Origin of the sequence: Mannheimia sp. E30BD, assembly GCF_041807785.1 — a bacterium.
Taxonomy (GTDB): Bacteria; Pseudomonadota; Gammaproteobacteria; order Enterobacterales; family Pasteurellaceae; genus Mannheimia.
In genome coordinates, this window is sequence record NZ_JBGTYX010000016.1 from 1 (window position 1) to 46,822 (window position 46,822).

The following is a 46,822-nucleotide window of genomic DNA, read 5'->3' on the forward strand; positions in this document are numbered from 1 at the left end:
CAGACTTTAAGTCTGTAAGGGTTGTTGGAGACTACGACGTAGATAGGTCTGATGTGTAAGCGTTGCGAGACGTTGAGCTAACAGATACTAATTGCCCGAGAGGCTTAACTATACAACGCTCAAATGTTTTTAGGCTTGTTTTTGTATTGAGAAGAAGAACGAAACTAGAGAAGAAATCAATCGAAGTTAAGGAAGTTAATCTAACTATTAAAGTGAACTAAGAGTTAGATTAGGAAGTTAACTTAAAGAAATTCAAAAATAGAAAAGAATTTTCCCGACGACAAGAGTGCTGTGGTCCTACCTGACCCCATACCGAACTCAGAAGTAAAACGCAGTAACGTCGATGGTAGTGTGGTGATTCGCCATGTGAGAGTAGAACATCGTCGGGTTTTAATTTATTTAGTGAGTTTATTAGAAAGTATAAACTATATTTTAGTAAACTGACTAAATGAAAGAATTTGATTGATAACCAGAGTGCTGTGGCTCTACCTGACTCCATTCCGAACTCAGAAGTAAAACGCAGTAACGCCGATGGTAGTGTGGTGATTCGCCATGTGAGAGTAGGGCATTATCAATCTATGAATTTGCGGAGCGGTAGTTCAGCTGGTTAGAATACCTGCCTGTCACGCAGGGGGTCGCGGGTTCGAGTCCCGTCCGTTCCGCCAACTTATTTAANGTCACGCAGGGGGTCGCGGGTTCGAGTCCCGTCCGTTCCGCCAACTTATTTAAGTAGGGGCAAATCATTATTTGCCCCTACAACCACACAGAATTTACCAATAGGGGCGTAGTTCAATTGGTAGAGCACCGGTCTCCAAAACCGGGTGTTGGGAGTTCGAGCCTCTCCGCCCCTGCCATTATTTAGAAAGCCGACTGATTTCAGTCGGCTTTTTGCATTTCTGAATTTTGCAAAAAAATTGGGTAATTTAGACCGCTTATTATCTTGATTTTTTATCAGCCTTGCATAGTACTATGCATTTCCTTTCTCTTGACAGAGAAAGGAAAACAATCCTGTTAAACACTATTTTAGTGAGGCTACACTATGAATTTATCAGTTTTAGATGAAATAAAATTAAAGCAGTTGGAGCGATCTTTGGTTGAAAAAGCCAATGAAATTGAAATGAAAAAAGAGAAATCCTTACTTGGATTATGCGATTTTACTTGAAGTAACCATTTAATGTCGGAAAATCCAAGATGATATTATTCTATAATCGGATTTAGATGTTCAAATTGGGATAAGTAAAGCGTATCTATTGGATTTTACAAGGAGTTTTGTGTTTGGTGCTATGTTATTTAACGTTGAAAACCCGTAAAAATAAGCGGGCTTAAGCCCGCTTTTATTTTACAATATTTTTCTACCCGTAATTCTACACCATTCCTCTTTCTCTACCACAGGATCAAGCTCAAATGATGAGCTATAAGCCTCACATACACTTTCAGCCTGAGTGGCAAGAATGCCTGACAAGCCTAAATCGCCATTTGGTTTTACAAGAGTAATAATATTAGGTGCAAGTTCTTTTAATGGGCCTGCAAGAATATTGGCTACTACAACATCAGCTTGTAAATCTTTTGTCTGATCTTTAGCTAAGAATAGTTCTAAACGATCTTCTACACCATTGGCTTTCGCATTATTTTGGCTGGCTAAAATGGCTTGTGGATCGATATCAATCCCGATTGCCTGTTTCGCTCCGAGTTTAAGTGCTGCAATCGCTAAAATGCCTGAACCACAGCCGAAGTCGATAACTGTTTTGCCTGCTAAATCTAAACCATCTAACCACTGTAGGCAGAGTGAAGTTGTTGGGTGCGTACCTGTTCCGAATGCTAAACCAGGGTCTAGCATCACATTCACCGCATTTGGATCTGGCACTTCACGCCAGCTTGGACAAATCCATAAGCGTTTGCCAAATTGCATTGGGTGGAAGTTATCCATCCATTCACGCTCCCAGTCTTTATCTTCAATTTGCTCAATTTTATGGGCGAAATCCTCTCCCACTAATTTGCTAATTTTTAATGCTTCTACGATAACATTCATATCGGTTTCAGCATCAAATAAGCCAACTACATCGGTATTGCCCCATAAGCGGGTTTCGCCCGGAAGCGGTTCAAAAATAGGAGTGTCTTGGCTATCCATAAAAGTAACGGATACCGCTCCAATCTCTGTTAAAAAATCGCTGATTTCTTCAGCTTGTTTGTCTGTGCTATTTAAACGAATTTGTATCCAAGCCATTTTATTTCCTTTTACCGCTTACAAGCGGTGATATTTTCTCTAAATTTTGCAAATTGGATGGAGTTATCCACGTCCACCCACCGTAATCTTATCTAACTTCACAGTCGGCTGCCCCACACCGACCGGCACAGATTGCCCTTCTTTACCACAAGTGCCAATTCCGGGATCGAGCTCCATTTTTTTACCCACCATTGAAACTTGCTGCATTGCTTCAATCCCACTACCGATAAGTGTAGCACCTGTAACAGGTTTAGTGATTTTACCTTTTTCGATTAAGTAGGCTTCTGCGGTGGAGAACACAAATTTGCCTGAGGTAATATCAACTTGTCCACCGCTGAAGTGTGGAGCATATAAACCGTATTCGACGGATTCAATCATCTCTTCAAATTCGTGATTGCCTTCGGTGAGATAGGTATTTGTCATACGCGGCATCGGTAAATGAGCATAAGATTCTCGTCTGCCGTTACCTGTTGGTTCAATGCCCATTAAGCGAGCATTGAGTTTATCTTGCATATAGCCTTTTAGAACACCATTTTCAATCAATACGTTGCGTTGTGATGGTATGCCTTCGTCATCAACGGTAATTGAGCCTCGCATATCTGGTACAGTGCCATCATCAACGATAGTACAAAGTTCAGAGGTAACCATTTGCCCAATCTTGCCTGTAAAGAGAGAGGCTTCCTTACGGTTGAAATCGCCTTCTAAACCGTGCCCAACCGCTTCGTGTAATAAGATTCCCGGCCAGCCTGCACCGAGTACAATTGGCATTGTGCCTGCTGGGGCTGGAATGGCAGTAAGATTGACTAACGCTTGGCGAACAGCTTCTTTCGCAAGGGATTCTGCTCGACTAAAGCCCGTTGCATTCGGTTCTAAGAACCACGTTAAACCAAAACGCCCGCCCGCACCTGCTGAACCACGTTCACGCTTGCCGTTTTGTTCTACCAGTACCGAAATGGATAAACGTACCAATGGACGAATATCAGCGGCTAATGTGCCGTCTGTGGCTGCCACTAACATCTCCTCATAAACTGCGGATAGATTTGCGTTCACTTGGATAACACGAGGATCTTCCGAGCGTGCAGTTTTATCAACCAAATGAAGTAACTCTACTTTCTGCTCACGGCTAATCGTATCTAACGGATTGATCGCTGCATAGCGTGGGCAAGCGGTCGTTTTTTTGAAATTTTTTACCAATAATTGACCGCTTGTTTGGCTGATAGAGCGAGCTGCTGCTGCACATTGCTCTAATTGTTTGAGAGTGATTTGATCCGCATAGGCAAAACCTGTTTTCTCGCCTGAAACGGCACGCACACCAAAACCTCTGTCGATATAAAATCCACCTTCTTTGATGATACTATCTTCCAAGCTCCAACTTTCGTCTTGACTGAGTTGGAAATAGAGATCGGCGTAATCAATATCACGACCTGAAAAGTGATCAAGCACTTGGCTTAAGTGTGATAATTCAAGCCCACTTGGTGCAAGTAAGCTATCTGAAACCTTGTTTAACATTGTGATTCCTAAAAATAAAAATTCCCCTCTTTAGCAAAGAGGGGTTAGGGGAGATTTGGCAGAAGTATGTTACGCTCATAGGAAATTTGAGTATTGTATCAAATCTCCCCCAGCCCCTCTTTTCTAAAGAGGGGGGCTGAATACAAATTTGTACTTATCCTTTTAATCCCTCTTGTTCTCTTACATTATCTACGCCTTTATCTGCTTCAACACGTTGCATAAAGGCAGAAAGTTGTGAAAGATGAGAGAAATCTAAGCCTAAACGGCGGCACCAGTTCAACATAATGTAGAGGTAAACATCAGCAACCGAGATGGTTTCACCAAAGAAAATATGGCTCTCTAAATGCTCGTTCGCCACTTCAAGTTGCTCTAACACTTGTTCTGCGGCTTGTTGGCGAATGGCTTTGATTAATTCCTCATTGCCTTTCGCGTAGCTTGGTAGACGGAACAGTGGCACGAAAGATTTATGCACATCGGCATTAAAATAAGCTAACCAGCGAGCGGATTTGGCTTTATCACGAGCCGTTTTACTGCCGAAAAGTTTAGCATCTGGGTAAAGCTCATCTAAATAGTGAACGATTGCTTGGTTTTGTGGAAGTACTAAGTCGCCATCAACCAATAGCGGCACAGCTCCACGAGGGTTTAATGCCAAAAATTCAGGTGTTTTAATAAATTCACGGCTTACAGCTTGAAAGTCGTAATCTTGATTGGCGTGCAATTTGACCCATTCCAATGCAACGTGTGGCACGAATGAGCAAGCACCAACTAAACCATATAATTTCATCTATTTTTCCTCTTATTAAGGGAGTAATTTTTCCAAACGCCATAAATCAGCGTAAGTTGCTCGGGCTTTAATCAAATGGGCTTGGTTACCATCAACCATAATTTCTGCTGCTTGTGGGCGAGAGTTATAAGTTGATGACATTGCCGCCCCGTAAGCACCTGCAGAACGCATTGCGATTAAATCGCCTTCTGCAATCGCAAGCTCTCGCTGTTTACCTAAGAAATCGGAGGTTTCACAAATTGGGCCAACGACATCATAAATAGCAGTTTGGCGATCAAGGGTTTTATTCACTTCGGTAATTTGCATATAGGCTTCATAAAGGGCGGGGCGAATCATATCGTTCATACCTGTATCCACAATCGCAAAGTTGCGATCTTCATTCTGTTTCAGGTATTCCACTTTCGTCACCAAAATGCCTGCGTTTGCGGTAATAGCACGGCCCGGCTCAATAATAATTTCTAAGTTTTCGTAGCCTTTGAGTTTTTCTAATAGGGCTTTGGCGTATTCAGTCGGGTGCGGAGGCTCTTCGCCGTTGTAAGGCACGCCTAAACCACCGCCTAAGTCTAAGTGGTGTAGCTCAATGCCGTCTTCACGCAGTTGCTCCATTAAGACGATTAAGCGATCGGTTGCATCTAAAAACGGTTGTAATTCGGTTAATTGCGAGCCGATGTGGCAATCCATACCGGTAATTTTCACATTGGGTAGAGTTTTCGCCAAACGATAAACTTCACGAGCTTGAGTTACGCTTACGCCGAATTTGTTTTCTTTTAAACCAGTGGAAATATAAGGGTGAGTGTGGGCATCAACATCTGGGTTTACACGCAGAGAAATAGGAGCAACTTTACCTAATTCGCCAGCCACTTCGTTGATGCGGTGAAGTTCGGAAACCGATTCAATGTTAAAGCAACGAATCCCTACTTCCAACGCTCGCTTGATTTCGCTGTGCGATTTTGCTACACCGGAAAAGACAACTTTAGAGGCTTCGCCACCAGCGGCTAAGACACGCTCCAACTCGCCTTGAGAGACAATATCAAAGCCAGAGCCGAGACGAGCCATTACATTTAACAAGGCAATGTTAGAGTTGGATTTGACTGCAAAGCAAACTAAATGTGGGTGCAAGCCGAACGCATTATTGAATGCGTGCCAGTGGCGTTCAAGGGTGGCTCTGGAGTAAACATAAGCCGGTGTGCCGTATTGCTCGATAATATCGGCAATAGCGACTTCTTCGGCAAAAAGTTGGTTATTTTTATATTCAAAATGGTTCATTGAAAGTCCGTTGTGTTTGTGATTTTGAAAGAAAAAGAGGCAACAAGCGGTCGCTTTTTCACAAAAATTTGCAAAATTTTAGCAAAAACAGACCGCTTGCAATGATTATTTTTGTTCGTGTTTAGGGGCTTGCTCAGGGAAGTAGAGTGGGCCTTTGACCCCGCAAGCACTTAAGCCTAAAGTAGTTACTAATGCGATTAAAATGAGTTTTTTCATAGGTTTTTCCGCTTAAAAAATGATGCTTCATTCTAAAACAAAATCAGTACCCTCGCTATAAAAAAATAGCACTTCAGTGTTTAGTGAGACTTGACTATTGAGGTACTGATAGTTAAGAGTGGCTCAGATTATTTTAAGAAAATGAGTCTAACTTTCCAGAGCAGTTCAAAATCTCTGTCCTTGAATTTTCTATAAACTTTTGATAACAATGATCGTAAAGGCGAATAATTATTTGCACTTTTTATGTGAAAACAAGCGGTCGTTATTGGACAGTTTTTGCAAAATTTATCCGAAAAGCTACCGCTTGTCATATGCTATTACTACTGTTTTGTACCGCCGAAAACCGCGTGGTATTCTTTCATTTCACCAGCTTTGGCCTCTTTATTTTCTAGATTCACTCTACCAACGGCATCATCAAGTTTCGGACCAGTAAATAAACCACTATATTCCCCAGTAAAATCTCCCGCAAAGGCTTTGCCTTCAAACGCATTTGCTAATTTATGGACGGCAGTTTCACTTAGGCTGATTTTGCCAAGAGTATTGCTGTGAATTTCTCCTTTAACTGAAGAATCAGCAGCAAGGAAATTTTTACTTCCACCAAAATCAGCAGTCAGAGTTACTGTCCCATCTACAAATGGTTTACTTGGGATAGTGTCAGGTTCTCCAGATGCTCTTTCAGTTCTTGTGACTGCTAGAAGTTCGCCTTGATAGGTGGCTTGACCTTTTAACTCATTGAGATATTCGTTGCGGTTATTTTGGACAACAAACTCAATCACATTTTGTGGGTATGGCTTACCAGCATATAAACCTTGATAAAAAAGATCTGCTGTATTGCCATCATGCAGAATACCGTATGTGGTGTTTGGCTGATTAACAAATAGATAATCTATTTCTGTTTTTCGTACTTTTGTTCCGCTTACATCACTATGTCCTTGAATAGTTGGATCGGATAATGTGCCTTGATGTACGCCGAAATAGGGCTTGCCATCCTTGTTTCCTAACTCTTTGAAATCAATGATAACGTGATCATTTTCGGCTGAAAGTGGTGTAATAATCCAGTTTCCACCTTGCACACAATAGCCAGTGCAAGTGTTGTCATCTAGAAAATTAGACACTACCTTCAATGTTTTATATGAGCCAGTAATACTGTTTTCTGTCAAAGTACGGTTACGCCACTCCACGCCATTACTGTCTGTTTCGACATTTCTGTTTGCTATTGTTGGTTGTGATGGCTTGGTATTATTGGTACTTCCTTGATTTGGATTGACTGGTTGGGCGTTAGCTTGATTGTCTGTTGCGGCTGGAGAAATAGTTGCACTATTTTCGGATTTATTTGAACTGCCACAAGCTGTGATACCGAAAACCGCCATTGCCACAAGGCTGATTTTAATAATTTGTTTCATATGTTGTTCCTTAAACAAATGGCGATAATTTCTTATCGCCATTATAGATTAGTAAGATGAACCTAAAATTTTTCCAGTTGCTTGTGATGCTTTCGCTCCTGCCTCAATTTTGGCACGTGTTATAGCACTATCTTTAGCGGTCTTTGCAACACCTACAGCTTCTTCTTTTACAGAATTACCTAAACTCTGCAACTCAGCACAGCCCGTTAAAGTGACTACAGAGATCAACAACGCAAAAATGGATTTTTTCATAATGAGTTCCTTTTAAATAAACATAATCTGAACGTTTTAAACTAGATTAAACCAATTTAAAACCATATTAGTTTAATATAAAACCAAAATGGTTTACAGAAAAATTTTCGGTAGGCTAATAATTTACCTTATGAAAATACCCTCAGATAAAGAAAAATTCAGTGAGCGTCTAAAGTTTGCGTTGAGAAATTCACAGCCTACGCTCACTAAAACCAGTGATATTGCACTGCGTTTCAACCTTCGTCACCTAAATGAGCCAGTGACCCAGCAAGCGGTGCATAAATGGTTAAATGGGCTAGCTATCCCATCTCAGGATAAAATAGATACTCTAGCAGACTGGTTATCAGTTAAACCAGAATGGTTGAGGTATGGTGTTGCTGATGATGAGCCAAACTATTCACCCCTTGATGAAATGTTAATTGAGTTGATCTATAAGCTCTCTGAACAGCAAAAAACGGCATTGTTGAGTTTTATCACTGCGTTTAAAGATAAATCGTGATAAAAGAGGGGGATTGTTAAGCGGTAGGATTTTTATTTTACTTGTAAAAAAATCTGCACTTTAATTTGTTAGTTTTTACCAACGCTTAAAGTGCAGATTGTCTAATTTAGTCGGGGCTTATTTCAAGCTGCCGACCATATCCTCAGGGCGAACCCATTCATCGAACTGTTCTGCCGTGACTAAGCCTAAGTTAATCGCTTCTTCTTTCAGTGTTGTGCCATTTTTGTGGGCAGTTTTGGCGATTTTCGCTGCATTTTCGTAGCCGATATGGGTATTTAATGCGGTCACTAGCATCAGCGATTGGTCGAGCTGTTGTTTAATGCGAGGATAGTTCGGTTCAATACCGACTGCACAGTGTTCGTCAAATGACACACACGCATCGCCTAGCAGTTGAGCCGATTGTAGGAAGTTGTACGCCATCACCGGTTTATAGACATTCAGTTGGAAATGCCCTTGTGTGCCGGCGAAAGAGATGGTTACATCATTGCCTAACACTTGGGCACAGACCATTGTCATCGCTTCGCATTGGGTTGGGTTTACTTTGCCTGGCATAATAGATGAACCCGGCTCGTTTTCAGGAATAAGAATTTCGCCAATGCCTGAACGAGGGCCGGAGGCTAATAAGCGGACATCGTTGGCAATTTTATAGAGAGACACTGCAAGCTGTTTTAACGCACCGTGGGTTTCAACAATCGCATCGTGAGTCGCTAATGCCTCAAATTTGTTTTGAGCGGTAACGAACGGTAAACCGGTGAATTTTGCGATATATTCCGCAACTTTCACATCGTAACCTTTCGGGGTATTCAAGCCGGTGCCGACTGCCGTGCCACCGAGGGCTAATTCACGCAGGTGTGGCAGGGTGTTTTCCAATGCTTTGATGCCGAAGGCTAACTGTGCTGCATAGGCAGAGAACTCTTGACCGAGCGTGAGCGGGGTAGCGTCCATTAAGTGAGTACGCCCGATTTTTACCACATCTTTAAAGGCTTCGGCTTTTTCCGCTAAGGTTTTTTGCAGGCGTTTCACGCACGGCAGCGTGTGTTCCACCACTTTTTTGTAGGCGGCGATGTGCATTGCGGTTGGGTAGGTGTCGTTAGACGATTGGGATTTATTCACATCATCATTCGGGTGAATAATCGATTTTTCGCCCAGTTTACCGCCGTTTAACACGTGGGCACGGTTTGCCACCACTTCATTCACGTTCATATTCGACTGTGTACCCGAGCCGGTTTGCCAAATTACCAGCGGGAATTGATCGTCTAGCTTATTCGCCAAAATCTCATCGCAGGCTTTTGCAATTAAATCCCGTTTTTCGACCGCTAGTACGCCTAAGTCGTGGTTGGCATAGGCAGCCGCTTTTTTCAGATAACCAAACGCTTCGATAATTTCCGCCGGCATTGATGCCTCCGGCCCGATTTTGAAGTTATTGCGTGAACGCTCGGTTTGTGCCGCCCAATATTTATCGGTAGGGACTTGCACTTCGCCCATTGTGTCTTTTTCGATACGGAATGTCATTATTTACTCCTTGTTTTAAAAGTTAGAATCAATAAGCTCTAGTTATTTAGAGGTATGGCAAATACTAGCATAGAAAGGAAAAAGAAAGGAATTGCCAGAGGCAATTCCTTATTGATTTTTTGCTATTTTATGATATGGATCACATTATCTAACGGAGGTGTTAAATCTTTTTCTAAAGCCCGCTTGATATAAAGCCTGATTAGCCTCTTGCATAATAGCTCTTTTTTGTTCCTCGCTAAATGTATAAATATATTGATGATTTAAGGCTCCGTTCAACTTGAATAGCAAATCTTCAGTTGCTTCAAAACCTTGCATAACCAATTTGATAAATGCCGAAATATAACCAACTTCAGTAAAATCTTGTATTGAAAGGATTCCTACTTTTTTCAGCATCCTTTCCAATTTTAGGTTCATATTAGGTAACGTGCGAATTTGAGTTGAGCGTTTGTTATATATTCTTTGCTTTTCGGATTGCAATTCTTCTAATGTAGCGTGAATGAGTGAATTCAACTTTGATGAGTTAGCTAAAATAGTATTTGGAATAAAATAGAATTTTCTGCTTTGCAATCCTATTTTATCGTCAGATAGATTATAGGTTTCGGCGTGTTGGCTAATAGGTGGTATATCTTTTTGAGAAATACGCAGATAAGTTACTCCATTTTGATACAATGCAATCATCAAATTATTTTTAAAAACTGCATAGTAAGAAAAGTAGGTTTTTACGCGAAATTCTCCAAGAATAGGTTCGAATAGTGGAGAGATTTCTTTTCTAATTTCATTGACTGTTTGCATATAGTGACTCCATATAAGGTTATGTAATTATAGGTCTATGAACAATAAATACTGTTATTGATTAAATTTCAACAAGGATTTTTTAGATTTGTGAAGTGGCTCGAAAAGTTTGAATAAAAAAATCTGAAAATGCACTTTATTTGAGTTACTTCAAATGAAGTCTTTAGGAAGTTGTGTATCTTGAAATGTTTACTTTAATGGTTAAAAAAGATAAAAAGTAAAAACTACTTGCATAAGTATAGTAAAAAGAGTATTATAGATAAGCTTTAGGTAACTGAAGACGTTTGATGTAATCATTTATCAAATGACATTACAGATATTGTAATGTAAAAAATGTTCCTAATCTTGGAACTACATAGGTTTAACTGAGCTCCCTTAATCTGAATTTAATGGTTAAGTTGGTAGTTTGGTTTTTTTATTAGCTAAATTTTTTAATTGGAGCTCTGGTCTAATGCAGAACCAAAGAATCCGTATCCGCTTAAAAGCATTTGATCATCGTTTAATTGATCAATCTACTGCGGAGATCGTAGAAACAGCTAAACGTACTGGTGCACAAGTTCGTGGTCCAATTCCTTTACCAACTCGTAAAGAACGTTTCACTGTATTGATTTCTCCACACGTGAATAAAGATGCACGTGACCAATATGAAATCCGTACTCACAAACGTTTAGTTGATATTGTTGAACCAACAGAAAAAACTGTTGATGCATTAATGCGTTTAGATCTAGCTGCTGGCGTTGACGTTCAGATTAGTCTAGGTTAATTGGGAATTTTAAGAGGTTATTACAATGATTGGTTTAATCGGTCGTAAAGTTGGTATGACCCGCGTTTTCACTGAAGACGGCGTGTCTATTCCAGTTACCGTTATCGAAATCGAAGCCAACCGTGTTACTCAAGTTAAAACCCTTGAAAACGATGGCTACTCTGCAATTCAAGTTACTACCGGCACTAAAAAAGCTAGCCGTGTAACTAAACCAGAAGCAGGTCATTTCGTGAAAGCAGGTGTTGAAGCTGGTCGCGGTTTATGGGAATTTCGTACTGAAGGTGAAACTCAAGAGTTCACTTTAGGTCAAGAAATCAATGTTGACATCTTCACAGATGTTAAAAAAGTAGATGTTACTGGTACATCAAAAGGTAAAGGTTTCCAAGGTGGTGTTAAACGTTGGAACTTCCGTACTCAAGATGCTACACACGGTAACTCTTTATCACATCGTGTACTTGGTTCTATTGGTCAAAACCAAACTCCAGGTCGTGTGTTTAAAGGTAAAAAAATGGCAGGACACTTAGGTGCTGAGCGTGTAACTGTTCAATCACTTGAAGTTGTTCGTGTAGATGCTGAGCGTAAATTATTATTAGTTAAAGGTGCTGTTCCAGGCGCAACTAATAGTGATGTTATCGTGAAACCAGCTGTTAAAGCATAAGTCTAGGAGATAGAGATGGAATTACAAGTTGTAGGTGCAAACGCACTAACTGTTTCTGAAACTACCTTCGGACGTGAGTTTAATGAAGCATTAATCCACCAAGTAGTTGTTGCTTATGCAGCAGGTGCTCGTCAAGGAAGCCGTGCGCAAAAAACTCGTGCTGAAGTGTCTGGTTCAGGTAAAAAACCTTGGCGTCAAAAAGGTACAGGCCGTGCACGTTCTGGTGATATCAAATCACCAATCTGGCGTTCAGGTGGTGTAACTTTTGCTGCGAAACCACAAGATCACAGCCAAAAAGTTAACAAAAAAATGTACCGTGGTGCAATCAAAAGTATTCTTTCTGAGTTAGTTCGTCAAGACCGTTTAGTGGTTGTTGAGAAATTCGAAATTGACGCACCAAAAACTAAAGTATTAGCACAAAAATTAAAAGATATGGCGTTAACTGACGCTCTTATCATTACTGCAAACGTAGATGAAAATCTATTCTTAGCAGCACGTAACTTATACAAAGTTGATGTACGTGATGTTCAAGGTATCGACCCAGTAAGCTTAATCGCTTTCGACAAAGTGGTTGTTACTGTAGATGCAGTAAAACAAATTGAGGAGATGTTAGCATGATTCAACAAGAACGTTTGCTAAATGTGTTAAAAGCACCACATATCTCTGAAAAAGCGACAAACAACGCAGAAAAAGGCAATACTATCGTATTCAAAGTTGCATTAGATGCAAACAAAGTTGAAATTGCAAATGCAGTTGAACAACTTTTCGAAGTTAAAGTTGATTCTGTTCGCACAGTGGTTGTTAAAGGTAAAACTAAACGCCGTGGTGCTAAAGTTGGTCGTCGTAGTGACTGGAAAAAAGCTTATGTAACTCTTCAAGAAGGTCAATCACTTGACTTCGTTGAAGGTACGGCAGAGTAATCAGAGGAGATAATATAAATGGCTATCGTTAAATGTAAGCCGACCTCCGCTGGTCGTCGTCACGTAGTTAAAGTTGTTAACACTGAGCTACACAAAGGTAAACCTTTCGCAGCACTTTTAGATTCTAAATCTAAAACTGGTGGTCGTAACAACTTAGGTCGTATTACAACTCGTCACATCGGTGGCGGTCATAAACAACACTACCGTTTAATTGACTTCAAACGTAACAAATTAGACATTCCGGGTGTTGTTGAGCGTTTAGAATACGATCCAAACCGTTCTGCGAATATCGCATTAGTTCTTTATAAAGATGGTGAACGCCGTTATATCTTAGCACCAAAAGGTTTATCTGCTGGTGATACGATTCAAGCAGGTGCTTCAGCTCCGATTAAAGTAGGTAATGCATTACCTATGCGGAACATTCCGGTTGGTTCAACTGTTCACAACGTTGAATTAAAACCTGGTAAAGGCGGTCAAATCGCTCGTTCTGCAGGTACATATGTACAAATTATCGCTCGTGAAGGTAACTATGTAACTTTACGTCTTCGTTCAGGCGAAATGCGTAAAGTATTAGCTGAGTGTACTGCAACTATCGGTGAAGTAGGTAACTCAGAGCATATGCTTCGCGTTCTTGGTAAAGCAGGTGCAAACCGTTGGAGAGGTATTCGTCCAACAGTTCGTGGTACTGCGATGAACCCGGTAGACCATCCACACGGTGGTGGTGAAGGTCGTAACTTCGGTAAACACCCTGTTACTCCTTGGGGCGTTCAGACCAAAGGTAAGAAAACTCGTCACAACAAACGTACTGATAAATTCATTGTACGTCGTCGTGGCAAATAATTTTATTCATTAACTAAAAGGTAAACACCAATGCCACGTTCCCTCAAGAAAGGTCCTTTCCTTGACCTACACTTGTTGAAGAAGGTAGAGAAGGCGGTGGAAAGCGGGGATAAAAAACCAATTAAAACTTGGTCCCGTCGTTCAATGATCATTCCATCAATGATTGGTTTGACCATCGCAGTCCATAATGGTCGTCAGCACGTTCCTGTTTATGTTTCCGATGAAATGATCGGTCATAAATTAGGTGAATTTGCCCCGACTCGTACATACCGCGGTCATGCCGCAGATAAGAAAGCTAAGAAATAAGAGGTAAAAGATGGAAACTATTGCTAAACATCGTTACGCTCGTACTTCTGCCCAAAAAGCTCGCTTAGTTGCTGACTTAATCCGTGGTAAAAAAGTTGCGCAAGCATTAGAAATCTTAACTTTCACTAACAAAAAAGCAGCTGCTTTAGTTAAGAAAGTATTAGAGTCAGCTATTGCAAACGCAGAGCACAATGACGGTGCAGATGTCGATGATCTTAAAGTTGCTAAAATCTTCGTTGATGAAGGTCCAAGCATGAAACGTGTAATGCCACGTGCAAAAGGTCGTGCAGATCGTATTTTAAAACGTACAAGCCACATTACTGTGGTTGTGTCAGATCGTTAATTAAGTAGGAGAATAACAAATGGGTCAGAAAGTACATCCTAATGGTATTCGCCTTGGTATTGTTAAGCCTTGGAACTCTACTTGGTTCGCGAATACACAAGATTTCGCTGATAATTTAGACGGCGATTTCAAAGTACGTAAATTTTTAAATAAAGAGTTAGCGAATGCTTCTGTATCACGCATCACTATTGAGCGTCCTTCAAAAAGTATTCGTGTAACTATTCACACAGCTCGCCCTGGTATCGTTATTGGTAAAAAAGGCGAAGATGTTGAAAAATTACGCAACGCAGTTGCTAAAATTGCTGGTGTTCCGGCTCAAATCAACATTGCTGAAGTGAAAAAACCAGAGCTAGATGCTAAATTAGTAGCAGATAGCATCGCTTCTCAACTTGAGCGTCGTGTAATGTTCCGCCGCGCAATGAAAAAAGCGGTACAAAACGCGATGAAATTAGGTGCTAAAGGTATCAAAGTTGAAGTTAGCGGTCGTTTAGGTGGTGCAGAAATTGCTCGCTCAGAATGGTATCGTGAAGGTCGTGTACCTCTACATACACTTCGTGCAGACATCGATTATAGCACAGCTGAAGCTCACACAACTTACGGCGTAATCGGCGTTAAAGTGTGGATCTTCAAAGGTGAAATTCTTGGTGGAATGGCTGCAGTGATTGAATCTGAAAAAGAACCAGCGGCACAGCCTAAAAAGGCGCCACGTGGCAAAGGTCGTAAATAAGGAGATCACTGAATGTTACAACCAAAACGCACAAAATTCCGTAAAGTACACAAAGGTCGTAATCGTGGTATCGCGGGCGGCACAGAAGTGAGCTTCGGTTCATTCGGTTTAAAAGCGGTTGGCCGTGGTCGTTTAACAGCACGTCAAATTGAAGCTGCTCGTCGTGCGATGAGTCGTGCGGTAAAACGTCAAGGTAAAATTTGGATCCGTGTTTTCCCAGACAAACCAATCACTGAAAAACCATTAGAAGTCCGTATGGGTAAAGGTAAAGGTAACGTTGAGTACTGGGTAGCCCTAATCCAACCGGGTAAAGTATTATATGAAATGGATGGTGTTTCTGAAGAAGTTGCACGCAATGCGTTTGCTTTAGCAGCAGCTAAACTTCCGTTCAAAACCACATTTGTAACTAAAACGGTGATGTAATGAAAGCTCAAGAACTACGTAACAAAAGTGTTGAAGAGCTGAATGGCGAATTAGTAAACCTTTTAGGTGAGCAATTCAAACTGCGTATGCAGGCAGCCACCGGTCAGCTTCAACAAACCCACCAGTTAAAACAAGTGCGTCGTAGTATTGCACAAGTTAAAACTGTATTAACCGAAAAGGCGGGTGAATAATGACTGATAAAATTCGTACAGTACAAGGTAAAGTGGTTAGCGACAAAATGGATAAATCATTTGTAGTTGCTATCGAACGTACAGTTAAACATCCTTTATATGGTAAGTTTATCCGTCGTACTACTAAACTTCACGTACACGATGAAAACAACGAAGCTAAATTAGGTGATGTTGTTGAAATTAAGGAATGTCGTCCTGTTTCAAAAACTAAATCTTGGACTTTAGTTCGTGTAGTTGAAAAAGCAGTTATCGCTTAATTAACTATAAAGTAATAAAACCTCAGCAATTTGCTGGGGTTTTTCATTTTATAATAATTGTAGCTAAGGCGAGACGATACAATACAAGAGGTTAAATTTTCTTAATTTTTTGCAAATTTTCTCTGTTTTTTGACCACTTGTTAAAAAGTAATGAGTAGAGAAATAATTCACGAAAAATAGATCATTGAAATCAAGAATAATCCTTAAAAATTACTTGATTAATTTCTTTATTTTTAGTATATTTTGCACCCTGTTTATGTTCTGTAAACAGGTTCGTCCCGAAAGGGTGTTTTTTTATTTTAACGGAGCACTAATATGATCCAAGAACAGACTATGCTGGATGTTGCTGATAACTCAGGGGCTCGTAGCGTAATGTGTATCAAGGTTCTAGGTGGATCGCACCGTCGTTACGCTGCTATCGGAGATATCATCAAAGTTACTGTGAAAGAAGCAATTCCACGCGGTAAAGTTAAAAAAGGTGATGTGTTAAAAGCAGTTGTTGTGCGCACCAAGAAGGGTGTTCGTCGCCCAGATGGCGCAGTTATTCGTTTCGATGGCAATGCTTGTGTAATTTTAAACAATAACACAGAGCAACCAATCGGTACTCGTATTTTTGGACCGGTGACTCGTGAACTTCGTTCTGAGAAGTTTATGAAAATCATCTCTTTAGCTCCAGAAGTACTATAAGGAGAATGTAATGGCTGCAAAAATCCGTCAAAACGATGAAGTAATTGTTCTTACAGGTAAAGATAAGGGCAAACGTGGTAAGGTAACTAAAGTGTTACCAAATGGTAAAGTTTTTGTTGAGGGTATCAACATCGTAACTAAACATGAAAAACCAGTTCCAGCATTAGGTAAAGCTGGTGGTTTAGTGAAAAAAGAAGCGGCAATTGATGCTTCAAATGTTGCAATTTTCAACCCTGAAACGAACAAAGCTGACCGTGTAGGATTTAGAATTGAAGATGGTAAAAAAGTACGTTTCTTCAAATCTAACGAGAAATTAATTTAATTAACTGGAGTAATGTGATGGCGAAACTGCATGATTACTACAGAGATACAGTAGTTAATGAATTAAAAGAGAAATTCAACTACTCATCTGTCATGCAAGTCCCACGAATCGAAAAGATTACCCTGAATATGGGTGTGGGTGAAGCATTGACCGACAAAAAACTGTTAGATAACGCAGTAGCAGATCTAGCAGCAATCAGCGGTCAAAAACCATTAGTAACCAAAGCTCGCAAATCTGTTGCAGGCTTTAAAATCCGTCAAGGGTATCCAATCGGTTGCAAAGTAACCCTACGTGGTGAACGTATGTGGGAATTCTTTGAAAGATTGATTACTATCGCTGTTCCACGTATCCGTGACTTCCGCGGTTTAAACGCTAAGTCATTTGATGGTCGTGGTAATTACAGTATGGGTGTTCGTGAACAAATCATTTTCCCTGAAATCGACTACGATAAAGTAGATCGTGTACGTGGTTTAGATATTACTATTACTACAACAGCGAAAAGCGATGAAGAAGGCCAAGCTTTATTAGCTGCTTTCAATTTCCCATTCCGTAAATAAGGTAGGTTATCGTGGCAAAACAATCAATGATCGCACGTGATGTGAAACGTGCTAAATTAGCTGATAAATTCTACGCAAAACGTCAAGAGTTAAAAGCGATTATTTCAAATGAAAACTCTTCTGATGAAGAACGTTGGGATGCAGTGTTAAAGTTACAAACTTTACCACGTGATTCAAACCCAATCCGTCAGCGTAATCGTTGCCGTCAAACTGGTCGTCCACATGGTGTACTTCGTAAGTTTGGTTTAAGCCGTATTAAAGTCCGTGAAGCTGCTATGCGTGGCGAAATTCCGGGTCTTAAGAAGGCAAGCTGGTAATAACCTCTTTTAATTTGGAATCATGGGAGTAAATACATGAGCATGCAAGATCCAATCGCAGATATGCTGACCCGTATTCGTAACGGTCAAGCTGCGAATAAAGTTGCAATCAGTATGCCTTCATCTAAGTTAAAAGTTGCTATCGCAAATGTTTTAGCTGAAGAAGGTTATATCGAAAGCGTTAAAGTTGTTGAAGGTGCAAAACCTGAACTGGAAATTACTTTGAAATATTTCCAAAACAAACCAGTTGTAGAAAGTATTCAACGTGTGAGCCGTCCTGGTCTTCGTATTTACAAACGTAAAGATGAATTACCAAAAGTTATGGGTGGTTTAGGTATTGCAGTTGTTTCTACATCTAAAGGTGTAATGACCGACCGTGCAGCTCGCCAAGCTGGCTTAGGCGGCGAAATTATCTGTTACGTAGCATAATGGAGGGGTAGGAAGAATGTCTCGTGTTGCAAAAGCACCTGTTAATATTCCTGCCGGTGTTGAGGTAAAACTTAACGGTCAGCTATTAACAGTTAAAGGTAAAAACGGCGAGTTATCTCGTGAAATTCACAATGCAGTTGAAGTAAAACAAGAAGCTGATGCATTAACTTTCGCTCCACGCGAAGGTGTTGCTAATGCAGATGCTCAAGCAGGTACAGCTCGTGCACTAGTAAATAATATGGTGATCGGCGTTACTGAAGGCTTTACTAAGAAATTGCAATTATTGGGTGTTGGTTATAGAGCACAAATGAAAGGTAACTCTGTTGCTTTAAGTTTAGGTTTCTCTCACCCAGTAGAACACGCGTTGCCAGCAGGCGTAACTGGTGAATGTCCATCACAAACAGAAATTATTCTGAAAAGTGCTGACAAACAGTTAATTGGTCAAGTGGCAGCAGATATTCGTGCATATCGCAAACCTGAGCCTTATAAAGGTAAAGGTGTACGTTACTCTGATGAAGTAGTACGTACTAAAGAAGCGAAGAAAAAGTAAAGTAAGGTAACACTATGGATAAGAAAGTAGCTCGTATCCGTCGTGCAAGCCGTGCACGTCATTTAATGAGAGAGCAAGGTGCAACACGTTTAGTTGTGCATCGCACACCTCGCCATATTTACGCGCAGGTAATTGCACCTAATGGCTCAGAAGTACTAGCAGCAGCTTCAACTGTTGAGAAAGTAATTAAAGAGCAAGTTAAATATACCGGCAATAAAGATGCGGCAGCAGTAGTAGGTAAAATCGTTGCTGAGCGTGCTATTGCCAAAGGTATTCAAGCGGTTGCGTTTGATCGTTCTGGTTTCAAATACCACGGTCGTGTGCAATCATTAGCAGATGCTGCTCGTGAAGCTGGTCTACAGTTCTAATAGAGGAATTTGAGATGTCAAACATCGAAAAACAAGCTGGTGAACTGCAGGAGAAGCTAATCGCGGTTAACCGTGTTTCAAAAACCGTAAAAGGTGGTCGTATCATGAGTTTCACTGCTTTAACAGTAGTGGGTGATGGTAATGGTCGTGTTGGTTTTGGCTACGGTAAAGCACGTGAGGTTCCAGCAGCAATCCAAAAAGCGATGGAAAAAGCTCGTCGCAATATGATTAATGTAGCTTTAAATGAAGGTACATTACAACATCCTGTTAAAGGTTCTCACACTGGTTCACGCGTATTTATGCAACCAGCAAGTGAAGGTACGGGTATCATTGCAGGTGGTGCAATGCGTGCAGTATTAGAAGTTGCAGGTGTTCGTAACGTTCTTTCTAAAGCGTATGGTTCAACCAACCCAATTAATGTTGTACGTGCGACAATTGATGCACTTGAAAACATGAAATCACCTGAGATGGTTGCTGCAAAACGTGGCAAAACAGTTGAAGAAATTTTGGGGTAATTGGATATGGCAAAAATTAAAGTAACTCAAACTCGTAGCTCTATTGCTCGGTTACCGAAACATAAAGCAACGTTAAAAGGCTTAGGTCTTCGTCATATTCGTCATACTGTAGAACTTGAAGATACACCAGCAGTGCGTGGTATGATCAATCAAGTATCTTATATGGTTAAAGTAGAGGAGTAATAGAATGCGTTTAAATTCTCTTTCTCCAGCTGAAGGTGCTAAGCACAGTGGAAAACGTTTAGGTCGCGGTATTGGTTCTGGTTTAGGTAAAACAGGTGGTCGTGGTCATAAAGGTCAAAAATCTCGTTCAGGCGGACGTGTTCGTCGTGGTTTCGAGGGGGGTCAAATGCCTTTATATCGTCGTTTACCAAAATTTGGTTTTACATCATTAAAATCATTCCATGTAGCTGAAATTCGTTTAAATGACTTAGCTAAAGTAGATGGTAACGAAGTAACTTTAGAAGCATTAAAAGCAGCTAATATTATTACTAAAGATATTTTATCAGCTAAAGTAATTTTAGCAGGTGAAATTGATAAAGCAGTGGTAATTAAAGGCTTACGTGTAACTAAAGGTGCTAAAGCTGCTATCGAAGCTGCTGGCGGTTCTATCGAGGAATAATAGATGGCAAAGCAACCAGGGTACCAAGGTAGTACACAAAAAGGGACTGGCGAGCTTAAATCAAGGTTGTTATTTGTTTTAGGTGCGTTAATCGTTTTCCGAATCGGTTCTTTTATACCTGTTCCTGGCATTGATGCTTCTGTATTATCCGAATTAATTCGACAACAGCAAGGCACCATCATTGATATGTTCAATATGTTCTCTGGTGGTGCTTTAAGCCGTGCATCTATATTTGCACTAGGTATTATGCCTTATATTTCAGCGTCAATTATTATTCAATTATTGACAGCGATTCATCCACCTTTAGCTGAATTAAAAAAAGAAGGTGAGGCAGGTCGTAGAAAAATTAGTAAATATACACGTTACGGCACATTACTATTAGCATTTATTCAGTCTATTGGTATTTCATTAGCCCTACCGAATATGGTACAAGGATTAGTTCCTAATCCAAGTATCTTATTTTATGTAACTTCTGTAATCAGCTTAGTGACGGGAACAATGTTCCTGATGTGGCTAGGTGAACAAATCACTGAACGTGGTATCGGGAACGGTATCTCATTGATTATCTTTGCAGGTATTGTTGCGGATCTTCCAGCAACTATTGGGCAAACAATTGAACAAGCTCGCCAAGGTGAGTTGTCATTTATTGTATTACTATTAGTCGCAATAATTGCGTTTGCAGTAACTTATTTTGTTGTTTTTGTTGAACGCGGACAAAGAAGAATTGTTGTGAATTATGCAAGTCGTCAACAAGGTAGAATGATGGCTCCTGCAAGATCTTCACACTTACCGTTAAAAGTTAATATGGCAGGTGTAATACCAGCAATTTTTGCTTCAAGTATTATTTTATTCCCTGCGAGTATTACTCAGTGGTTTGGTCAAAGTGAAGGTTTTGAATGGTTATTTAATCTTTCGCAACTATTACAGCCAGGACAACCATTGTATATTGTCCTATTTACAATGGCAGTAATTTTCTTTGCATTCTTCTATACGGGAATGCAGTATAATCCTCGTGATACAGCGGATAATCTTAAGAAATCAGGTGCGTTTGTACCAGGTTATCGACCAGGCGAACAAACATCACGCTATATTGATAAAGTAATGACACGTTTAACCTTAATTGGTGCGTTATATATTGCTTTTGTTTGTTTGGTTCCTTATATCATTACGTCATTATGGAAAGTTCCATTCCAATTAGGTGGAACATCTTTATTAATCGTAGTGGTTGTTATTATGGATTTCATCGCACAGGTTCAGAGTCATTTGATGTCTCAACAATATGATTCTGTGTTGAAGAAAGCTAATTTAAAAGGCTTAAATTAATAAGCCCTTAATAAAGGATAAGCAATGAAAGTTCGTGCTTCAGTTAAAAGAATGTGCCGTAATTGTAAAGTAATCAAACGTGAAGGTGTGGTTCGTGTAATTTGTAGCGACCCTAAACACAAACAACGTCAAGGTTAATTTTACGCATATTTCTTGCAAAGAACCCGCTGAGCAGTTATACTGCTCAGCTCATTCGTCCTGATATACTGTTTGAGTATCCTGAAACGGGCTTTTCAAGATCAGTATATCAATAAACTTAAATAATAGGAGTGCATAGTGGCCCGTATTGCAGGCATTAACATTCCTGATCAAAAACACACTGTAATCGCATTAACTGCAATTTACGGTATCGGTAAAACTCGTGCTAAAGCTATTTGTGCTGCAACGGGTATTGCTGAAGATGTAAAGATCAGAGAATTGTCTGAAGAGCAGATTGAAAAACTGCGTGAAGAAGTTGGTAAATTTACTGTCGAAGGTGATTTACGTCGTGAAGTAACTTTAAGCATCAAACGTCTTTTAGACTTAGGTTGCTACCGTGGTTTACGTCATCGTCGTAGTTTACCAGTACGTGGTCAACGTACTAAGACTAATGCGCGTACCCGTAAAGGTCCACGCAAACCGATCAAAAAATAGTCGGAGTAGATAAATAATGGCTAAAACACCAGTTCGCGCACGTAAGCGCGTTAAAAAACAGATTGCAGATGGCGTAGCTCATATCCACGCATCTTTCAATAACACAATCGTTACTATTACTGACCGTCAAGGTAATGCTCTTGCTTGGGCTACTGCTGGTGGTTCAGGTTTCCGTGGTTCTCGTAAATCAACTCCATTTGCTGCTCAAGTTGCTGCAGAGCGTTGTGCAGAAATGGTTAAAGAGTTTGGTTTAAAGAATTTGGAAGTTATGGTTAAAGGTCCGGGTCCAGGTCGTGAATCAACAATCCGTGCATTAAATGCAGCAGGTTTTCGTATCACGAACATTACAGATGTGACTCCGATTCCACATAACGGTTGTCGTCCACCGAAAAAACGTCGTGTTTAATTGACGTTAAAAGAATTGGAGAAAGAAAATGGCAAGATATTTGGGTCCTAAGCTCAAGCTAAGCCGTCGTGAAGGTACTGATTTATTCTTAAAATCAGGCGTTCGTGCGATTGAATCAAAATGTAGAAATAGACTTGATGTAGCTCCTGGTCAGCACGGTGCTCGCAAGCCACGTTTATCTGACTACGGTAGTCAGTTACGTGAAAAACAAAAAGTTCGCCGTATCTATGGTATCTTAGAGCGTCAATTCCGTAACTATTATACTGAAGCAAACCGCTTAAAAGGTAATACCGGTGAAAACTTATTAGTATTATTAGAAGGTCGTTTAGATAACGTAGTTTACCGTATGGGTTTTGCTGCAACTCGTGCTGAAGCACGTCAGCTTGTTAGCCACAAATCAATCGTAGTAAACGGTCGTGTAGTAAACATTCCTTCATTCCAAGTTTCTGTTGATGATGTTGTTGCTGTTCGTGAAAAATCGAAAAAACAAGCACGTATTAAAGCATCATTAGAATTAGCGACTCAACGTGAAAAACCAACTTGGTTAGAAGTTGATGCGACTAAAATGGAAGGCGTATTTAAACGTCGTCCAGAGCGTTCAGATCTATCAGCAGATATTAATGAACATCTGATTGTTGAGCTTTACTCTAAATAATAGTTAGCTTAACCGCAAAGAGAGGAAAAAATGCAGGGTTCTGTGACAGAATTTTTAAAGCCGCACTTAGTGAATATTGAACAAATTAGTTCAACTCGCGCTAAAGTGACATTAGAGCCGTTAGAACGTGGTTTTGGCCATACATTAGGCAACGCACTTCGCCGCATTTTACTTTCATCTATGCCGGGTTGTGCAGTTACTGAAGTTGAAATTGATGGTGTATTACACGAATACAGCAGCAAAGAAGGCGTTCAGGAAGATATTCTTGAGGTATTATTAAACCTTAAAGGTCTAGCGGTAAAAGTGCAAAATAAAGATGATATTATTTTGACACTCAATAAATCTGGAATTGGCCCTGTAACTGCAGCCGACATCACACACGATGGCGATGTAGAAATCGTAAACCCAGATCACGTTATCTGTAATTTAACAGATAAGAATGCGTCAATTAGTATGCGTATTCGTGTACAACGTGGTCGTGGTTATGTGCCTGCATCAGCACGTCTTCATACTCAAAACGATGACCGTCCAATCGGTCGTTTATTAGTTGATGCACGTTTCTCGCCAGTGGATCGCATTGCTTACAATGTAGAAGCTGCTCGTGTTGAACAACGTACAGACTTAGATAAACTTATTATTGAGATGGAAACTAATGGTACATTAGATCCAGAAGAAGCTATCCGTCGTGCTGCAACGATTTTAGCAGAGCAACTAGCTGCATTCGTTGATTTGCGTGATGTTCGTCAACCTGAAGTGAAAGAAGAAAAACCGGAATTTGATCCGATTCTTCTTCGTCCAGTAGATGACTTAGAGCTGACAGTTCGTTCTGCTAACTGTTTAAAAGCAGAGACAATTCACTATATTGGTGATTTAGTCCAACGTACAGAAGTTGAATTACTTAAAACACCTAATTTAGGTAAAAAATCTCTTACAGAGATCAAAGATGTTCTAGCTTCTCGTGGCTTATCACTCGGTATGCGCCTTGAAAACTGGCCGCCTGCAAGCATTGCAGAAGACTAGTTAGGTATAGATTTTCTAAGAAGGAATAGGTTATGCGCCATCGTAAGAGTGGACGTCAATTAAACCGTAACAGCAGTCATCGCCAAGCGATGTTCCGTAATATGGCAAGTTCTCTTGTTGAGCACGAAATCATCAAGACAACTTTACCAAAAGCAAAAGAGTTACGCCGTGTAGTTGAGCCGTTAATTACTTTAGCTAAAGCAGACAGCGTTGCAAACCGCCGTTTAGCTTTTGCTCGTACACGCAACGTTGATACAGTTGCTAAATTATTCAATGAATTAGGTCCACGTTTTGCACAACGTGCTGGTGGTTACACTCGCATCTTAAAATGTGGTTTCCGTGCAGGTGATAATGCTCCAATGGCATACATTGAGTTAGTAGATCGCCCAGAAGTTGCAACGGAATAATCTAAATCAAGATTGAAACAAAACCCCGATAGTAATATCGGGGTTTTGTTTTATCTAATCTTGTATTTTTGCCAAAAATCTGTATAATTTGACCGCTTGTTTTCTCTTTGAGAGCAAGTTCGTTGCCCTCACCTCGAACGAGGGTTTATTTTTTACTATCAATATTTAGAGGAAAGGTTATGGTAACCATTCGTTTAACTCGTGGCGGAGCTAAAAAACGCCCATTTTACCAAATCGTGGTAGCGGACAGCCGTTCACCTCGTGATGGTCGCTTTATCGAGCGTATCGGTTTCTTCAACCCATTAGCATCTGGTCAAGCTGAGCGTTTACGCTTAGACGTGGCTAAAGTTGATGCGTGGATTGCTAAAGGTGCTGATTTATCAGACCGTGTTGCTTCTTTAGTTAAAGAAGCTCGCAAAGCAGCTTAATTTATAAGCCAAAATTAAATAAGTAGGTGAGTATGAGCGAACAAAAAATTGAAGTTGTCGGTAAATTAGGTTCAACCTATGGTATCCGTGGCTGGTTACGCCTCTATTCATCAACAGAACAATCTGAAAGCATTTTCGACTATCAGCCGTGGTTTTTAAAAATTAAAGGCAACTGGCAGCCAGTCGAATTAGAAAGTTGGCGTTATCACAGCAACGATTTGATTGTGAAGTTAAAAGGTACGGAAGACCGTGAAGCCGCACAGTTATTAACGAATGCCGAAATCGGTGTAGATTTATCTGTATTTCCTGAATTGGAAGAAGGGGATTACTATTGGCACAATTTAATCGGCTGTACAGTAGTAAACTTGGAAGGCTACACAATGGGAACTGTAACCGAAATGATGGAAACAGGTTCAAACGATGTATTAGTGGTGCGTACAAACAGCAAAGATGCTTTTGGTAAACAAGAACGATTAATTCCGTTTTTGTACGAACAAGTAGTTAAAAGAGTAGATCTCGCCACCAAAGCCATAACGGTGGAGTGGGACGCTGGTTTCTAACCTCAGGTATGCGGTGAGCATTGGAAAACATTTGAGGCGTTAAGATGTGGATTGGTATTATTTCACTGTTTCCTGAAATGTTTAAAGCAATTACCGATTTCGGGGTGACAGGACGTGCAGTTAAACAAAATCTGCTGCAAGTTGAGTGTTGGAATCCTCGTGATTTTACATTCGATAAACATAAAACCGTAGATGATCGCCCTTATGGCGGTGGTCCGGGAATGTTGATGATGGTGCAGCCTCTGCGTGATGCGATTCACGCAGCGAAAAAGGCGGCATTAGCAGTAGAAGGCGGTGAAGCTAAAGTGATTTATCTTTCACCGCAAGGACGTAAACTCGATCAAACAGGCGTGCAAACGCTGGCTTCAAATCAGAAATTGATTTTAATCTGTGGACGATATGAAGGGGTTGATGAGAGATTGATTCAAACCGAAGTTGATGAAGAATGGTCAATCGGAGATTATGTTCTAACAGGGGGGGAACTGCCTGCAATGACATTAATTGATGCTGTTGCAAGATTTGTTCCGGGCGTATTGGGTAAGCAGGCTTCAGCGTTAGAAGATTCTTTCGCAGAAGGATTACTAGATTGCCCACACTATACCCGCCCTGAAGTATTAGACGGTATGCCTGTTCCGGAAGTGCTGATGTCTGGACATCACGAACAAATTCGCAAATGGCGATTAGAGCAATCGCTTGAACGAACGTGGTTAAGACGCCCTGAGCTATTGGATAGCCTAGCTCTGACTGACGAACAACGCGTGTTGTTAGCTAAAATTAAAAAACAACACAAAATCAGTTAATTCTAGGATTTAGAAGGTTTTCAAAATGAGTAACATCATCAAACAACTTGAACAAGAACAGTTAAAACAAGACTTACCTAGCTTCCGTCCAGGTGACACATTAGAAGTTAAGGTATGGGTAGTAGAAGGTAGTAAAAAACGTTTGCAAGCGTTCGAAGGCGTGGTTATTGCAATTCGTAACCGTGGCTTGCACTCTGCATTCACTCTACGTAAAGTTTCAAACGGCGTAGGCGTTGAGCGTACATTCCAAACTCACTCACCAGTAATCGACACCATTTCTGTTAAACGTAAAGGTGCGGTACGTAAAGCTAAACTTTACTACTTACGTGAGCGTTCTGGTAAATCTGCACGTATCAAAGAGCGTCTTGGCGACTAATTGCTACAAAGCAGTGAAATGCACAAAAGCCTTGAGGAAACTCAAGGCTTTTGTTTTTTACAAGCGATTATTTTCCCACATTTTTTTGCAAATAACGTTTCTCAAATTTTGCTTGGTGGCGTTCGATTACCTCTGCCATTGATATGCCGTATTTATCGGCAAGTACAAATAAGTTATCCATCACATCACCTAGCTCTTCAATAAGATTATCCCTCTTTTGTTGTTGGGAGTTTTCGGTTTCATCAGGTCGTTCACGCCCAATTTCAATCGCTCTTACAGCACAGGCAACCTCGCCGATTTCTTCGGCTAGATAGGTTACTCGCATAAAAGGGCTGCGTTCATACCAACTTTGTTGTTGGTAAAATTCTCGAACCCATTGTTGATATTGCTCAATGTTCACTTCATCCCTCTATTTAAAAAATTAGTAGCGAAATATTTTTAGCTCTTTGATTAGATAAAAAATGTTTCAGAGCGAATAATAATTCGCCCCTACAAACATTATTCCTCTTCTGACAAAGTAATCCAACCACTATCTAACCAATCACATACCGTATCTAAAATGAGTTCTAACTCGGATTGGTCTTGTACTTTAGAAGCTAATTTATTCCACGAAATAGAATCTCCATTTGCGATGCGAATGAGTAACGCCATTTCTGCTTCATTTAGCTCATCAATCCACTCGCCATTCACATAAACCCTCAGAGGGTTTTCAGTATAAATAATTTTCACATTCGCATCTTGTTGCAGCCAACCACCAGCTTCAAGCACTTCTTGCACTTCATCAGGGTAATATTCGTTATCTGTTTGAAGTAATTCATAGCGGCGTGAGCTTACTGCCGTTGCAACGCTGTGCGTGAAAATATCATCAAATTGGTCAGAATTTTGTAAAAGATCGATTAAGTGATGTTTGAACGTTTTCACCATTTTCGGATCTAATAACGCATTTGGCTGCTCATTCGGGTCTAGACGGAATGGAATATGGAATTCAGATGTATTGATTATACCGGATTGCTGCTCAATGGTTTTGCAGAAGTTTTCCAATAGTTCAGTTGCATTAGGGTAACGTAAGCCAAAGGAGAAGGTTAAACCCTGCTCACTTTCTGAAATACCGTAATGCGACATACGAGATGGCACATAAAGTACATCGCCGGGGTTCATTACTTCATCTAAAACTAACTCACCCATATCACCTAAGATACGAATTGGTTGATTCGGCACAAATGAGGTGCTTGGATCACACCATTTACCGAGCTGCCAACGGCGCTGTCCGTAGCCTTGAACGAGGAAAACATCGTATTCGTCATAGTGTCTGTCTACTGTACCACCTAAAGGCGAGCAAGAGACCATAATATCATCACGTTGCCATTGTGGGATAAAGCCGAAGGCTTGCCATAATTCACCAAGTTCGGGCGACCATTGCTCAAGGTTTTGCACCATTACAGACCATTGTTCGGGTAAGTTTTGTAAATCTTCTTCTGCAAGTGGGCTTCTTTTTACCGACCATTTTTCATTTTTACACTCAATAAGGCGGGCAGTAACTTCCTCTTCTAGAGCAAGTTCCATAATATCTTCCGGCTCAAATAGCCCAACAATTTGTGGCAAGCCGTTACGAATTAATAGCGGTCGTTTTTGCCAATATTCACGCAAAAATGTTTCAGGGCTAATATTTTCAGGTAAGCAGAATGGAATGTTCATAAATGCTCCTTGCGATTGTGTTGCTTTAGTTTGTTTAATATTCTACCTGAGAAATCGCAGAAAACGCGAAATTTTTTATGATTTAGCGATATCATTCACATTTTGGGTAAGAAATAATGAAAAAGGCGAACATTGTTCGCCTTTAGGAGTTATTTAAGACCGAGTTTTTTCTCTAAATAATGGATATTTGTGCCACCTTTACGGAATTCGGTATCAGAAAGAATTTGCGTGTGCAGTGGAATATTCGTTTTAATTCCATCAACAATTGTTTCAGATAACGCATTTTCCATACGACGAATAGCAATATCACGATCTTCTGCAAAAGTAATAAGTTTGCCAATCATTGAATCATAATGTGGCGGTACGCTATAACCTGAGTAAATATGAGAATCCCAACGAACACCTAAACCACCCGGCGCATGTAAACGTGTGATTTTACCCGGAGATGGTAAGAAAGTCTGTGGATCTTCCGCATTGATACGGCACTCAATAGCATGACCTTTCACTTTAATATCTTCTTGTTTGATAGAAAGTGGTAAGCCAGCTGCAACACGCAGTTGCTCTTTTACTAAGTCCACACCAGTGATCATTTCTGTAACAGGGTGTTCTACTTGTAAACGAGTATTCATTTCAATGAAATAGAACTCGCCGTTCTCATATAAGAACTCGAATGTACCTGCACCACGATAGCCGATTTCACGACAAGCATTTGCACAACGTTCACCGATGAATTTACGTAACTCTTCTGTAATGCCCGGTGCCGGAGCTTCTTCCACTACTTTTTGATGGCGGCGTTGCATTGAGCAATCACGCTCTGCTAAATAAACCGCATTACCGTGTGTATCAGCAAGCACTTGAATTTCAATATGGCGTGGGTTTTCTAAGTATTTTTCCATATAAACCATATCGTTATTGAATGCAGCTTTTGCTTCAGCCTTGGTCATTGCGATAGATTCTTCCAAATCTTTTTCGTGATGAACTACACGCATACCACGACCGCCACCGCCGCCAGAGGCTTTGATGATCACTGGGTAGCCAATGCGTTTCGCAATTTCTTTGTTTTTTACAGGATCATTACCCACAGGGCCATTAGAACCAGGTACACAAGGAACACCTGCTTTTTTCATCGCATTAATCGCAGATACTTTATCGCCCATTAAACGGATTACGTCAGCGGTTGGGCCGATAAACACAAAACCCGATTTTTCAACTTGTTCTGCAAAGTTGGCATTTTCAGATAAGAAGCCATAACCGGGGTGAATTGCATCTGCATTTGTAACTTCTGCTGCCGCAATAATCATTGGGATATTTAAGTAACTTTTTACAGAAGGTGCAGGACCAATACAGATGGTCTCATCTGCTAATAAAACGTGTTTTAATTCACGATCTGCGGTTGAGTGAACGGCAACCGTTTTAATGCCTAATTCTTTACAAGCTCGTAAAATGCGTAGGGCAATTTCGCCACGGTTTGCAATAACAACTTTTTCTAACATTGGGAGCTTCCCTTGAAGTGAATTGGTTGAAAAGATGCCCCTATTCGTCATAAGGGCAAACTAGATTATTCGATAATGAATAATTTCTGGTCGAACTCTACTGGTTCGCCATCATTAACTAAAATTTCTTTAACTACACCAGCTTTATCTGATTCAATGCGGTTCATCATTTTCATCGCTTCAACAATACAGAGTGCATCGCCGATTTTCACGGTTTGACCCACTTCCACAAAGGCTTTCGCATCTGGGCTTGGGCTGCGGTAGAACGTACCGACCATTGGAGAACGCACCGCGTGTCCGCTTACTTGTTCAGTTGCTGCATTAGATGGGAAAGCAGCTGGTGCGGCAGGTTGTGGAGCGGCAGCCGTAGGAGCAGATGCTGCAACAGGGGCTGCTGCATATTGAACCGCAGGAGCGGCAACAACGGCTGGTGCAGCACGGCTAATGCGTACTGTACCTTCTTCTTCAGACACTTCTAATTCAGTAATGCCAGACTCTTCAACTAATTCGATAAGTTTTTTGATTTTGCGAATATCCATAATAAGATTCCGTATGTGATTAATTAAAAAAATAGAACTCTGCATTTATAGATAAAAATAAAAATGCAGAGCTAAAAATTCTGTGCGTAGAATACCTGAATTTCGCTAATTTTGCGAATAAAATCTGATAATTTTGGCGAAAATGGACGATTTTTGCATTCATCGTACCAGTTCAAGTTTACTCCCTAAGCAGCTCTTTCGTTATGGCTATAACCTTTCGTTAAGTAATTAATTTGCCATTTATTGAATGCTTTGTAAGCTAAAATTCTATCGTATTCTGTATCGGATAATTCTTTTTCATCTTTAATAAGCAGATGATGTTTTTCATCCCAGCTGTATTTAATGAAAGGTTGTGTAGTTAAATCAATGACACCGGAGCGATTCGCCCAAACATCCGGATGAAAAGCAAAATATGTCTCGCTGACTTTCGATAATAAATTTTCACCGCCACAATGTAAGTATTCTGCTTCAGAAAGACTTAAATGATAAAGTGTTGGCATAATATCTTTATGCGAACCGAGCTTCATTGGTGAATAATCAATATCAAGTTGAGTTTGAATGCTATCAGGAACGCTTAAGATAAAAGGAACAGAATGTGCCATAAATATTTCTTTTGGAAACTGATGTTTCATACCTCTGATATGATGATCTCCAGTTGCTGCAATAATAGTATTATTTTTTTTATCACTAGATTTTATGTTAGAAATAAAATCGCCCAAAGCATTGCAAGCATATTGGAAACTTTGCAAAATATTGCGTCTTTCATTTTCATTGTCACCAAATTTATTCTCAAAAACTGATGGATCTACTATATTCGGTATGTAGGTTTTAGGTGCTTTATATGGTGGATGATTGGTAATTGTGAGAATATTAATAAATAATGGTTCACGAGCAGTTTCTAATAATTCTTCTGCCAATTTAAATGCAAATTCATCCGCAACCCCCCAATAAGAAAGAGTTTCTTTTGCTTGTGGATATTTATCTATTAAATTATTTTGATCGTATAACTCATCAACACCTTGTAAGGGTAAATAGTTCGCAAGATTTCGCCACATCATATTTCCGGCGGAAATAAATACGGTTCTATATCCTTGCTTTTTATAGACTAAAAAAGGTGTTTCTTTAAGTTCTATATTTTGAACAATAGATTGTGTAATTTCTTGGTATGGGCTATGGAAATAGATTGATGCGAGTGTGCTCATTGTGCCATTTGAAGCAGACAGAAATCGTTTAAAAACAAATTCTGTATCAATATAGTTACGCAGAGAACCGAGTAAATCATTCTTATTTGGATCATCAGTAATGAGTCCATTATTACCAAAGCTCTCCATAATAGCGAGCACAACATTTGGTTTGTGATTTTCTAACCATTCATTTTTAATTGTTTTTGAGTATAATGTTTTTTGAGCAAGTGCAGTTTGTAGTAATTCTTCACCGTCAACTTTGTTCACCTCTTCAAAGCTCACATTACGCTTTCTGTCTTGAAATGCCCAGCGAATAGCCAAAATACCATTTGGCACCATTTTATTAAGAATAGTGAGAGAAGATATTTGTGCGTGGATTCTTCCTAGAGGTTTAGAGTTTATTGTTCCACGAATGGCAAAAAACATAGCAACTAAAATAGTAATAAATAGCAATGTGCCTAGCCAGTGATTTGATGCTATAAATGTGGTGTCAAATTGATAGATAAAATAAGCAGGTATTAAACTCAGAATAACACTAATAAGAATAATTGCTAAAACAGGATAATCATCAATGATATTTTTTAATACAGCTTGGGTATCCTCTTCGATTAAACCAAAAATGAAAACATCATAATAATTATTGTACGTTTTAAAATAATAGATGTTACAAATAATGGTAAGAATAATAGAAAAGCCCACCAAAAAAGTATAGCCTGAATAGCCAACAAGAATGCTTTTCGCTGAATAGAAGAATGAGCAAATGGCAGAGATTAAAAAAGGAACTATTAAAAATAATGCAATAATTTTTAAATCAAAACGCAAGCCTAAATTTCGCATTCTTTTGATGAATGTATTATTTTGTGGTGCGTTAAGAATGCTCTTTTCAACAAATTTTCTTATCATTACTTCTCTGTTAATAAAAAATATTATCGTAAAGTAAGAAAACAGTCCTAAATGAAGAAGGGATAGTGATAAAAGCGAGAGTTTATCCATTAAAGTAAACAACCTTGATATAATAATTAAAATGATAAATAGATAAAATTGTGTAGAGCATTTCTTAATAATGCTCTAATGAGGTTATGGCAAAATCCAACGCATATTCATAGCCTTTAATTCCCAAGCCACAAATAACGCCTTTTGCTACATCACTTAGATAGGAGTGATGGCGGAAAGGTTCACGGCTATGTACATTAGAAAGGTGTATTTCAATAAAAGGAATTGAAACGGAGAGCAACGCATCACGAATGGCAACACTTGTGTGGGTAAATGCCGCAGGGTTGATAATAATAAAATCCGTATTTTGAAAGGCTTGATGAATGCGGTTGATAATTGGCTCTTCACCGTTTGCTTGGAAGCAGTCTAATTCAATCCCTTGCGATGCGGCTAAGGTTTTTAGATGATTTTCAATATCCGCTAAGGTTTGAGAACCATAAATTTCAGGCTCACGTTTACCAAGCATATTCAGGTTTGGGCCATTAAGAAGTAGGATTTTTTTCATTTTTTCTCCTTACAAGCGGTAAAAAAATCCCCCATTTTTGCAAAATGGGGGAGCAATCAATTACTCGTCAATAGAACGAAGTAAATCGTTTAAGCCCACTTTGCTTAGCGTTTTCTCGTCTACTTTTTTCACGATTACCGCACAGTAAAGGTTATGTGAACCATCTTTTGACGGTAAAGAACCTGAAACAACTACAGAACCAGCAGGTACACGACCGTAGTGGATTTCACCTGTTTCACGGTCATAGATTTTGGTTGATTGACCGATAAACACGCCCATTGAGATTACGCAGTTATCTTCAACAATCACACCTTCAACGATTTCAGAACGTGCACCGATAAAGCAGTTATCACCGATGATAGTTGGGTTAGCTTGTAACGGCTCTAACACGCCACCAATACCTACGCCACCTGATAAGTGAACATTTTTACCGATTTGAGCACAAGAACCCACAGTTACCCAAGTGTCCACCATTGTGCCTTCGCCAACGTATGCACCGATGTTTACGAATGATGGCATTAACACCACATTTTTCTCGATGTGAGAACCTTTACGCACCACCGCACCCGGCACCGCACGGATACCGTCTGCTTTGAACTGCTCTTCGGTGTAGTTGCCGTATTTGGTTGGCACTTTGTCGTAGAATTTAGTTTCTGCACCGTCAATGATTTCATTGTCAGCGATACGGAATGAAAGCAGAACCGCTTTTTTCACCCATTGGTTTACTACCCACTCACCATCTTTTTTCTCAGCTACACGAAGAGAACCGTTATCTAAACCTGCGATAACTTGCTCAACTGCTGCTTTAGTTTCAGCGTCCACTGTTTTTGGGGTGATTTCAGCTCGGCGTTCAAATGCTGCTTCAATAATTGCTTGTAAAGACATTGTTGTGTTCCTTAACGACTAAATTAAAAGTAAAAATTCGGCTCACTTTTTAACATAGAAAGGCGTTTATTTCCACAAGAAAAAACATATTGAATCAATTTAGTTTATAATCTTAACCCATTGATTTTATACAAGCGGTCATTTTTGTGGAAAAATTTGCAAATCTATTAACGGGTAAAACTCGAGAGCATTTAGTGGCATTGCCGAATTCTCTTTCTGATAAACATTGTCTTCAGCCTGAAGTGGTTGAAGCCTTTTTAGCCTTGCAGAAGGCAGCAAAAGAAGCAGGTTTTAATCTGCAGCCTGTCAGCACCTTCCGTGATTTTGAACGCCAAAAACTGATTTGGAATGCGAAGTTTAATGGCGAGCGTAAAGTTCACGATGATAATGGTGTTGCGATTGATATGGCTGTGTTATCTGATGTCGAAAAATGCAAAGCAATGTTACGTTGGTCTGCGGTGCCGGGAGCGAGCCGCCATCATTGGGGAACGGAAATTGATATTTTCGACCCTGATTTACTTCCCGAAAATACCCAACTTTTACTTGAGCCTTGGGAATATTTAGCAGGCGGTTATTTTGCCGAACTCACAAAATGGTTACAGCTTAATGCCGAACAATTTGGTTTTTACTTCCCATTTGATGGTACTCACAATCGAGTGGGTTTTGAGCCTTGGCATATCAGCTATCGTCCCATCTCAAATGAATATGAAAAATTATTTAGCGATGAAATTTTAAAGTCAGCTTGGCAAGATGAAGATGTGGCTGGTAAAGCCTGTTTGCTTACTCATTTCGATGAATTATTAAAATGATCCAATTAATTAACGAAACGCAAGATAACGACAAATTCCAACAAATTTGCGACAAATGGCAGCTTGTTCACAATGCGGAGAGCATATTAGCCCTTGTATTAACTGATGAACGCTTAGAATTACGCAAATTAGATGAGCCAAAATTAGGGGCGATTGCCGTTAATTTTGTTGATGGCACAATGGCACATCGCCGCAAATTTGGTGGTGGAAGAGGCGAAGCTGTAGCAAAATCAGTCGGTATTAAAGGCGACTATTTACCCACGGTAATTGATGCCACTGCAGGCTTAGGGCGAGATGCCTTTGTATTAGCTGCGGTGGGGTGTAAGGTGCTATTGGTTGAGCGAAACCCCATTGTGGCGGCTTTGTTGGAAGATGGGCTAAATCGGGCTTATCAAGATCTGGAAATTAGCGAATTTATGCAAGAAAGAATGATTTTAGCTGATGTTCGTAACATATCGCAGCTTGATCCGACATTGCACGGTGCTGATGTGGTTTATTTAGATCCGATGTATCCGCATAAACAAAAAAGTGCGTTAGTCAAAAAAGAGATGAGAGTGTTCCAGCATTTAGTAGGGGCTGATTTGGATTCTGATAATTTCTTTGAGCCTGCAAAAGCATTAGCCAAAAAACGTGTGGTGGTGAAACGCCCTGATTATGCCCCATTTTTAGCGGAACAAAAGCCAGATTTTTCACAGACTACCAAAAATCATCGCTTTGATGTTTATCTTTCACATCTCAAAAATGATTAACTAGGATCCAGATCGAATTTTACAAAACTTTAATTGAAAAATGATCTTATGCGATAGGCAAGCGGTTATTTTTACAGTAAAATTTGCAAATTATTTTATCTTTAATTTTAGAGGGCGTTTATTGTGCCACAACGTGATTATGTTGCTCGTTCAAACGAGAAAAAAAGTAAAAAAACACAAAAAGAGAGTAATTTAAAGAAGGTTTTGATCCTGATTATTGGGTTAATTTTAGGTTGCGGCATTGCTTTATGGCTGTTAAAAGTCAATGCGCCGGCTCCTGCAGTACCTAATACTGTACAGCCAGCTCAACAGCAGCCAAAAAGTCAATTACCAAGCAGACCGGAAGAAAGCTGGAGCTATATCCGTGATTTGGAAACTCGTACCGTAATTACCGATAACAGCCAAACATCTCAAGAGCGTTTAGCTCAATTAACGGCGGAACAAAAGAAACAAATTGAAGAAAGACGTAAACAAGAAGAAGCTCGTTTAGCTGAGCAAGCTCAGCAAAATCCAACATCAACGACAGCTGAAACGGATACTACGAAAGTTCAAGAACCGCAATTAACTGATGAAGAGTTAGCGGCTAAAAAGGCAGAAGAGCAGGCTTTAGCTCAAAAGAGAGCAGAGGAAAAGCATAAACAGGCAGAGCTGAAAAAACAGCAAGAAGCTAAAAAAGCGGAGCAAGCTAAGTTAGCAGAAGAAAAAGCTAAAAAAGAGCAGCCTGCTAAAGTTGTAGCAAGTGCTGCAACACCGGCAGATAAAGCAGGCAATCAGGCAGGTAAATTCGGCTTACAATGTGGGGCATTCAAAAATAAAGCTCAAGCAGAAAATATGCAAGCACGTCTTGCAATGGCAGGATTTAATGCAAGAATTGCAAGCAGTGCAGATTGGAACCGTGTTTTTGTCGGCCCGGTTGGTGATAGAGCAGCTGCATCAAGAGCACAATCAAATGCTCGTAGTGTGGCAGAATGTGTGATTGTTGCGATGTAGGATGATTTAAGCTAAAGGAGGAATCATTATTCCTCCTCTCTTTTTGCTATTACTGATGAAAAAAGCGAGATAAACATAATTGTTTTATCTCGCTTTCATTTTTTATGTTAGTTATAGATTATCGTACGTTAAACTCAATACGACGGTTTCTCTTACGACCTTCTTCAGTGCTATTATCTGCAACCGGATTATCTTGACCGTAACCTACCGCAGTTAATGATTCAGCAGGAACGCCTTGTTTGATTAAGTAATCACGCACTGATTTTGCACGCTGTTCTGATAATTGTTGGTTTGCTGCTGCATCACCTACGTTATCGGTGTAACCCGAAATTTCGCCAGTACGTTTGTTTTCAACAAAGTATTGTGCTAATGCATTTAAACGACGGAAATAACGTGGATTAATTTCAGATGATGCTGTTGCAAACATAATGTCTAAGTCTAATTTTGATAAAGACATATCGGCAAGTACTTCCGCTTCAGGTTCATTTACGTTTACTTTATCTGCATTTACCGTAAATAAGCTGCCTAATAATGCTTTTGCTTTTTCTACTAAGCTCGTTTTTGCATCTTCGCTATTTACTTCACCGACTAGGTTTAATACTTTATCTGCAAACGCACCATTTACACCAGGGAATTCTTTGAATAAATCAGCTAAACCAGAGAAGTTGTTGAAGCTGAATTTATCTGCTGTTGCATCAACCGTTAATTTATCTACTAATGGTAAACCGGCTGCTAAACCTTTGAATGCATCTAAGATACTTGCTTTAATACCATCATTTTGAACTGTACCGGATACAGTTAAGTCTTTATCTGTTTTTTCCCAAGCAAGATTGCCTAAACCATCAGATACTTTTACTGTTTCAGTTGCCGGAACTTGAGCTGCCGGGGTTGTTTGGGCTGCTGGAGCATTCGCAGTTGTTGTAGTACCTTTATCTGAACAGCTTTTAATACCGAATAAGGCAGCTAAGATAATACCTGCACCGATTAACCACTTGCTTAAGCTAGATGATTTAGCTGGTTCAGTTTTTACTGTCGTTGTTGTAGAGGCCGGTTTTGCTGTTGCTGTATGTGCTGTAGCTGCTATTGAAACAGTACCTACTTTAGCAACATTGCTTAATACATCGCTGAATGATTTATTTGCAAAACCTAATGCTGCTAACGCTCCAGTATCTAATTCATTTGAAACGGCTCTTGTTTGCTCAGCTAATAAATTAGTGAAATTGTTTAAGCCAAAGCCACTCGAAATCTTATCTTTAAAGAAAGAAAAAACGATTGGTAATAATAAACCTAACATACCTTTAGATATAGTAGGGTTAGTATTTGTGCTGGTTGCTAAGTGGCTTGCAACAACATCTGTACGATCACCAAACAAGTTAGGTAAAATATTTTTACCTAGCTCAAATAAGTTACTCAAATTATTGTTGTTAGTAGCAATATCGGTTTTACCCATTACGATATCTAATGGATTACTTTGTAGGTTGGTATTTCTAATGAGATTAAATAAGTCGTTTGCACCTTGAGTGTTACTTGCTTTTTGGCTCATACCTCCCAAGATCAAAGATAAACCTTTAGTTAAAAGACTATCGCCTGTTTCATTTGTTACGCCAAACTGTTTCCCTACCTGGTTAAGTATTAATTCTCGAACCGGGCCATTTTGTAATAATTGATTTAAATTGAAATTCATTAGTTTTTAGTTCCTTATTTATAGAGTGAACGAATTTACATAAGTTAATTCATTAAACTTATGGAAAAGATAATTATAACGTTATTTTAAAATTAAAAATGGCAATCTTTTACATATTTACAACATATTACATATTAGCTATGAATTGTAAAAAAGAGAAAATTTTTGAACTAAATACCAATCGCATATTTCAACGCCTGCTTTTTAATTGGCGTAGCTTTTTCAGCAATAACTAATCCTAAATTACGAGCAATTTTTAGCGGCAGAAGTTCGGTTTTAAACGCTTTGTAGAAGATATCCATACCTGTTTGCATTAGCAAATTGTCGGGTTTACGTTTTTGTTCATAACGTTTTAGCACTGTTTCACTTGCAAAATTTTCACCTTTTTTGACCGCTTGTTCCAGCACCTCTAGCAATGCTTTTACATCTTTAAAACCTAAATTCACCCCTTGCCCTGCGAGTGGATTAATGGTGTGAGCTGCATCACCCACTAATACCACACCGTTTTTTACATAATGTTGAGCGTGCTGGCGAGTTAGCGGAAATGCCCCTGTGGCTTGCACTTCAATATTCCCTAATTCGTGTAAACGAGCAGGAAATTCACGCTGAATTTCTTGGGTCAGCTTTTCTTTGGAAAGGGATTTTAAGGCTGCGATACACTGTGGAGAATCATACCAAACCACACAACCATTATTGCCTGAAAGCGGTAAAAAAGCTCGAGGGCCACTCGAATAGAATTGTTGCCAAGTGGCTGTTGGAACGGATTTTTCAGTTGTGATAGTTGCAAGCAAACAGTGTTGGCGATATTGCCAGCTCGTTAAACCAATGCTGGCCCATTGGCGGGCTTGAGAGTTTGCTCCATCTGCGGCAATGATAATAGGAGCGGAAAAAGTTTGGTTATCAACTTGAATTTGCCATTGGTTTTCTTCTCTTTTTGCAAAAATTTTCTCAAATCCGACCGCTTGCACGCAGTTTGGAAATTGCTTTAACTGCTCCCATAACGCAATTTGGATTAAGTTGTTTTCGACCATATCGCCAAGTTTTTCCAAACCTAAATCAGCAGCTGAAAATAGCGTGTTGAAGCCCTCAATTTCCCACGTTTCAAGTTGGGTATAAGGGCAAGTTCTCATTGCGGCAATTTGCTCCCACACGCCTAATTTTTCCAACAACTGAATTGAGCCCATACTGATGGCGGAAATGCGTAAATCGTAAGCAGAATTTGCCTCAAAAGTCGGGAGCGGATTTTTCTCTAGCAGAGCTAACCTAACCCCCTGTTTGGCTAATCCTAACGCAGTAGCCGCCCCAATCATACCGCCACCAACCACAATTATATCCAATTCAGTGTTCATTTTTCTTTCCTCTTAAATGAGCTGATATACGCCTGAAACGCCTTGAATTGTATTGCATTTCAGATTAGGATAAAACCGATTTATTCGTTTATTCAAAGGAGTATTTTATGTCTTGTAAAACCCACCCACATCACGACCACGAACACGGCGAAGGTTGTGGTCATACTGCAATCAAACATAATGACCATATCGATTATTTACACGACGGGCATCTGCACCATAAACACGGCGATCACTATGATGAACACGTTTTAGAAGTGAATGAAACCAACCCTGCGGAGTGCAATGCTGTGCATTGTTGTGGCGACCACGTTCACGGCGAGGGCTGCGGACATGAAGCTGTGCCACACGGCGACCATATTGACTATATTGTAAATGGTCGTTTACACAATCAGCACGGCGATCATTGCGACGATCACGGGCCGGTTGAAATTGTGAAATAAGGCTATTTTGTGGGAGGTTTTTGCCTCCCACAAACTATTTTTGCGATCTGGCTCGAAAATTTGAATCTTTTTCCTACCTACTTTTCCGCTTTCCTTTTATCCTCACGTCATTGATTTCTTATTTTCCAACATAATGACATTAGCCATAGTTTACAGCCGAGCTTCCATTGGCGTTGAAGCGCCATTGGTGACGATTGAAGTTCATATCAGCAACGGTCAGCCTAAATTAACTATTGTCGGCTTGCCCGAAGCCACCGTGAAAGAAGCGGGCGATCGTGTACGAAGTGCATTGATTAATGCCAATTTTATCTACCCACCGCAGCGGATTACGATCAACCTTGCCCCAGCCGATTTACCCAAAGAAGGCGGACGTTTTGATTTACCGATTGCCATCGGCATTCTAGCGGCTTCAGGGCAGATTGATTCGGATTTATTAAAGCAGTTTGAGTTTTTAGGCGAGCTGGCACTCACAGGGCATTTACGAGGAGTACACGGCACAATTCCTGCCGTGATTTCAGCCGAAAAATCGAAACGCCAAATGATATTGGCTCAGCAAAATGCGAATGAGGCGGCGTTAGTTTCAAATGCTACCACCTATTTTGCGCAGTCGTTGCTTGATGTGGTGAATATGCTCAATAAGCGAGATAAATTACCTATTTGTCAGCAAGTTTTGCAAAATTCGGTAGAAAATCGACCGCTTGTAAGCCGAGACTTAACCGATATTATTGGGCAACAGCATGCCAAGCGAGCCTTAACCATTGCCGCAGCAGGGCAGCATAATTTGCTTTTTCTCGGCCCGCCCGGCACAGGGAAAACAATGCTTGCTAGCCGTTTGGCGGATTTATTGCCTGAAATGTCGGATATAGAAGCGATTGAAACTGCTTCTGTTACTAGTCTTGTGCAGAATGAATTAAACTTCCAGAATTGGAAACAACGTCCGTTTCGTTCGCCTCATCATAGTGCGTCAATGGTGGCGTTGGTGGGCGGTGGTTCGATCCCAAAACCAGGGGAAATTTCCCTTGCTCATAACGGTGTGCTTTTCTTAGATGAACTGCCAGAGTTTGAGCGAAAGGTGTTAGATGCACTCCGTCAACCGCTTGAGGCAGGCGAAATTATTATTTCCAGAGCCAATGCTAAAGTGCAATTCCCAGCTCGTTTTCAGTTAATTGCAGCGATGAATCCAAGCCCGACGGGGCATTATCAAGGTACGCACAATCGCACCTCTCCCCAACAAGTAATGCGGTATTTAAACCGTTTGTCAGGGCCGTTTTTAGACCGATTTGATCTCTCCATTGAAGTGCCACTTTTACCGCAAGGGGCATTACAAAGCGGCTCGGAAAATCGAGGTGAAACCACCGAGCAAGTTCGCAAGCGGGTGTTTTTGGCCAGAAAAATGCAATTTGAGCGAGCAGGCAAAATTAATGCACAACTTACCACACGAGAAATTGAGCGAGATTGCGGGCTATCAGAACAAGACGCATTGTTTTTAGAAAATGCTTTAACTAAATTAGGCTTATCGGTTCGAGCTTATCACCGAATTTTAAAGGTTTCTCGGACTATTGCGGACTTGGCTGGTGAGGAGAACATTAAGCAAATCCATTTAGCCGAAGCCTTAGGTTATCGAGCAATGGATAGATTGTTGCAGAGGTTGCAGGGGGAGAGTTAGCTGGTTTAAATACTCTCTTCCTTGTGGGAGCCGATTGTAGGGGCGTGCTGAGCAAGCCCTAAATCAACATATTATAGATATTGTAATGGGCGTACGCAGTACGCCCCTACCATCTATAAACGCAAGCAACTTCCTCACAAAATCCTCTGCATTCCCTCTATGTGCATTATGCCCTTCATTTTCAATAATCTGCATTGGAAATTGATGTTGCTCTACCATTTGGCGGAATTTTTTATCCTTTTCCCCGATGAAAAAGACGATGTTTTTATCTGTCTGCCTTAATTGTTCTGCATAATTAGGTTGCTTGGCAAGGCTAGTGGCTTCCAGCATTTGGGCGATTCGCTTGCCTTGATTATGCTTTCTATTATCAATATAGCGAGAGCGTTCAATATCACTTAAATCGGCAAAAACAGCTTGTTGATACCAATCTTCTAGCACTTTTTCAATCGGCTCTTGGCGAAAACGATTTGCCCATTGGCAATCATTTTGCCAGCGAGTTTGGCGTTCAGTTTCTGAGGTAAGTCCAATGTTTGCCCCTTCTAATATTGTACCAAGCAGATTTGGATTATGGCTATTAAGCACATAATCAAGCGCAGCACGCCCACCTAAAGAGTAGCCCACTAAATAGAAAGGCTGTGAGCCAACCATATTTTCTAAAGTTGTGTGAAGCTGCATTCGTAGCTCGGCAAAATCGGTACAGGTAATGTGTTCGCTTTGTCCGTGAAAAGGGAGGTCGATAGTAAGCGGTCGAATTTTGGGGAAATTTTGCAAATGTTGCAGAACGGCTTGCCAGTCTTGTTGCGAACCAAGCAGCCCGTGTAAGAAAACAACAGGAGTGCCTTGTTCTGCGTGCCATTGATGTGAAAGCATATTTTTAATAAAAGCTGTAGGAACAGACCCTGTGTCTGCCCGAATATGATAATGGGCGGGCACAGGACCCGCCCCTACGGATCACAAAATATTAGGCAATTTCCGCCTGTGAAATTTGTTTCAGCAACGATTTATACATATTGCTGCCGTCGTGTTCATTTACTTTGATTTCCACAATGGTAACACCTTTACGAGCATAGGCGTGTTTGAGTTTGGTTTTTAGATCTGCCCAAGTAAACGGGCGGATATATTCAAGCCCGAACATTGTGGCGACTTGAGCAAATTCAAAGTTGTGGGCAAGGCGGTAATATTGATCTTTCGCTTTGCTATCAACAGGCAACATATCAAACAACGCACCACCGCTGTTATTTACCACGAATAAAATAGTCGGTTGGGTAATTTTGGTTAATAAGGCGATGGAGTTTAAATCGTGCAGAGCGGAAATATCGCCTACTACCCCGACGGTTGGTCTGTCGCTGCCTTTCGCAACGCCTGCCATTGTGGCAATTAAGCCATCAATGCCACTTGCCCCACGATTAGTGTAAACCGGGTAGCCTTCAGGCAATTTGCATAAGGCATCAACTAAACGCACAAATAAACTATTGCCGATGAATAGATTACCATTAATTGCTAAAATATCTTGAATATTATGTGCAAGTGATGCCTCACTTAAACTTCCACCCACTTGCTGCTCAATAAAGGTCGCACAGAATTGTGAAAGTGCTAAGGGTTCAAGCAACCACGGCTTTTGGCGAAGTGGTGGGTGAACACGCAAGAAGTGGTGTGCTTTAGCAACAAAACGAGTTTGATGATGTGCGTTCGGGTTAATGTAATCTTGCGACTCATCAACCAGCCAAAATTCGCCTTGATAGGCTTTTAAGAACTCATTCACTCGTTTGCTGACAATTTGTGTGCCGAATTGAATGATGATATCGGCTTGCAATAAACGTTGTTTCACGGTTTCGTTAGAGAGCCAAATATCCGCATACGGTAGGCTTGCTTCAATGCAAGATTGCACATCGCTTAATAAGCACCAGCCCATTGTTTCCGCCCAGTTCTTTAAGCCTGTGCCTTGCTCTGGCGGTAATTTGCCTACCACAATAACACCACGTTTGGTTCGCCAGTAATCCCAATTTTCGTGCATCGAGACTTCACTTTGAATTGCCTGTTGGTCAATCCATTTGGTTTGGGAATTATTCAACCAACCTTGAATTGGGCGTAACCAAGGGGTATTCAGAATTTCGTTAATGTCAGCTTCATAAAGCGGCTCTTCAAAAGGGGCATTAATGTGCAACACGCCTCCTTGTTGAGCTTGAGTAGTGCAAGCCTGTTCAATGGTTGAAACTAACCAGCTTGCATTATAAGCCTCGTTTGCTTTTGGTAAGTTTATGCTCGCAACAGGATAATTTGCAAAAATGCCTTGTTGAGTAATGGCTTGGTTTGCACCACAACCAATTAATTCTGTTGGGCGATCTGCAGAAAGAATAATCAGGTTTTGATGGCTAAGGCTTGCCTCAATTACCGCAGGGTAAAGATTAGCAACCGCTGTGCCGGAGGTAACAATCACCGCAACAGGGCTATTAGTTGCTTTGGCAATGCCTAACGCATAAAAGCCTAAACCACGCTCATCAAAGTGGGTGTGGCATTCTGCATATTGGGTTTGCTGAAGTTGTACTGCCTCAAGGGTTAATGGGGTGGAACGAGAACCCGGTGCGATACAAAAATGCTTTACGCCATAACGCATTAACGCACTTAAAATCACTTTTGCCCAAGTGCGATTAAAAGAACTTACACTCATATTCTTCTCTACTCATTAATAATTCGATAAATAGCCCAAATTGTAGCAAAAAGTTAAATTATTTTGGTAAGTTTTTAGCAAAATAGGTTATTTTTAATAAAATTACCGCCCAATGCTGATGAGTAGCATTGGGCGGTAATCATAGATTTGTAAAAAATTTACAAAAAATAACCGCTTGTATTAATTAATTCCAATCCAATTCGGTAACGCCATCGAGATAGCCGGAATGTAGGTGATTAACACCAAGAAGCCTAATAGCAGTAATAGCCACGGCATTGCGGCTTTAATTACATCAGACAGTGGCATTTTCGATACCGCAGAGGCAACGAATAAGTTCAAGCCGATTGGTGGGGTGATCAAGCCGATTTCCATATTCACCACCATAATAATCCCTAAGTGGATTGGGTCAATGCCGAGTTGTACCGCAATCGGGAATAAAATTGGGGCAAGGATTAAGATAATCGCAGACGGCTCCATAAATGCCCCCGCAATTAATAGCACGATGTTTACCACTAATAGGAATGTCCACGGCTGTAAATTCCATTCAACCACTGTATTAGTGATGAGCTGTGGAATTTGTTCGGTCGTCAGAACGTGGGCGAATAACATTGCATTGGCAATGATAAACATCAACATTACGCTTAATTTGGCGGATTCCAGCAAGACTTTCGGGCAATCACGCAGTTTGACATCTTTATAGATAAAGACAGCCACAAACCACGAGTAAACCGCTGCTACCGCTGCAGCTTCGGTTGGGGTGAAGATGCCGCTGTAAATACCGCCTAAGATAATCACCATCAGCAATAAGCCCCAAATCGCTTTACGGGCGGCGGTAAACCACTCTTTTACCGTTGCACGAGGCTGTGCCGGTAAGTTTTTAATACGAGCGACAACGTAGATAGCAATCATCAATACCAAGCCAAGCATTAAGCCCGGCACAACCCCTGCCATAAATAATTTACCGACTGAGGTTTCAGTTGAAGCGGCATATACCACCATTACTACCGATGGCGGAATTAAGATACCAAGTGTACCTGCATTACAGATAATCCCCGTACCAAAACCGACCGGATAGCCTGAACGCACCATTCCTGCAATGGCAATCGAACCTACTGCTGCTACCGTTGCGGGGCTTGAGCCTGAAAGAGCAGCGAATAGCATACAAGACATTACCGCCGCAATAGCTAAACCACCACGAATATGACCGACGGTTGCATTGGCGAAATCAATTAAGCGTTTTGCTACACCGCCAGTTGTCATAAACGCACCTGCAAGCAAGAAGAATGGGATTGCAAGGAGTGTATAGTGTTCTGAGGTTTCAAATAGTTTGATGGCTAAAGAGCTGACAGAATCTTGGCTGAAAAACATAATAGTAACAGCACCAGCTAAACCGAGTGAAATCGCAATCGGTACGCCAAGAAACATTAAGATAAATAACAAGCTAAATAGCACTAAAATTATCATTATTCTTCTCCTTGTGCGAGTTTCATTGCGTCTTCACTTTCATCGGCTAAGCTTAAGCCCACTTGTTTGCCCTGTAAAATACGCACTAAAATTTCAATAAAACGGATACCGATTAAAGCAAAACCGACAGGCATAATTAAACCAACGTGCCACTGTTTGAGGTGGAATTGATGTAAATCTTCTGCTCCAATATCTGCCACATACATCGCTGAAATCCACTCATAGCTGGCAGAGGCAATTAAGAAGGCATAGGCTAAGCAGGCGGCAATCGCAATCAATCCTACGACTTTTTGGGCGTTGCGTGAGAGTTTTTTCACCAATACATCGACTCCGATATGCCCTGCGGTACGCACCCCATAAGACGCACCAAAGAAGATAAGCCAGCCAAAGCAGACTTTGGTTAAAGCCACGCTCCAAGTCATTTCTTGAGCCATTTCCATAATCCATTCGCCTAACGGCTCAGCAAAACTCGCGGTAAACGGCACAGCTTCGGCTAAATCAAAGAAGACATTATAAAGGTTGTTAAACATCACATAAGTGAAGGTAACAAGCGTCATTACCATTAGCAAAATGGCGATAAAACACTCCTCAAAACGCTCCCAGAACCATTTTAAAGAAGACATTTTGCACTCCATAAAAATGTGGTATCGATGTTTTCTCGTAGGGGCGAGTCTTGTGCCCGCCCTAATACATCGTAGATATTCGGGCAGACACAGGGCTCGTCCCTTGTATATCTCAAATGAGTTAAACTAAGCAACACAACCCGTTATCGGCATCTCGTCTCGTCCCTTGAAAGCACTTCGTTGTGTAGCTTAGAGAGCCGATAACTTTCATCACAAAAACCGA

61 protein-coding genes, 2 tRNA genes and 3 rRNA genes are annotated in these 46,822 nt (G+C 40.5%); 44 read left to right on the forward strand and 22 right to left on the reverse strand.

The annotated features are described in order from the left end of the window. From ACERCG_RS08845 to ACERCG_RS08870, 6 genes are all read left to right on the forward strand, one after another. Positions 1–112, forward strand: a 23S ribosomal RNA gene (locus ACERCG_RS08845); the annotation flags it as partial. Positions 113–273: 161 nt separating this feature from the next. Then, positions 274–389 (forward strand): 5S ribosomal RNA (rrf, locus tag ACERCG_RS08850). 72 nt (positions 390–461) lie between these two features. Next, positions 462–577: ribosomal RNA gene (rrf, locus tag ACERCG_RS08855) — 5S ribosomal RNA — on the forward strand. An 11-nt stretch (positions 578–588) separates the two neighbouring features. Next, positions 589–665 (forward strand) — tRNA-Asp (locus ACERCG_RS08860). A 113-nt stretch (positions 666–778) separates the two neighbouring features. After that, positions 779–854, forward strand: a tRNA-Trp gene (locus ACERCG_RS08865). Between the two features lie 185 nt (positions 855–1,039). Then, on the forward strand, positions 1,040–1,162 hold the full coding sequence (locus ACERCG_RS08870; protein WP_373611682.1) for a hypothetical protein: 123 nt from the start codon (positions 1,040–1,042) through the stop codon (positions 1,160–1,162). 177 nt (positions 1,163–1,339) lie between these two features. On the opposite strand, the gene prmA is transcribed toward ACERCG_RS08870, so the two are convergent. The 7 genes from prmA to ACERCG_RS08905 all read right to left on the reverse strand — a co-directional run bounded on the left by prmA (position 1,340) and on the right by ACERCG_RS08905 (position 7,654). Continuing rightward, positions 1,340–2,224 (reverse strand): 50S ribosomal protein L11 methyltransferase, encoded by an 885-nt coding sequence (prmA, locus tag ACERCG_RS08875; RefSeq protein WP_373611683.1) that lies wholly within the window; start codon positions 2,222–2,224, stop codon positions 1,340–1,342. Positions 2,225–2,287: 63 nt separating this feature from the next. Continuing rightward, a complete protein-coding gene (tldD, locus tag ACERCG_RS08880) occupies positions 2,288–3,733 on the reverse strand; it encodes a metalloprotease TldD (RefSeq protein ID WP_373611684.1) in 1,446 nt (481 codons plus the stop codon). 154 nt (positions 3,734–3,887) lie between these two features. Beyond that, positions 3,888–4,517: a glutathione S-transferase family protein gene (locus ACERCG_RS08885; protein WP_373611685.1), complete on the reverse strand. Its 630-nt coding sequence runs from the start codon at positions 4,515–4,517 to the stop codon at positions 3,888–3,890. Between the two features lie 15 nt (positions 4,518–4,532). After that, entirely contained in the window at positions 4,533–5,783 is a 1,251-nt protein-coding gene (gene lysA / locus ACERCG_RS08890; protein ID WP_373611686.1) for a diaminopimelate decarboxylase, read from the reverse strand. Between the two features lie 105 nt (positions 5,784–5,888). After that, a complete protein-coding gene (locus tag ACERCG_RS08895) occupies positions 5,889–5,999 on the reverse strand; it encodes a lipoprotein (protein ID WP_006248213.1) in 111 nt (36 codons plus the stop codon). Positions 6,000–6,319: 320 nt separating this feature from the next. Next, on the reverse strand, positions 6,320–7,402 hold the full coding sequence (locus tag ACERCG_RS08900; protein WP_373611687.1) for a hypothetical protein: 1,083 nt from the start codon (positions 7,400–7,402) through the stop codon (positions 6,320–6,322). Between the two features lie 48 nt (positions 7,403–7,450). Further along, on the reverse strand, positions 7,451–7,654 hold the full coding sequence (locus tag ACERCG_RS08905; RefSeq protein ID WP_373611688.1) for a hypothetical protein: 204 nt from the start codon (positions 7,652–7,654) through the stop codon (positions 7,451–7,453). 130 nt (positions 7,655–7,784) lie between these two features. Here ACERCG_RS08905 and ACERCG_RS08910 point away from each other — a divergent pair, with 130 nt between their 5' ends. Next, positions 7,785–8,153: a transcriptional regulator gene (locus ACERCG_RS08910; protein WP_373611689.1), complete on the forward strand. Its 369-nt coding sequence runs from the start codon at positions 7,785–7,787 to the stop codon at positions 8,151–8,153. Positions 8,154–8,270: 117 nt separating this feature from the next. On the opposite strand, the gene fumC is transcribed toward ACERCG_RS08910, so the two are convergent. Then, a complete protein-coding gene (gene fumC, locus ACERCG_RS08915; RefSeq protein ID WP_373611690.1) occupies positions 8,271–9,665 on the reverse strand; it encodes a class II fumarate hydratase in 1,395 nt (464 codons plus the stop codon). Between the two features lie 144 nt (positions 9,666–9,809). Next, positions 9,810–10,457, reverse strand: a complete 648-nt coding sequence (locus ACERCG_RS08920; RefSeq protein ID WP_373611691.1) for a TfoX/Sxy family DNA transformation protein — start codon at positions 10,455–10,457, stop codon at positions 9,810–9,812. Positions 10,458–10,908: 451 nt separating this feature from the next. Here ACERCG_RS08920 and rpsJ point away from each other — a divergent pair, with 451 nt between their 5' ends. The 32 genes from rpsJ to rplS all read left to right on the forward strand — a co-directional run bounded on the left by rpsJ (position 10,909) and on the right by rplS (position 26,860). Further along, a complete protein-coding gene (rpsJ, locus tag ACERCG_RS08925; RefSeq protein ID WP_001181005.1) occupies positions 10,909–11,220 on the forward strand; it encodes a 30S ribosomal protein S10 in 312 nt (103 codons plus the stop codon). Positions 11,221–11,245: 25 nt separating this feature from the next. Continuing rightward, complete coding sequence (gene rplC, locus ACERCG_RS08930) at positions 11,246–11,878, forward strand: 50S ribosomal protein L3 (protein WP_005818306.1); 633 nt, start codon at positions 11,246–11,248, stop codon at positions 11,876–11,878. A 15-nt stretch (positions 11,879–11,893) separates the two neighbouring features. Next, positions 11,894–12,496 carry a 50S ribosomal protein L4 gene (gene rplD, locus ACERCG_RS08935; protein ID WP_025236920.1) on the forward strand — a complete coding sequence of 201 codons (603 nt, stop codon included), beginning with the start codon at positions 11,894–11,896 and terminating at the stop codon, positions 12,494–12,496. Beyond that, positions 12,493–12,798 carry a 50S ribosomal protein L23 gene (gene rplW, locus ACERCG_RS08940; RefSeq protein ID WP_373611695.1) on the forward strand — a complete coding sequence of 102 codons (306 nt, stop codon included), beginning with the start codon at positions 12,493–12,495 and terminating at the stop codon, positions 12,796–12,798. Before rplD ends, rplW begins: the two co-directional genes overlap by 4 nt. Positions 12,799–12,816: 18 nt before the next feature. Continuing rightward, positions 12,817–13,638: a 50S ribosomal protein L2 gene (gene rplB, locus ACERCG_RS08945; protein WP_373611696.1), complete on the forward strand. Its 822-nt coding sequence runs from the start codon at positions 12,817–12,819 to the stop codon at positions 13,636–13,638. Between the two features lie 30 nt (positions 13,639–13,668). Continuing rightward, positions 13,669–13,944, forward strand: a complete 276-nt coding sequence (rpsS, locus tag ACERCG_RS08950; protein ID WP_005539416.1) for a 30S ribosomal protein S19 — start codon at positions 13,669–13,671, stop codon at positions 13,942–13,944. Between the two features lie 10 nt (positions 13,945–13,954). Continuing rightward, positions 13,955–14,287 (forward strand): 50S ribosomal protein L22, encoded by a 333-nt coding sequence (rplV, locus tag ACERCG_RS08955; RefSeq protein WP_005599292.1) that lies wholly within the window; start codon positions 13,955–13,957, stop codon positions 14,285–14,287. 19 nt (positions 14,288–14,306) lie between these two features. After that, positions 14,307–15,014, forward strand: a complete 708-nt coding sequence (gene rpsC, locus ACERCG_RS08960) for a 30S ribosomal protein S3 (RefSeq protein ID WP_373611697.1) — start codon at positions 14,307–14,309, stop codon at positions 15,012–15,014. 12 nt (positions 15,015–15,026) lie between these two features. Next, positions 15,027–15,437: a 50S ribosomal protein L16 gene (gene rplP, locus ACERCG_RS08965; protein WP_025218237.1), complete on the forward strand. Its 411-nt coding sequence runs from the start codon at positions 15,027–15,029 to the stop codon at positions 15,435–15,437. Next, positions 15,437–15,628 (forward strand): 50S ribosomal protein L29, encoded by a 192-nt coding sequence (gene rpmC, locus ACERCG_RS08970; RefSeq protein ID WP_005711179.1) that lies wholly within the window; start codon positions 15,437–15,439, stop codon positions 15,626–15,628. The genes rplP and rpmC overlap by 1 nt, the downstream gene beginning before the upstream one ends. Continuing rightward, positions 15,628–15,885 (forward strand): 30S ribosomal protein S17, encoded by a 258-nt coding sequence (gene rpsQ, locus ACERCG_RS08975; protein ID WP_273749422.1) that lies wholly within the window; start codon positions 15,628–15,630, stop codon positions 15,883–15,885. The genes rpmC and rpsQ overlap by 1 nt, the downstream gene beginning before the upstream one ends. A gap of 315 nt (positions 15,886–16,200) precedes the next feature. Next, a complete protein-coding gene (gene rplN, locus ACERCG_RS08980) occupies positions 16,201–16,572 on the forward strand; it encodes a 50S ribosomal protein L14 (protein ID WP_005711998.1) in 372 nt (123 codons plus the stop codon). Positions 16,573–16,582: 10 nt separating this feature from the next. Next, complete coding sequence (gene rplX / locus ACERCG_RS08985) at positions 16,583–16,894, forward strand: 50S ribosomal protein L24 (protein WP_283386706.1); 312 nt, start codon at positions 16,583–16,585, stop codon at positions 16,892–16,894. Positions 16,895–16,911: 17 nt separating this feature from the next. Next, complete coding sequence (rplE, locus tag ACERCG_RS08990) at positions 16,912–17,451, forward strand: 50S ribosomal protein L5 (protein WP_025236914.1); 540 nt, start codon at positions 16,912–16,914, stop codon at positions 17,449–17,451. 11 nt (positions 17,452–17,462) lie between these two features. After that, on the forward strand, positions 17,463–17,768 hold the full coding sequence (gene rpsN, locus ACERCG_RS08995; RefSeq protein WP_373611699.1) for a 30S ribosomal protein S14: 306 nt from the start codon (positions 17,463–17,465) through the stop codon (positions 17,766–17,768). 36 nt (positions 17,769–17,804) lie between these two features. After that, positions 17,805–18,197, forward strand: coding sequence for a 30S ribosomal protein S8 (gene rpsH, locus ACERCG_RS09000; protein ID WP_025216416.1), 393 nt, complete (start codon positions 17,805–17,807; stop codon positions 18,195–18,197). A 16-nt stretch (positions 18,198–18,213) separates the two neighbouring features. After that, positions 18,214–18,747: a 50S ribosomal protein L6 gene (gene rplF, locus ACERCG_RS09005; RefSeq protein WP_373611700.1), complete on the forward strand. Its 534-nt coding sequence runs from the start codon at positions 18,214–18,216 to the stop codon at positions 18,745–18,747. Between the two features lie 14 nt (positions 18,748–18,761). Further along, on the forward strand, positions 18,762–19,115 hold the full coding sequence (gene rplR, locus ACERCG_RS09010) for a 50S ribosomal protein L18 (protein ID WP_373611701.1): 354 nt from the start codon (positions 18,762–18,764) through the stop codon (positions 19,113–19,115). A 14-nt stretch (positions 19,116–19,129) separates the two neighbouring features. Then, positions 19,130–19,630: a 30S ribosomal protein S5 gene (rpsE, locus tag ACERCG_RS09015; RefSeq protein ID WP_005705945.1), complete on the forward strand. Its 501-nt coding sequence runs from the start codon at positions 19,130–19,132 to the stop codon at positions 19,628–19,630. Between the two features lie 6 nt (positions 19,631–19,636). Next, complete coding sequence (gene rpmD, locus ACERCG_RS09020) at positions 19,637–19,813, forward strand: 50S ribosomal protein L30 (RefSeq protein ID WP_006250021.1); 177 nt, start codon at positions 19,637–19,639, stop codon at positions 19,811–19,813. A 4-nt stretch (positions 19,814–19,817) separates the two neighbouring features. After that, complete coding sequence (gene rplO / locus ACERCG_RS09025; RefSeq protein ID WP_025236911.1) at positions 19,818–20,252, forward strand: 50S ribosomal protein L15; 435 nt, start codon at positions 19,818–19,820, stop codon at positions 20,250–20,252. Between the two features lie 3 nt (positions 20,253–20,255). Next, positions 20,256–21,575: a preprotein translocase subunit SecY gene (gene secY, locus ACERCG_RS09030; RefSeq protein WP_373611702.1), complete on the forward strand. Its 1,320-nt coding sequence runs from the start codon at positions 20,256–20,258 to the stop codon at positions 21,573–21,575. Between the two features lie 24 nt (positions 21,576–21,599). Then, positions 21,600–21,713, forward strand: coding sequence for a 50S ribosomal protein L36 (gene rpmJ / locus ACERCG_RS09035; protein WP_006250018.1), 114 nt, complete (start codon positions 21,600–21,602; stop codon positions 21,711–21,713). Positions 21,714–21,851: 138 nt separating this feature from the next. Continuing rightward, a complete protein-coding gene (gene rpsM, locus ACERCG_RS09040; protein ID WP_005599322.1) occupies positions 21,852–22,208 on the forward strand; it encodes a 30S ribosomal protein S13 in 357 nt (118 codons plus the stop codon). A gap of 16 nt (positions 22,209–22,224) precedes the next feature. After that, entirely contained in the window at positions 22,225–22,614 is a 390-nt protein-coding gene (gene rpsK, locus ACERCG_RS09045; protein WP_005705959.1) for a 30S ribosomal protein S11, read from the forward strand. 28 nt (positions 22,615–22,642) lie between these two features. Further along, on the forward strand, positions 22,643–23,269 hold the full coding sequence (rpsD, locus tag ACERCG_RS09050; RefSeq protein WP_006250017.1) for a 30S ribosomal protein S4: 627 nt from the start codon (positions 22,643–22,645) through the stop codon (positions 23,267–23,269). Between the two features lie 30 nt (positions 23,270–23,299). Next, complete coding sequence (locus ACERCG_RS09055; RefSeq protein WP_373611703.1) at positions 23,300–24,289, forward strand: DNA-directed RNA polymerase subunit alpha; 990 nt, start codon at positions 23,300–23,302, stop codon at positions 24,287–24,289. Between the two features lie 32 nt (positions 24,290–24,321). Next, on the forward strand, positions 24,322–24,696 hold the full coding sequence (gene rplQ / locus ACERCG_RS09060) for a 50S ribosomal protein L17 (RefSeq protein ID WP_373611704.1): 375 nt from the start codon (positions 24,322–24,324) through the stop codon (positions 24,694–24,696). 179 nt (positions 24,697–24,875) lie between these two features. Then, on the forward strand, positions 24,876–25,124 hold the full coding sequence (rpsP, locus tag ACERCG_RS09065; protein ID WP_373611705.1) for a 30S ribosomal protein S16: 249 nt from the start codon (positions 24,876–24,878) through the stop codon (positions 25,122–25,124). A 32-nt stretch (positions 25,125–25,156) separates the two neighbouring features. Then, complete coding sequence (rimM, locus tag ACERCG_RS09070; protein WP_373611706.1) at positions 25,157–25,684, forward strand: ribosome maturation factor RimM; 528 nt, start codon at positions 25,157–25,159, stop codon at positions 25,682–25,684. Positions 25,685–25,728: 44 nt separating this feature from the next. Continuing rightward, a complete protein-coding gene (gene trmD / locus ACERCG_RS09075; protein ID WP_373611707.1) occupies positions 25,729–26,484 on the forward strand; it encodes a tRNA (guanosine(37)-N1)-methyltransferase TrmD in 756 nt (251 codons plus the stop codon). Positions 26,485–26,509: 25 nt separating this feature from the next. Next, on the forward strand, positions 26,510–26,860 hold the full coding sequence (gene rplS, locus ACERCG_RS09080) for a 50S ribosomal protein L19 (RefSeq protein WP_025216474.1): 351 nt from the start codon (positions 26,510–26,512) through the stop codon (positions 26,858–26,860). A gap of 67 nt (positions 26,861–26,927) precedes the next feature. Here rplS and ACERCG_RS09085 read toward each other — a convergent pair whose 3' ends face one another. From ACERCG_RS09085 to dapD, 7 genes are all read right to left on the reverse strand, one after another. Then, positions 26,928–27,260: a MazG nucleotide pyrophosphohydrolase domain-containing protein gene (locus ACERCG_RS09085; RefSeq protein WP_373611708.1), complete on the reverse strand. Its 333-nt coding sequence runs from the start codon at positions 27,258–27,260 to the stop codon at positions 26,928–26,930. Positions 27,261–27,358: 98 nt separating this feature from the next. Next, entirely contained in the window at positions 27,359–28,555 is a 1,197-nt protein-coding gene (locus ACERCG_RS09090; RefSeq protein WP_373611710.1) for a JmjC domain-containing protein, read from the reverse strand. Positions 28,556–28,704: 149 nt separating this feature from the next. After that, a complete protein-coding gene (gene accC / locus ACERCG_RS09095) occupies positions 28,705–30,048 on the reverse strand; it encodes an acetyl-CoA carboxylase biotin carboxylase subunit (protein WP_373611711.1) in 1,344 nt (447 codons plus the stop codon). A gap of 65 nt (positions 30,049–30,113) precedes the next feature. Beyond that, on the reverse strand, positions 30,114–30,587 hold the full coding sequence (gene accB / locus ACERCG_RS09100; protein WP_373611712.1) for an acetyl-CoA carboxylase biotin carboxyl carrier protein: 474 nt from the start codon (positions 30,585–30,587) through the stop codon (positions 30,114–30,116). A gap of 185 nt (positions 30,588–30,772) precedes the next feature. Beyond that, complete coding sequence (locus tag ACERCG_RS09105) at positions 30,773–32,764, reverse strand: LTA synthase family protein (RefSeq protein WP_373611713.1); 1,992 nt, start codon at positions 32,762–32,764, stop codon at positions 30,773–30,775. A 64-nt stretch (positions 32,765–32,828) separates the two neighbouring features. Next, positions 32,829–33,269: a type II 3-dehydroquinate dehydratase gene (aroQ, locus tag ACERCG_RS09110; RefSeq protein WP_373611714.1), complete on the reverse strand. Its 441-nt coding sequence runs from the start codon at positions 33,267–33,269 to the stop codon at positions 32,829–32,831. 60 nt (positions 33,270–33,329) lie between these two features. After that, the gene (gene dapD, locus ACERCG_RS09115) at positions 33,330–34,154 is read right to left on the reverse strand and encodes a 2,3,4,5-tetrahydropyridine-2,6-dicarboxylate N-succinyltransferase (RefSeq protein ID WP_373611715.1); all 825 of its coding nucleotides are present in this window, start codon (positions 34,152–34,154) and stop codon (positions 33,330–33,332) included. 146 nt (positions 34,155–34,300) lie between these two features. Between dapD and ACERCG_RS09120 the strand changes: the two genes are divergently transcribed. The 3 genes from ACERCG_RS09120 to ftsN all read left to right on the forward strand — a co-directional run bounded on the left by ACERCG_RS09120 (position 34,301) and on the right by ftsN (position 36,702). Next, positions 34,301–34,963 (forward strand): M15 family metallopeptidase, encoded by a 663-nt coding sequence (locus ACERCG_RS09120; RefSeq protein WP_373611716.1) that lies wholly within the window; start codon positions 34,301–34,303, stop codon positions 34,961–34,963. After that, positions 34,960–35,712 (forward strand): class I SAM-dependent methyltransferase, encoded by a 753-nt coding sequence (locus ACERCG_RS09125; RefSeq protein ID WP_373611717.1) that lies wholly within the window; start codon positions 34,960–34,962, stop codon positions 35,710–35,712. The genes ACERCG_RS09120 and ACERCG_RS09125 overlap by 4 nt, the downstream gene beginning before the upstream one ends. A gap of 123 nt (positions 35,713–35,835) precedes the next feature. Continuing rightward, positions 35,836–36,702 carry a cell division protein FtsN gene (gene ftsN, locus ACERCG_RS09130; protein WP_373611719.1) on the forward strand — a complete coding sequence of 289 codons (867 nt, stop codon included), beginning with the start codon at positions 35,836–35,838 and terminating at the stop codon, positions 36,700–36,702. 118 nt (positions 36,703–36,820) lie between these two features. On the opposite strand, the gene ACERCG_RS09135 is transcribed toward ftsN, so the two are convergent. Together ACERCG_RS09135 and ACERCG_RS09140 are read right to left on the reverse strand one after the other, a co-directional pair. Next, the gene (locus ACERCG_RS09135; RefSeq protein WP_373611721.1) at positions 36,821–38,386 is read right to left on the reverse strand and encodes an OmpA family protein; all 1,566 of its coding nucleotides are present in this window, start codon (positions 38,384–38,386) and stop codon (positions 36,821–36,823) included. Positions 38,387–38,556: 170 nt separating this feature from the next. Then, positions 38,557–39,735 (reverse strand): FAD-dependent oxidoreductase, encoded by a 1,179-nt coding sequence (locus ACERCG_RS09140; protein WP_373611722.1) that lies wholly within the window; start codon positions 39,733–39,735, stop codon positions 38,557–38,559. Positions 39,736–39,842: 107 nt separating this feature from the next. Between ACERCG_RS09140 and ACERCG_RS09145 the strand changes: the two genes are divergently transcribed. After that, positions 39,843–40,178, forward strand: coding sequence for a hypothetical protein (locus ACERCG_RS09145; RefSeq protein WP_373611724.1), 336 nt, complete (start codon positions 39,843–39,845; stop codon positions 40,176–40,178). 133 nt (positions 40,179–40,311) lie between these two features. Continuing rightward, positions 40,312–41,844, forward strand: coding sequence for a YifB family Mg chelatase-like AAA ATPase (locus ACERCG_RS09150; RefSeq protein WP_373611726.1), 1,533 nt, complete (start codon positions 40,312–40,314; stop codon positions 41,842–41,844). 63 nt (positions 41,845–41,907) lie between these two features. On the opposite strand, the gene menH is transcribed toward ACERCG_RS09150, so the two are convergent. The 4 genes from menH to ACERCG_RS09170 form a co-directional block, all read right to left on the reverse strand. Beyond that, positions 41,908–42,714, reverse strand: coding sequence for a 2-succinyl-6-hydroxy-2,4-cyclohexadiene-1-carboxylate synthase (menH, locus tag ACERCG_RS09155; RefSeq protein ID WP_373611732.1), 807 nt, complete (start codon positions 42,712–42,714; stop codon positions 41,908–41,910). Positions 42,715–42,805: 91 nt separating this feature from the next. After that, positions 42,806–44,512, reverse strand: a complete 1,707-nt coding sequence (menD, locus tag ACERCG_RS09160; protein WP_373611728.1) for a 2-succinyl-5-enolpyruvyl-6-hydroxy-3-cyclohexene-1-carboxylic-acid synthase — start codon at positions 44,510–44,512, stop codon at positions 42,806–42,808. Positions 44,513–44,692: 180 nt separating this feature from the next. After that, on the reverse strand, positions 44,693–45,976 hold the full coding sequence (dctM, locus tag ACERCG_RS09165) for a C4-dicarboxylate TRAP transporter large permease protein DctM (protein WP_006251472.1): 1,284 nt from the start codon (positions 45,974–45,976) through the stop codon (positions 44,693–44,695). Continuing rightward, on the reverse strand, positions 45,976–46,599 hold the full coding sequence (locus ACERCG_RS09170) for a TRAP transporter small permease (protein WP_373611730.1): 624 nt from the start codon (positions 46,597–46,599) through the stop codon (positions 45,976–45,978). The genes dctM and ACERCG_RS09170 overlap by 1 nt, the downstream gene beginning before the upstream one ends. Positions 46,600–46,822: the final 223 nt, after the last annotated feature.

What these genes read in the sequence shown, in the direction of transcription:
- ACERCG_RS09140 (WP_373611722.1), bottom strand. Translation starts at nt 39,735, where the DNA reads ATGAACACTGAATTGGATATAATTGTGGTTGGTGGCGGTATGATTGGG.
- rplS (WP_025216474.1), top strand. Translation starts at nt 26,510, where the DNA reads ATGAGTAACATCATCAAACAACTTGAACAAGAACAGTTAAAACAAGAC.
- rplP (WP_025218237.1), top strand. Translation starts at nt 15,027, where the DNA reads ATGTTACAACCAAAACGCACAAAATTCCGTAAAGTACACAAAGGTCGT.
- rpsK (WP_005705959.1), top strand. Translation starts at nt 22,225, where the DNA reads ATGGCTAAAACACCAGTTCGCGCACGTAAGCGCGTTAAAAAACAGATT.
- ACERCG_RS08905 (WP_373611688.1), bottom strand. Translation starts at nt 7,654, where the DNA reads ATGAAAAAATCCATTTTTGCGTTGTTGATCTCTGTAGTCACTTTAACG.
- ACERCG_RS09170 (WP_373611730.1), bottom strand. Translation starts at nt 46,599, where the DNA reads ATGTCTTCTTTAAAATGGTTCTGGGAGCGTTTTGAGGAGTGTTTTATC.
- rpsH (WP_025216416.1), top strand. Translation starts at nt 17,805, where the DNA reads ATGAGCATGCAAGATCCAATCGCAGATATGCTGACCCGTATTCGTAAC.
- ACERCG_RS09150 (WP_373611726.1), top strand. Translation starts at nt 40,312, where the DNA reads ATGACATTAGCCATAGTTTACAGCCGAGCTTCCATTGGCGTTGAAGCG.
- rplR (WP_373611701.1), top strand. Translation starts at nt 18,762, where the DNA reads ATGGATAAGAAAGTAGCTCGTATCCGTCGTGCAAGCCGTGCACGTCAT.
- ACERCG_RS08920 (WP_373611691.1), bottom strand. Translation starts at nt 10,457, where the DNA reads ATGCAAACAGTCAATGAAATTAGAAAAGAAATCTCTCCACTATTCGAA.
- accC (WP_373611711.1), bottom strand. Translation starts at nt 30,048, where the DNA reads ATGTTAGAAAAAGTTGTTATTGCAAACCGTGGCGAAATTGCCCTACGC.
- rplO (WP_025236911.1), top strand. Translation starts at nt 19,818, where the DNA reads ATGCGTTTAAATTCTCTTTCTCCAGCTGAAGGTGCTAAGCACAGTGGA.
- ACERCG_RS09125 (WP_373611717.1), top strand. Translation starts at nt 34,960, where the DNA reads ATGATCCAATTAATTAACGAAACGCAAGATAACGACAAATTCCAACAA.
- rpmJ (WP_006250018.1), top strand. Translation starts at nt 21,600, where the DNA reads ATGAAAGTTCGTGCTTCAGTTAAAAGAATGTGCCGTAATTGTAAAGTA.
- menD (WP_373611728.1), bottom strand. Translation starts at nt 44,512, where the DNA reads ATGAGTGTAAGTTCTTTTAATCGCACTTGGGCAAAAGTGATTTTAAGT.
- ACERCG_RS08910 (WP_373611689.1), top strand. Translation starts at nt 7,785, where the DNA reads ATGAAAATACCCTCAGATAAAGAAAAATTCAGTGAGCGTCTAAAGTTT.
- rpmC (WP_005711179.1), top strand. Translation starts at nt 15,437, where the DNA reads ATGAAAGCTCAAGAACTACGTAACAAAAGTGTTGAAGAGCTGAATGGC.
- fumC (WP_373611690.1), bottom strand. Translation starts at nt 9,665, where the DNA reads ATGACATTCCGTATCGAAAAAGACACAATGGGCGAAGTGCAAGTCCCT.
- ACERCG_RS09145 (WP_373611724.1), top strand. Translation starts at nt 39,843, where the DNA reads ATGTCTTGTAAAACCCACCCACATCACGACCACGAACACGGCGAAGGT.
- rplW (WP_373611695.1), top strand. Translation starts at nt 12,493, where the DNA reads ATGATTCAACAAGAACGTTTGCTAAATGTGTTAAAAGCACCACATATC.
- aroQ (WP_373611714.1), bottom strand. Translation starts at nt 33,269, where the DNA reads ATGAAAAAAATCCTACTTCTTAATGGCCCAAACCTGAATATGCTTGGT.
- menH (WP_373611732.1), bottom strand. Translation starts at nt 42,714, where the DNA reads ATGCTTTCACATCAATGGCACGCAGAACAAGGCACTCCTGTTGTTTTC.
- rpsS (WP_005539416.1), top strand. Translation starts at nt 13,669, where the DNA reads ATGCCACGTTCCCTCAAGAAAGGTCCTTTCCTTGACCTACACTTGTTG.
- rpsJ (WP_001181005.1), top strand. Translation starts at nt 10,909, where the DNA reads ATGCAGAACCAAAGAATCCGTATCCGCTTAAAAGCATTTGATCATCGT.
- rplD (WP_025236920.1), top strand. Translation starts at nt 11,894, where the DNA reads ATGGAATTACAAGTTGTAGGTGCAAACGCACTAACTGTTTCTGAAACT.
- ACERCG_RS09105 (WP_373611713.1), bottom strand. Translation starts at nt 32,764, where the DNA reads ATGGATAAACTCTCGCTTTTATCACTATCCCTTCTTCATTTAGGACTG.
- rplC (WP_005818306.1), top strand. Translation starts at nt 11,246, where the DNA reads ATGATTGGTTTAATCGGTCGTAAAGTTGGTATGACCCGCGTTTTCACT.
- rpsQ (WP_273749422.1), top strand. Translation starts at nt 15,628, where the DNA reads ATGACTGATAAAATTCGTACAGTACAAGGTAAAGTGGTTAGCGACAAA.
- ACERCG_RS08895 (WP_006248213.1), bottom strand. Translation starts at nt 5,999, where the DNA reads ATGAAAAAACTCATTTTAATCGCATTAGTAACTACTTTAGGCTTAAGT.
- ACERCG_RS09090 (WP_373611710.1), bottom strand. Translation starts at nt 28,555, where the DNA reads ATGAACATTCCATTCTGCTTACCTGAAAATATTAGCCCTGAAACATTT.
- rplB (WP_373611696.1), top strand. Translation starts at nt 12,817, where the DNA reads ATGGCTATCGTTAAATGTAAGCCGACCTCCGCTGGTCGTCGTCACGTA.
- rplV (WP_005599292.1), top strand. Translation starts at nt 13,955, where the DNA reads ATGGAAACTATTGCTAAACATCGTTACGCTCGTACTTCTGCCCAAAAA.
- rpsE (WP_005705945.1), top strand. Translation starts at nt 19,130, where the DNA reads ATGTCAAACATCGAAAAACAAGCTGGTGAACTGCAGGAGAAGCTAATC.
- dapD (WP_373611715.1), bottom strand. Translation starts at nt 34,154, where the DNA reads ATGTCTTTACAAGCAATTATTGAAGCAGCATTTGAACGCCGAGCTGAA.
- secY (WP_373611702.1), top strand. Translation starts at nt 20,256, where the DNA reads ATGGCAAAGCAACCAGGGTACCAAGGTAGTACACAAAAAGGGACTGGC.
- prmA (WP_373611683.1), bottom strand. Translation starts at nt 2,224, where the DNA reads ATGGCTTGGATACAAATTCGTTTAAATAGCACAGACAAACAAGCTGAA.
- trmD (WP_373611707.1), top strand. Translation starts at nt 25,729, where the DNA reads ATGTGGATTGGTATTATTTCACTGTTTCCTGAAATGTTTAAAGCAATT.
- ACERCG_RS08900 (WP_373611687.1), bottom strand. Translation starts at nt 7,402, where the DNA reads ATGAAACAAATTATTAAAATCAGCCTTGTGGCAATGGCGGTTTTCGGT.
- rplX (WP_283386706.1), top strand. Translation starts at nt 16,583, where the DNA reads ATGGCTGCAAAAATCCGTCAAAACGATGAAGTAATTGTTCTTACAGGT.
- rplQ (WP_373611704.1), top strand. Translation starts at nt 24,322, where the DNA reads ATGCGCCATCGTAAGAGTGGACGTCAATTAAACCGTAACAGCAGTCAT.
- dctM (WP_006251472.1), bottom strand. Translation starts at nt 45,976, where the DNA reads ATGATAATTTTAGTGCTATTTAGCTTGTTATTTATCTTAATGTTTCTT.
- rpsD (WP_006250017.1), top strand. Translation starts at nt 22,643, where the DNA reads ATGGCAAGATATTTGGGTCCTAAGCTCAAGCTAAGCCGTCGTGAAGGT.
- rplN (WP_005711998.1), top strand. Translation starts at nt 16,201, where the DNA reads ATGATCCAAGAACAGACTATGCTGGATGTTGCTGATAACTCAGGGGCT.
- tldD (WP_373611684.1), bottom strand. Translation starts at nt 3,733, where the DNA reads ATGTTAAACAAGGTTTCAGATAGCTTACTTGCACCAAGTGGGCTTGAA.
- rpsP (WP_373611705.1), top strand. Translation starts at nt 24,876, where the DNA reads ATGGTAACCATTCGTTTAACTCGTGGCGGAGCTAAAAAACGCCCATTT.
- rplE (WP_025236914.1), top strand. Translation starts at nt 16,912, where the DNA reads ATGGCGAAACTGCATGATTACTACAGAGATACAGTAGTTAATGAATTA.
- ACERCG_RS08885 (WP_373611685.1), bottom strand. Translation starts at nt 4,517, where the DNA reads ATGAAATTATATGGTTTAGTTGGTGCTTGCTCATTCGTGCCACACGTT.
- rimM (WP_373611706.1), top strand. Translation starts at nt 25,157, where the DNA reads ATGAGCGAACAAAAAATTGAAGTTGTCGGTAAATTAGGTTCAACCTAT.
- rpmD (WP_006250021.1), top strand. Translation starts at nt 19,637, where the DNA reads ATGGCAAAAATTAAAGTAACTCAAACTCGTAGCTCTATTGCTCGGTTA.
- ACERCG_RS09135 (WP_373611721.1), bottom strand. Translation starts at nt 38,386, where the DNA reads ATGAATTTCAATTTAAATCAATTATTACAAAATGGCCCGGTTCGAGAA.
- rplF (WP_373611700.1), top strand. Translation starts at nt 18,214, where the DNA reads ATGTCTCGTGTTGCAAAAGCACCTGTTAATATTCCTGCCGGTGTTGAG.
- ACERCG_RS09055 (WP_373611703.1), top strand. Translation starts at nt 23,300, where the DNA reads ATGCAGGGTTCTGTGACAGAATTTTTAAAGCCGCACTTAGTGAATATT.
- ACERCG_RS08870 (WP_373611682.1), top strand. Translation starts at nt 1,040, where the DNA reads ATGAATTTATCAGTTTTAGATGAAATAAAATTAAAGCAGTTGGAGCGA.
- accB (WP_373611712.1), bottom strand. Translation starts at nt 30,587, where the DNA reads ATGGATATTCGCAAAATCAAAAAACTTATCGAATTAGTTGAAGAGTCT.
- rpsC (WP_373611697.1), top strand. Translation starts at nt 14,307, where the DNA reads ATGGGTCAGAAAGTACATCCTAATGGTATTCGCCTTGGTATTGTTAAG.
- lysA (WP_373611686.1), bottom strand. Translation starts at nt 5,783, where the DNA reads ATGAACCATTTTGAATATAAAAATAACCAACTTTTTGCCGAAGAAGTC.